42 protein-coding genes (1 of these 42 running past the window's edge) are annotated in these 57,671 nt (G+C 34.8%); 28 read left to right on the top strand and 14 right to left on the bottom strand.

Translation table 11 applies throughout. The annotated features are described in order from the left end of the window. From B0A67_RS16825 to B0A67_RS16780, 10 genes are all read left to right on the top strand, one after another. A protein-coding gene (locus B0A67_RS16825; protein WP_072954683.1) for a homocysteine S-methyltransferase family protein crosses the window boundary here: on the top strand, positions 1-963 show its 3' portion. Its footprint begins 42 nt before the window's first position; 963 of the gene's 1,005 nt are visible here — the last part of the coding sequence; its start codon lies beyond the left edge, outside the window; its stop codon occupies positions 961-963. 66 nt (positions 964-1,029) lie between these two features. Beyond that, entirely contained in the window at positions 1,030-1,875 is an 846-nt protein-coding gene (locus B0A67_RS16820; protein WP_072954681.1) for a hypothetical protein, read from the top strand. A gap of 92 nt (positions 1,876-1,967) precedes the next feature. Next, the gene (locus B0A67_RS16815; RefSeq protein ID WP_072954678.1) at positions 1,968-5,048 is read left to right on the top strand and encodes a vitamin B12 dependent-methionine synthase activation domain-containing protein; all 3,081 of its coding nucleotides are present in this window, start codon (positions 1,968-1,970) and stop codon (positions 5,046-5,048) included. A gap of 98 nt (positions 5,049-5,146) precedes the next feature. Beyond that, positions 5,147-6,103, top strand: a complete 957-nt coding sequence (gene metF, locus B0A67_RS16810; RefSeq protein WP_072954675.1) for a methylenetetrahydrofolate reductase [NAD(P)H] — start codon at positions 5,147-5,149, stop codon at positions 6,101-6,103. A 248-nt stretch (positions 6,104-6,351) separates the two neighbouring features. Continuing rightward, positions 6,352-7,005, top strand: coding sequence for a class I SAM-dependent methyltransferase (locus B0A67_RS16805; protein WP_072954672.1), 654 nt, complete (start codon positions 6,352-6,354; stop codon positions 7,003-7,005). A gap of 318 nt (positions 7,006-7,323) precedes the next feature. Then, positions 7,324-8,547: a dicarboxylate/amino acid:cation symporter gene (locus B0A67_RS16800; protein WP_072954669.1), complete on the top strand. Its 1,224-nt coding sequence runs from the start codon at positions 7,324-7,326 to the stop codon at positions 8,545-8,547. A 126-nt stretch (positions 8,548-8,673) separates the two neighbouring features. Continuing rightward, on the top strand, positions 8,674-10,083 hold the full coding sequence (locus tag B0A67_RS16795) for a pyridoxal phosphate-dependent decarboxylase family protein (protein ID WP_072954666.1): 1,410 nt from the start codon (positions 8,674-8,676) through the stop codon (positions 10,081-10,083). A 293-nt stretch (positions 10,084-10,376) separates the two neighbouring features. Beyond that, complete coding sequence (locus tag B0A67_RS16790) at positions 10,377-12,719, top strand: TonB-dependent receptor (protein WP_072954663.1); 2,343 nt, start codon at positions 10,377-10,379, stop codon at positions 12,717-12,719. Between the two features lie 40 nt (positions 12,720-12,759). After that, positions 12,760-14,004, top strand: a complete 1,245-nt coding sequence (locus B0A67_RS16785) for a DUF4374 domain-containing protein (protein ID WP_072954659.1) — start codon at positions 12,760-12,762, stop codon at positions 14,002-14,004. A gap of 107 nt (positions 14,005-14,111) precedes the next feature. Then, on the top strand, positions 14,112-15,278 hold the full coding sequence (locus tag B0A67_RS16780; protein ID WP_072954655.1) for a PepSY-associated TM helix domain-containing protein: 1,167 nt from the start codon (positions 14,112-14,114) through the stop codon (positions 15,276-15,278). A gap of 410 nt (positions 15,279-15,688) precedes the next feature. On the opposite strand, the gene B0A67_RS16775 is transcribed toward B0A67_RS16780, so the two are convergent. Further along, positions 15,689-17,812, bottom strand: coding sequence for an outer membrane beta-barrel family protein (locus B0A67_RS16775; RefSeq protein ID WP_072954650.1), 2,124 nt, complete (start codon positions 17,810-17,812; stop codon positions 15,689-15,691). 474 nt (positions 17,813-18,286) lie between these two features. Beyond that, the gene (gene gldA, locus B0A67_RS16770; protein WP_072954647.1) at positions 18,287-19,183 is read right to left on the bottom strand and encodes a gliding motility-associated ABC transporter ATP-binding subunit GldA; all 897 of its coding nucleotides are present in this window, start codon (positions 19,181-19,183) and stop codon (positions 18,287-18,289) included. Positions 19,184-19,326: 143 nt separating this feature from the next. On the opposite strand from gldA, the gene B0A67_RS16765 reads away from it, so the two are divergent. Both B0A67_RS16765 and B0A67_RS16760 read left to right on the top strand, forming a co-directional pair. Further along, complete coding sequence (locus B0A67_RS16765) at positions 19,327-19,914, top strand: outer membrane beta-barrel protein (protein WP_072955549.1); 588 nt, start codon at positions 19,327-19,329, stop codon at positions 19,912-19,914. A 611-nt stretch (positions 19,915-20,525) separates the two neighbouring features. Then, positions 20,526-21,872: a deoxyguanosinetriphosphate triphosphohydrolase gene (locus B0A67_RS16760; RefSeq protein ID WP_072954644.1), complete on the top strand. Its 1,347-nt coding sequence runs from the start codon at positions 20,526-20,528 to the stop codon at positions 21,870-21,872. A gap of 93 nt (positions 21,873-21,965) precedes the next feature. On the opposite strand, the gene B0A67_RS16755 is transcribed toward B0A67_RS16760, so the two are convergent. Genes B0A67_RS16755 through B0A67_RS16745 form a run of 3 tightly spaced genes read right to left on the bottom strand, consistent with a single transcriptional unit; the run spans position 21,966 to position 25,775 of the window. Then, the gene (locus tag B0A67_RS16755) at positions 21,966-22,967 is read right to left on the bottom strand and encodes a DUF3078 domain-containing protein (protein WP_072954641.1); all 1,002 of its coding nucleotides are present in this window, start codon (positions 22,965-22,967) and stop codon (positions 21,966-21,968) included. A 33-nt stretch (positions 22,968-23,000) separates the two neighbouring features. Further along, complete coding sequence (locus B0A67_RS16750) at positions 23,001-24,788, bottom strand: 1-deoxy-D-xylulose-5-phosphate synthase (RefSeq protein WP_072954638.1); 1,788 nt, start codon at positions 24,786-24,788, stop codon at positions 23,001-23,003. Positions 24,789-24,821: 33 nt separating this feature from the next. After that, complete coding sequence (locus B0A67_RS16745) at positions 24,822-25,775, bottom strand: energy transducer TonB (RefSeq protein WP_072954634.1); 954 nt, start codon at positions 25,773-25,775, stop codon at positions 24,822-24,824. A 62-nt stretch (positions 25,776-25,837) separates the two neighbouring features. Between B0A67_RS16745 and B0A67_RS16740 the strand changes: the two genes are divergently transcribed. The 6 genes from B0A67_RS16740 (at position 25,838) to pbpC (ending at position 37,097) form a co-directional block, all read left to right on the top strand. After that, positions 25,838-26,281 (top strand): nucleoside deaminase, encoded by a 444-nt coding sequence (locus B0A67_RS16740; protein WP_072954631.1) that lies wholly within the window; start codon positions 25,838-25,840, stop codon positions 26,279-26,281. A gap of 77 nt (positions 26,282-26,358) precedes the next feature. Further along, a complete protein-coding gene (locus tag B0A67_RS16735) occupies positions 26,359-26,991 on the top strand; it encodes a hypothetical protein (protein WP_072954628.1) in 633 nt (210 codons plus the stop codon). 129 nt (positions 26,992-27,120) lie between these two features. Further along, entirely contained in the window at positions 27,121-27,876 is a 756-nt protein-coding gene (locus B0A67_RS16730) for an SIMPL domain-containing protein (protein ID WP_084074455.1), read from the top strand. Between the two features lie 251 nt (positions 27,877-28,127). Further along, entirely contained in the window at positions 28,128-33,806 is a 5,679-nt protein-coding gene (locus B0A67_RS16725; protein WP_072954625.1) for an alpha-2-macroglobulin family protein, read from the top strand. Between the two features lie 372 nt (positions 33,807-34,178). Then, positions 34,179-34,562, top strand: coding sequence for a hypothetical protein (locus B0A67_RS25230; protein WP_242670979.1), 384 nt, complete (start codon positions 34,179-34,181; stop codon positions 34,560-34,562). 138 nt (positions 34,563-34,700) lie between these two features. After that, positions 34,701-37,097 (top strand): penicillin-binding protein 1C, encoded by a 2,397-nt coding sequence (pbpC, locus tag B0A67_RS16715; protein ID WP_394364358.1) that lies wholly within the window; start codon positions 34,701-34,703, stop codon positions 37,095-37,097. 7 nt (positions 37,098-37,104) lie between these two features. Here the strand turns inward: pbpC and B0A67_RS16710 are convergent, their stop codons facing one another. From B0A67_RS16710 to B0A67_RS16700, 3 genes are all read right to left on the bottom strand, one after another. Beyond that, positions 37,105-37,974: a hypothetical protein gene (locus B0A67_RS16710; RefSeq protein ID WP_072954621.1), complete on the bottom strand. Its 870-nt coding sequence runs from the start codon at positions 37,972-37,974 to the stop codon at positions 37,105-37,107. A 154-nt stretch (positions 37,975-38,128) separates the two neighbouring features. Then, positions 38,129-39,673 (bottom strand): Rne/Rng family ribonuclease, encoded by a 1,545-nt coding sequence (locus B0A67_RS16705; RefSeq protein WP_072954618.1) that lies wholly within the window; start codon positions 39,671-39,673, stop codon positions 38,129-38,131. A 397-nt stretch (positions 39,674-40,070) separates the two neighbouring features. Beyond that, entirely contained in the window at positions 40,071-40,361 is a 291-nt protein-coding gene (locus B0A67_RS16700) for an HU family DNA-binding protein (protein ID WP_007805026.1), read from the bottom strand. A gap of 140 nt (positions 40,362-40,501) precedes the next feature. Here B0A67_RS16700 and mutY point away from each other — a divergent pair, with 140 nt between their 5' ends. The 4 genes from mutY to gldD are packed head-to-tail and all read left to right on the top strand — an operon-like array spanning position 40,502 to position 43,907. Continuing rightward, a complete protein-coding gene (gene mutY, locus B0A67_RS16695; protein ID WP_072954614.1) occupies positions 40,502-41,548 on the top strand; it encodes an A/G-specific adenine glycosylase in 1,047 nt (348 codons plus the stop codon). A 37-nt stretch (positions 41,549-41,585) separates the two neighbouring features. Continuing rightward, positions 41,586-42,026 (top strand): single-stranded DNA-binding protein, encoded by a 441-nt coding sequence (locus tag B0A67_RS16690; RefSeq protein WP_072954611.1) that lies wholly within the window; start codon positions 41,586-41,588, stop codon positions 42,024-42,026. Positions 42,027-42,049: 23 nt separating this feature from the next. Continuing rightward, a complete protein-coding gene (locus B0A67_RS16685) occupies positions 42,050-43,345 on the top strand; it encodes a gliding motility-associated protein GldE (protein WP_072954608.1) in 1,296 nt (431 codons plus the stop codon). Position 43,346: 1 nt separating this feature from the next. Next, a complete protein-coding gene (gldD, locus tag B0A67_RS16680) occupies positions 43,347-43,907 on the top strand; it encodes a gliding motility lipoprotein GldD (protein WP_072954605.1) in 561 nt (186 codons plus the stop codon). Between the two features lie 128 nt (positions 43,908-44,035). On the opposite strand, the gene B0A67_RS16675 is transcribed toward gldD, so the two are convergent. Next, positions 44,036-44,413: a heavy-metal-associated domain-containing protein gene (locus B0A67_RS16675; RefSeq protein ID WP_072954601.1), complete on the bottom strand. Its 378-nt coding sequence runs from the start codon at positions 44,411-44,413 to the stop codon at positions 44,036-44,038. A gap of 103 nt (positions 44,414-44,516) precedes the next feature. On the opposite strand from B0A67_RS16675, the gene B0A67_RS16670 reads away from it, so the two are divergent. Together B0A67_RS16670 and B0A67_RS16665 are read left to right on the top strand one after the other, a co-directional pair. Next, the gene (locus tag B0A67_RS16670; RefSeq protein WP_072954598.1) at positions 44,517-45,383 is read left to right on the top strand and encodes a DMT family transporter; all 867 of its coding nucleotides are present in this window, start codon (positions 44,517-44,519) and stop codon (positions 45,381-45,383) included. 373 nt (positions 45,384-45,756) lie between these two features. Beyond that, positions 45,757-45,990 (top strand): hypothetical protein, encoded by a 234-nt coding sequence (locus B0A67_RS16665; protein ID WP_072955540.1) that lies wholly within the window; start codon positions 45,757-45,759, stop codon positions 45,988-45,990. Positions 45,991-46,214: 224 nt separating this feature from the next. Here B0A67_RS16665 and B0A67_RS16660 read toward each other — a convergent pair whose 3' ends face one another. Next, on the bottom strand, positions 46,215-48,263 hold the full coding sequence (locus B0A67_RS16660) for a M16 family metallopeptidase (RefSeq protein ID WP_072954595.1): 2,049 nt from the start codon (positions 48,261-48,263) through the stop codon (positions 46,215-46,217). Positions 48,264-48,275: 12 nt separating this feature from the next. Further along, positions 48,276-49,598, bottom strand: a complete 1,323-nt coding sequence (locus tag B0A67_RS16655) for a M16 family metallopeptidase (protein WP_072954592.1) — start codon at positions 49,596-49,598, stop codon at positions 48,276-48,278. A gap of 274 nt (positions 49,599-49,872) precedes the next feature. On the opposite strand from B0A67_RS16655, the gene rplU reads away from it, so the two are divergent. From rplU to B0A67_RS16640, 3 genes are all read left to right on the top strand, one after another. Then, on the top strand, positions 49,873-50,310 hold the full coding sequence (gene rplU / locus B0A67_RS16650) for a 50S ribosomal protein L21 (RefSeq protein WP_072954588.1): 438 nt from the start codon (positions 49,873-49,875) through the stop codon (positions 50,308-50,310). 24 nt (positions 50,311-50,334) lie between these two features. Beyond that, on the top strand, positions 50,335-50,595 hold the full coding sequence (gene rpmA, locus B0A67_RS16645) for a 50S ribosomal protein L27 (RefSeq protein ID WP_035685981.1): 261 nt from the start codon (positions 50,335-50,337) through the stop codon (positions 50,593-50,595). Between the two features lie 302 nt (positions 50,596-50,897). Beyond that, on the top strand, positions 50,898-52,184 hold the full coding sequence (locus B0A67_RS16640) for a hypothetical protein (RefSeq protein WP_242670978.1): 1,287 nt from the start codon (positions 50,898-50,900) through the stop codon (positions 52,182-52,184). Between the two features lie 2 nt (positions 52,185-52,186). Here the strand turns inward: B0A67_RS16640 and B0A67_RS16635 are convergent, their stop codons facing one another. The 3 genes from B0A67_RS16635 to miaE all read right to left on the bottom strand — a co-directional run bounded on the left by B0A67_RS16635 (position 52,187) and on the right by miaE (position 56,251). Beyond that, positions 52,187-52,699 carry a ClbS/DfsB family four-helix bundle protein gene (locus tag B0A67_RS16635; RefSeq protein WP_072954584.1) on the bottom strand — a complete coding sequence of 171 codons (513 nt, stop codon included), beginning with the start codon at positions 52,697-52,699 and terminating at the stop codon, positions 52,187-52,189. Positions 52,700-52,855: 156 nt separating this feature from the next. After that, complete coding sequence (locus B0A67_RS16630) at positions 52,856-55,618, bottom strand: AsmA-like C-terminal region-containing protein (RefSeq protein ID WP_072954581.1); 2,763 nt, start codon at positions 55,616-55,618, stop codon at positions 52,856-52,858. A 51-nt stretch (positions 55,619-55,669) separates the two neighbouring features. Continuing rightward, positions 55,670-56,251 (bottom strand): tRNA-(ms[2]io[6]A)-hydroxylase, encoded by a 582-nt coding sequence (miaE, locus tag B0A67_RS16625; RefSeq protein ID WP_035685975.1) that lies wholly within the window; start codon positions 56,249-56,251, stop codon positions 55,670-55,672. Positions 56,252-56,365: 114 nt separating this feature from the next. On the opposite strand from miaE, the gene B0A67_RS16620 reads away from it, so the two are divergent. Next, a complete protein-coding gene (locus B0A67_RS16620; protein WP_072954578.1) occupies positions 56,366-57,610 on the top strand; it encodes a glycosyltransferase in 1,245 nt (414 codons plus the stop codon). Positions 57,611-57,671 lie beyond the last annotated feature (61 nt).

Genomic DNA, 57,671 nt, shown 5'->3' with positions numbered 1-57,671 from the left:
ATCCTTGACGGAGCAATGGGAACAATGCTGCAGCGCTATAATTTCTCCGAAGAAGATTTTCGTGGAGAGCGTTTCAAGGATTTTCCGCATCCCTTAAAAGGAAACAACGATTTACTATCCATAACACAACCACAAGCAATCCGCGATGTCCACGCCGCTTATTATGAAGCAGGTGCAGATATCGTAGAAACCAACACTTTTTCAGGAACTACGATCGGTATGGCCGACTATTTCCTGGAAGATTTGGTTTACGAACTAAACTACGAGTCGGCTAAGTTAGCCCGAGAAGTAGCAAATGAATTTACGGCCAAAAATCCGGACAAACCACGTTTCGTAGCCGGTTCTATCGGGCCAACAAACAGAACCGCAAGTATGTCGCCAGATGTAAACGATCCGGGTTACAGAGCCGTAACGTTTGATGATTTGCGTATTGCTTACAAACAACAAGTAGAAGCACTTATGGATGGAGGTTCAGATTTGCTTTTAGTAGAAACTATTTTCGATACCTTAAATGCAAAAGCGGCACTTTTTGCTATCGAAGAAGTAAAAGAAGAACGTAATATCGATATTCCAATTATGGTTTCAGGAACGATTACTGATGCTTCAGGAAGAACACTTTCCGGACAAACCGTAGAAGCTTTCCTAATTTCAGTATCACATATTCCGCTATTAAGTGTAGGTTTCAATTGCGCTTTAGGAGCCGATTTGTTGAAACCATATTTAAAAACATTATCACAGCATACGCAATTTAATATTTCGGCGCATCCAAATGCTGGTTTACCAAACGCATTCGGACAATACGACGAAACACCGGAAGAAATGCAGGTTTTAATCAAAGAATATCTTGATGATAATTTAATCAACATCATTGGTGGCTGTTGCGGAACAACTCCGGATCATATTCGTTTAATTGCTGAAATCGCTAAGGATTATAAACCAAGAGTGGCGCCGGTTCTTGCTTAAATTTTATCGAATAAAAAAAAGCAGAATCTAATTTTTTTCAAATAAAATTAAAACAAGTTCATAATAATGATAAAATATCTAGGATTTATAATTCTATTCAGTGCAATTTCATGTAACAAAATACAAAGTCAGGAAATATCAATTTATAAGAATGATGGAGAGGATATTGAAAATTTTGAAGAATATCCATTAAATGAGATTCAACTTAGTATTCCGGCAAATGAAAAATATAGTTATGTTAAGATCAAAACTATAGAAAATGTAATTAATGAAAAAAAAGAGAATTTACTTTACGAGAGGGATTCTGTAAATAGACTTCGACTTTTTTTTCCTTCTGCAGAATATAAACGAGTGGATAAAGAGAATGCAATATTGGATTTTTGGATTAAAAGTGCTAAAAATAAAAATGTTAAGCAGATCAAAGGAGTTTTATCTTATCTGAAAAATAATAATGAAACAGAGGTTAGTTTTAATTTAAAGGATGATGTCGACAAGAATTTAGTTTCAGATCAATTGCCTTTTAAAATATTTAGAGTTAATAATACTGTTGTTAAAAAATATCGCAAAAAAGGACAAGAAAAAGAAGCAAAAGATTCTGGCAGATTATTGGAAGTAGTTGTAAAAGATGATGAATTTATGACCAAAACATTTGGATCACAAGTTATCGAATTCACTACAAATCAGATTGTATTCTGGATTGAAGGAAATATGGTTAATTTAATCGATATTAAATTTTTTGATAAGGATAATAATGAAATTAAGCTTAGTGAGGATCAAAATGATGCAATAATCACAGAAAGAGGATTATATGCTTTTTATTTTGATCAAAAACCACAAGCTGATTGGAAAATCAAAGTATATCATTCAAATAAAAGAACACTGGTAGAAGTTCCATTTGAAATAAAAAAGTAAAGGTTAAAATACCTTAAAAAAGATAGAATAAAAAACTCAGAACCTTTAGTCCCGATAGCTATCGGGATAGGACCTTAGTAACTTAAAAAGAAATGGCAGAAAATAGAAGAGACCTTGTATTAGCAGGATTAGAACCGTTGATTATTACGCCAACCAGTGTTTTTGTAAACATTGGAGAACGTACGAATGTAACAGGATCAAGAAAATTCCTTCGCTTAATCAAGGAAGAGAAGTATGACGAGGCACTTGATATTGCAAGACAACAAGTAGAAGGAGGGGCACAGATCATCGATATTAATATGGATGAAGGAATGCTTGATGGAGTTCAGGCAATGACAAAATTCCTGAATTTAATTGCATCAGAACCGGATATTTCGAGAGTGCCAATTATGATCGACAGCTCGAAATGGGAAATCATTGAAGCGGGTCTAAAAGTAGTACAAGGAAAAAGTGTTGTAAACTCGATTTCTTTGAAAGAAGGCGAAGAAGCCTTTATTCACCACGCCAAATTAATCAAACGATACGGAGCTGCGGCGATTATCATGGCTTTTGACGAAGTGGGTCAGGCCGATAATTTTGAACGTAGAGTTGAGATTTGTCAGCGTTCGTATGATATTTTAGTTGATAAAGTTGGTTTTCCGCCGCAGGATATTATTTTCGATTTGAATATTTTTCCCGTTGCAACCGGAATGGAAGAACATCGCTTAAATGCTTTGGACTTTTTTAGAGGTACAAAATGGGTTCGCGAAAATTTGCCACACGCGCATATTAGCGGTGGAGTAAGTAATGTTTCGTTTTCTTTTAGAGGAAATGATCACGTCCGTGAAGCAATGCACTCAGTGTTTTTATATCATGCTATTCAGAACGGAATGACAATGGGAATCGTAAATCCCGAAATGCTTTCGATTTATGATGATATTCCAAAAGATTTATTAGAACACGTTGAAGACGTAATCCTAAACAGACGTGATGATGCTACGGAACGACTTTTAGATTTTGCTGAGAATGTAAAAGGCGAAGTAAAAAGTGATGAAAAAGCAATTCAGGAATGGCGTTTAGGAACGGTTCAGGAGCGAATTACACATTCATTGGTAAAAGGAATCGATGCTTTTATAGAAATAGATGTTGAAGAAGCACGTTTAGCAGCTGTAAAACCAATTGAAGTTATCGAAATCAACTTGATGACGGGAATGAATGTTGTTGGAGATTTATTTGGAAGCGGAAAAATGTTCTTGCCACAGGTTGTAAAATCGGCACGTGTAATGAAAAAAGCTGTTGCGTATTTGTTACCATTTATAGATGCGCAAAAACGCCCCCCAGCCCCCGAAGGGGGAGTTAAGACCTCACAACATTGGGAAACTGCAAATCCAATTAATTATGGATTGTTGAAGCAGTTTTCTTTGGATATGAGAAATAAACCTACTGAAACTGAAAAGATTTTATGGGACCAATTAAGCGGAAAACAATTAGAAGGGTATAAATTTAGGAGACAACATATTATAGGCGATTATATTGCGGATTTTGTGTGTTTAAAAGAACGTATTATAATTGAAGTTGATGGGTTAATTCATCAACTGCCTGAAAATGTAGCAAGCGATTTAGAAAGAACTAAATGGTTGAATGAGCAAGGATTTCAAGTGTTAAGATTTACAAACACAGAAGTTTTAACTGGATTAGAAAAAGTTTTAGCTACTATAAAAGATGCATTAGAAGCTCCCCCTTCGGGGGCGGGGGGGGCAGGCAAGATACTAATTGCAACCGTAAAAGGTGACGTTCACGATATTGGTAAAAATATTGTTTCGGTAGTTTTGGCCTGTAATAACTACGAGATTGTAGATCTTGGTGTTATGGTGCCTCCGGAAAAAATTATTGCTGCGGCCATTGAACATAATGTTGACATTATTGGTTTAAGCGGATTGATCACTCCTTCGCTTGACGAAATGGTATATCTGGCCAAAGAATTAGACAAACAAGGAATTAAAATTCCGATTATGATTGGTGGAGCAACTACTTCGCGCGCACATACAGCCGTGAAAATCGCTCCTCAATATAGAGAAACTGTAATTCACGTAAACGATGCTTCGAGAGCCGTTACCGTTGCAGGAAAATTATTAGATCATAACCGAAAAATATACGCAAGTGACATTCGCGCTGAATACGATGCGTTTAGAGAAACGTTTTTGAATCGTTCGAGAGATAAAAACTTCCTGACGATCGAGCAGGCGCGTAAAAATAAATTACAATTGGATTGGGACGAATATACTCCGACTAAACCAAAGTTTATTGGTAAGCAAATTATTGAAGTAGATCTTGATGTTTTGGTTCCGTATATCGACTGGACGCCGTTTTTTAGAACTTGGGAATTGTTCGGGAAATATCCGGCGATCTTGACGGATGAGGTTGTGGGAGAACAGGCGACTTCTGTTTTTGCAGATGCTCAGGCGATGTTGAAAGTAATTCTGGCAGAGAAAAAATTATCTGCTAAAGGAATCTACGGAATTTTCCCTGCGAATCAAATCGATGATGATGATATCGAATTGCGTGATGAAAACGGAAAAGTGCTGGAGAAATTCTTAACGCTTCGTCAGCAGTCACAAAAAACAAAAGGAGCACCAAACATTGCTTTGTCTGATTTTATTCTGCCAAAAGACAGTGGAATCACAGATTATATTGGCGCATTTTGTGTCACAACCGGTTTTGGTGTAGACGAATGGGCAGCCGAATTCGAAAAAGATCTTGACGATTATAATTCTATTATGGTTAAAGCATTAGCGGATCGTTTTGCTGAGGCTTTCGCCGAATATCTGCACGAAAAAGTACGTCAGGAATTCTGGGGTTATGATGCTGAAGAATCACTTTCGACAGAAGATTTGATCGAAGAAAATTATAAAGGAATTCGTCCTGCGCCAGGATATCCGGCTTGTCCGGATCACTTAGAGAAACCAACAATCTGGAAACTCTTGAATGTAGCCGACGAAATTGGAGTGACCCTTACAGAAAGCATGGCGATGTGGCCGGCTTCATCCGTTTCCGGATATTACTTTGGGAATCCGAAAAGTAAATACTTCGGACTTGGAAAAATAAAAGAAGATCAGGTAGTCGATTACGCTAAACGACGCAATGTGTCAACTGAATACGCAAGCAAGTGGTTAAATCCTAATATAGCAGATTAGCCCCCTAACCCCCAAAGGGGGAATAGAAAGGCATTAAAATAACACAAACCTGATGACCCCTTTCAGGAATTACCCCTTCGGGGGCTAGGGGGCTGAATATGAAAGTAACACAACATTTAGAAAACGCCAAAGGAAAAACATTATTCTCATTTGAAATTATTCCGCCTCAAAAGGGGAAAAGTATTCAGGAATTATACGATAATATCGATCCGTTGATGGAGTTTAAACCACCATTTATTGATGTAACAACTTCACGCGAAGAATATATTTATATTGATAAAGGCAACGGACTTTTAGATAAAAAACTAACTCGTATGCGTCCGGGAACGCTTGGAATTTGCGCTTCTATAAAACATAAATACAATGTAGATACCGTTCCTCATGTACTTTGCGGAGGATTTACAAAAGAAGAAACTGAATACCTTTTGGTAGATTGTAACTACTTAGGAATCGACAATGTGATGGCTTTACGTGGTGATGCCATGAAAGACGAACAATATTTTATCCCAAAAGCAGGCGGAAACGATTATGCTGTAGATTTGGTAAAACAAATCAGTTTACTGAACCAGGGAAAATACCTTCATGAGGTAATGGATGCTGATAACAAAGCTGATTTTTGTATTGGTGTTGCGGGTTATCCGGAGAAACACCTGGAATCTCCCTCATTACAATCAGACTTAAAAAGACTTAAAGAAAAAGTAGATGCCGGAGCTGATTATGTAGTAACGCAGATGTTTTTTGACAACTCAAAATATTTTAAATTTGTTGAGAAAGCCAGAGAAATGGGCATCACAATTCCTATCATTCCGGGAATAAAACCAATTGCAGTGCAAAGACATTTACAGGTTTTACCGCAAATCTTCCGCATCGATTTACCGGAGGATTTGATTCACGCCGTAGATTCGTGCAAGAACAATGCAGAAATCAGACAAGTAGGTATTGAATGGGCCATTCAGCAATCTTTAGAACTAAAAGCTGCGGGAGTGCCTGTTTTGCATTATTATTCAATGGGGAAATCTGAGAATATTCGCCAGATTGCAAGCCATCTTTTTTAATTTTTTTTCACCATTAAGAAATTAAGATTATTAAGTGTCAGGCTTAATTTTTTAATAATTAAGAGAATAAAAGTTTTTAGGAGCTATTCCCAGCTGTCCACTATATCTTTTGTGGTGAACCCCACCACAAAAGGATGCCGCTCCCATCTGGGCTAGGATATCAGGAGTTAAATTAAGATATTTAGTAGGTATTCGTGGAGTTGGAATTTGGAATTTTTTAATTTGGAATTTTATTTAAATTTACCATTATGAAACAAGAAGAATTACAAGCAATAGCTTCTCAGCTGAAACATCCAACGGGAGAAAAAGGAATAGAAATGGGGAACATGATGAATGAAACCAACATCAACATGACACGCCATTCAATTCAGAATCTGCATATAGAATCAGGAAATACAATTCTGGAATTAGGTCACGGAAATGCGGGACACGTAGCGTTTATCTTCGATCAGGCTGAAAATATTAAATATTACGGACTTGAAATGTCTGAATTAATGTTTCAGGAAGCGCGCCAGATCAACAGAAATTTTGTTTCCCAAAAACAAGCTTTCTTTTCGATTTATGACGGAACTGAAATTCCGTTTGAAGATAATTTATTTAATAAAGTATTTACGGTAAATACCATTTATTTCTGGCAGGAACCTGAAAAATTACTTTCGGAAATTTACAGGGTTTTGCAGCCAAAAGGAATTTTATGCATCACTTTTGCCGAAGAAAGTTTTATGAAACAGCTTCCTTTTACGCAATTCGAATTTGAACTTTACAGCACTGAAAAGGCCGAAAAGCTAATTGAAAAATCGCCTTTTAAAATCATAAACAAAGAAACGCTGACAGAAAAAGTAAAAAGCAAAACCGACGAATTGGTCGACAGGGCTTTTACTACTTTGGTTTTAGAAAAATAATGATTAATTGGCATCAAGGGTATAATGTGCCGTTAGGCACAAAATGTAGGTAACAACTAAATCCAAAATGCGTTGGCTTGCCGTAGGTACGCAATAGAGATCGGTTTGTTGCGTACCTACGGCACGCTAAATCTATATTTATTCATCATTTCTACCAACATCTTGTGCCTAACGGCACATTTATTAGCATAAATTAAAAATCATTTGAAATCCTTTTAATCAGTGGCATAAAAAAAATAATTTCAGCACTCTTTTTTTGAGTAATTTAATTGATTTTTATTTCAGGTTTCTATTTCCAAATTCTAATACGGCTTAATTATGGAGGTTAAAAAAATCAATTTTCTAAAAAGTTACAGCAGTGTCTTGCTGCTTTTGGGCGGAATCATAATTGGAAGTATTTTTGGATTAGTTTTTAAAGAGAAAGTTGCCGTTATAAAACCGGTTGGAGACATCTTTCTCAACTTGCTTTTTACAGCGATTATTCCGCTAGTTTTTTTTACCATTACTTCTTCAATTGCCAATTTAGAAAAAACAGAAAAGTTAGGAAGATTATTTGTTGTAATGATTGCTGTTTTTTTAGGAACACTTCTTATTTCAGCTATCGTGATGATAATTGCCGTCTCACTTTTTCCTATTCACGAGAACATTATAATTACTAAAATTCCGCTGGAAAATATTCAATCCGGAAATGTTGGCGATCAAATAGCACAGTTACTTACTACAAATGATTTTTACGAATTGTTATCCCGGAAAAGTATGCTGGCGCTTATTATATTTTCATTTTTAATAGGTTTTGCCACTTTGCAATCAGGAGAAAAAGGAAATGCTTTCAAAAGCTTTCTGGATTCAGGAAATGAAGTGATGAAGCAGCTTCTGACGATGATTATGAAACTGGCCCCAATAGGTTTAGGGGCTTATTTTGCTTATCAGGTTAGCTTTTATGGCCCCCAATTATTTGGTGTTTATGCCAAACCACTAGGTGTTTATTATGTTGCCTGCGTATTTTATTTCTTTGTGTTTTTTAGTTTATACGCTTTATTGGCAGGAGGCAAAAGAGCGTTTATCGTTTTCTGGAGCAACAATATCACACCTTCATTAACCGCAATAGGAACCTGCAGCAGTATCGCAACCATTCCGGCAAACCTCAACGCAGCCGAAAAAATGGGCATTCCCAAACATGTCAGGAATTTGGTTATTCCGTTGGGAGCACCTTTACACAAAGACGGTTCAAGTATGTCGTCTATTCTAAAAATCACCTTTCTTTTTGCGATGTTCGGAAAAGATTTTACAGAACCATCAACCATACTTTTAGCATTGGGAATTACTATCATCGTGTCGATAGTAGAAGGCGGAATTCCCAACGGAGGTTACATAGGAGAAGTTTTAGCCATAACGGTTTATGGATTACCAATGGAACAAGCTTTGCCGGTAGCCATGATTTTAGGAACTCTCGTTGATCCAATTGCGACCTTATTAAATGCCAACGGCGATGTGATTTCCTCTATGATGGTCTCGCGTTTTTCTGAAAAAACCAAATGGTAAACTAGCTGTAGAAAACAAAATCTAGTCAAATATATAAATCAGTGTCAATCTGCTTAATTTGTATGATCCGTGGGCTATTTTTGGCAATCACGCAGTCATACTGCTAAGCATTAAAAATAATATAGAATGAATGCAATACTTCAACACGATCTAAATGATCTCGAAAATATACTGAATTGTGCCAGGCAGCAAGGATTAGATTTCCTGAATAATCTTGAAAATATTCCCACTTCAAATAAAAATACGATTGACCCAACCCGAAATTTAAATAAAGAGGGTTTAGGATCATTAGCAGCTTTAAAAGAATTTAAAGAAAGATTAGCGCCTTTGATGGTTGCTTCTCAAGGTCCCAGATATTTAGGATTTGTAACCGGTGGATCAACGCCTGCTTCGATTGTGGGAGATTGGCTGGCATCAGTTTATGATCAAAATACGCAGGCTGTAAATGCTCAGGGAGGGGTTTCGGCTTTGATAGAATTTGAAACTATCAATCTGTTGTTACAATTATTAGACTTGCCAAAATCATTTTCAGGAGGATTTGTAACGGGAGCAACAATGTCCAATTTTACCTGTTTGGGCGTTGCAAGACAATGGTTTGGAGCTCAGTCCGGGAAAGATTTTGCTAAAAACGGAATATCAGAAGCGATTAATATTCTAACTGCAACACCACATTCTTCTTCGATAAAAACATTATCGATGTTAGGTATCGGAAGTAATAATTATACAGCCATAAAAACGATGGAAGACAATCGTGAGGCAATTGATATCGATGATTTAGAAAAGAATATTCAAAATCTAAACGGAAAACCTTTTATTTTAATATCAAGTGCCGGAACGGTAAATACCGCTGATTTTGATGATTTTACGGCTATTTTACAGCTAAAGCAAAAATATAAATTCTGGTGGCATATTGATGCTGCCTTTGGCGGTTTTGCAGCAGTTTCAGAAAAATTCAAACATCTGGTTGAAGATTGGGAAGGAGCTGACAGTATTACAATTGATTGCCATAAATGGCTGAATGTACCGTATGAAAGTGCTTTTTATTTGATTAAAAAAGAGCATATGCATTTACAGGTAGAAACTTTTCAGAACTCGAATGCACCTTATTTAGGTAATCCTCTTGAAAACTTTAATTATCTGAATGTATTGCCTGAGAACTCACGCCGCTTAAGAGCTTTGCCGGTTTGGTTCTCGTTAGTAGCTTACGGAAAAGAAGGCTTTCAGGATATTGTAGAAAATAGTACAGCTTTGGCGTTGCATTTTGCAAACGAACTTATCGAAGACGGCGATTTTGAACTTTTAGCGCCAATTCGCCTGAATAATGTTTGCTTTACTTTAAAAGGAGATCATAATCAGGAAAACGTAAGTCAGTTCCTGACTCATTTAAATGATAAAGGAAAAGTGTTTATGACGCCAACTGTGTATCAAAATCGTAAAGGAATCAGAGCCTCTTTTGTAAACTGGCGTACAACAGAAAATGACATAAAGATGATTATAAAAGAACTCAGAGAAACTATTTTAGATTTGGAGATATAGTCTGTTTTTACATTTTTAAAAGCCTGTTTAGATTGTAAACGGGCTTTTTTTTATGCTTTTTTTTAAGTTTTTTCTAAAATAAAGCTTTAAATTTTAACTTTTTGATTAATGAATTTTAAGCAAATATTAAGTTAAACTTAATTATTTATTAAGAATGTTGATTATTTTTATAAATATCTCTGTTTAAAAGTTAATTGCTGTTCTTATTTAGAATAATTAAAAATAGCTTGCAAAAACTCTTCTGAGAGCTTAATTTTGTTGCAAATTTAATTTTCAAATAAAAAATTTAAATAATGCAAACAAGTAGATTTCTACTCTTGATCACAATTCTCTTCACTTCACTTCAAGGGTACTCACAAAAAAATAAAGTAAGCTTAACGGGAGTTGTAACAAATCTGGGCAAACCTGCCGAAGGCGTTTCTGTAGTTTTGAAAGGAACGGCATATGCGACACTAACAAATAACAAAGGTGAATACAGGATTAATGCAGAAGCCGGAGATTATGTTTTATTGGTTACTCATGTAGGCTATAAAAAGACTGAAGCAGCAGTTTCCTTAAAACAAGGCGCAAAACCTACTCAAAATATTGCAATAGACGAGGATATGGCAAACTTGAATGAAGTTGCCGTTACAGGAAAATCGAAAGTACAAAGAGTACGGGAGCAGGCTTATAACATTACAGCTGTAGATCTTAAAAAAACGTACAACACCTCTGCCGATTTAAATCAGGTTCTAAATAAAACAACGGGAGTTCGTATTCGCGAATACGGAGGATTAGGATCTGCTTTTAATTTTTCATTGAATGGCTTTTCAGGTAATCAGGTTAAATTCTTTCTGGATGGAGTACCGATGGACAGTTATGGTTCAGCTCTTACACTAAATAATATTCCGGTAAACATGGCCGAAAGAATTGATGTTTATAAAGGAGTTGTTCCTATCGAGTTAGGTGCAGATGCATTGGGAGGAGCTGTAAATATTATAACCAATAAAAATGTAAATCGCTATATTGATGCATCTTACAGTTACGGTTCCTTTAATACGCACAGAGCGGCATTGAATACAAGGTTTTCTGGCCGTGACGGATTTATTGCCAACATTAATGCATTCGCGAATTACTCAGATAATGATTATAAGGTTGATGTAAGTGTTGTAGATAAAAATACTTCGAAATATTTACCGGAACAAAAATACAAGCACTTTCACGATGCCTATAAGTCCGGAACCATAATGGCAGAGGCAGGATTTAAAAATAGAAGTTTTGCAGATTATTTGTTAGTTGGTTTTGCTGTAGCGGGTAACAAAAAAGAAATTCAGCAAGGAAGAACAATGCAAAAGGTCGTTGGACAAGCCTTTACAGATAGTGACAGTTTTATTACTTCTCTAAAATATAAAAAAGATAATCTTTTTACAAAAGGACTATCTGTAAATATTAATTCGACTTATGCTTTAGTAAACAGCCGTTCTATAGATACGTCATCAAGAGTTTATGACTGGACAGGGAATTATGTATACAGACAATTTGCAGGAGCTAATGATAAAGGAGAATTGGGTAATAAAACTATGTATGTGTATGATGAAGAAAATGCTCAGGTAAATACAAATTTGAAATATCAATTGGGCGAACAACATTCTGTTGCGGTAAATTATTCTTATTTAGGATACAAGCGTAAAGAAACTAATGAGTATTTAAAAGTAGTTGAACTTGGAGAACCAACAATTAACAAAAATATATTAGGGTTAAGCTACAATTTTAGCGGCTTGGAGAATCGATTAGCAATCTCGGGTTTTGGTAAAATGTTTGATTTAAGTACCGAAATGATTTCTAATAATGTAACTCAATCTTCATCATCTACAAATTACGGTTATGGAGCAACCGCAGCCTATCACATATCAGATAAGTTTCAGGTAAAAGGATCTTATGAACATGCCTATCGTTTACCTGCTGCAATAGAAATGCTAGGAGACGGATTAACAGTAAATAGTAATATAGGATTAAAACCTGAAAGTAGCGACAATGCTAATTTAGGATTGGCTTTTCATACTCAAAAAAACAATAATCAGTTTGCTGCAGAAACGAGCTTGATTTATAGAGAAGCAAAAGATTTTATTAGAGAAAGACAAGACGGAGATAAAACCGTTTTTGAAAATCTTCAGAATGTACAAATAACCGGTATCGATGGTGTTTTAAGATACGGTTATAAAGATCTGGTAAATTTTGAAGTAAATGGTACATATCAAAAGAGCCTCAACAAAAATAAATACAAAATAGGGACAAATAGTCCTGATGCTTTATATGATGCACAATTACCCAACGTTCCAATCTTTTATGGAAATGCAGATTTGACCTTTAATTTTAAAAATATCAAATATAAAGGCGACCGACTTTCTCTAAATATAAGTGCCAATTATATAGATGCTTTTTACCTGACCTGGCCAATATTAGGAAGTTTAGAAACTAAAAAAGCAATTCCGGAACAATTTACTGAAAATGCTATGGTTTCTTATTCCTTTTTAAACGGGAAATACAATCTCGCTTTCGAGTGCAGAAATATTACCGATGTAAAAGTGTACGACTATTTTAAGGTTCAAAAACCCGGACGTGCCTTCTCTGTTAAGTTCAGATACTTTCTTCAGTAATAGAATAAATTTTAATAATAACCCTTAATACATTATAATCATGTTTGTAAACAAATTTCAAAAATGCTTTGCATTGGCATTACTGTCATTAACTACTTTTTCTTGTAGTAGTGATGATGCTAAAACACCAGAAGAGCCAGGTACAACTAATTCTAAATATGTAACCTCATATTGGTTAGACGATTATACGCAGTATATCTTAGATTTTAATTCGATTGATAAATTAATGACCGGAGAAATCAGTGCCAAAGGAGTAGGTATTGAGCAAGGCGGAAGCTGTTTTCCTGTACAAAATACGTTTTTTGCACTAAGTACGGATGATGAAGGAGCGGTTTCATTTCATCTTAATAACGCAGGAAAATTAGTATCCGGAGGTAAACTTGCTTTTGAATCTTCTTATGCTGTTGGTTACACTGATGATAAAAAAATGATCAATATTGGAGCAACCTGGGATGGTAGCTCATCAGACTATGAATTGATGATTTACAATCCTGCAACCGTTTCTATCGATGGCCGTAAATTCAATGATTTTAGTGTTGATCCTGCAAACAAAAAAATATTATACTGGCCAACAGGAGCGGCAGTTTCCGGAGATAAACTTTTTGTTCCGGTATATATTAAAGATGTAACTGACGGAAGTAATAAAGTATTGTCATCCGATGCTATTGTGAGAGTTTACAAATATCCTTCTTTAGAATATGTAACTACAATAAAAGATGCAAGAACAGCTGCTATCGGAATGTATTATACTAATACAGGAATTGTACAAACAGAATCAGGAGATATTTATACGTTTTCATCTAATGCTCATGCTGGTGGTTATCCCCCTACAGCAGTTACTTCTGGAGTATTGCGTATCAAAAAAGGAGATGCTAAGTTTGATCCGGGTTACTTTTTTGATCTTGAAACTAGTACTCTAAAAGGAAAAGTTTTGGCAGCATATCCGTTAGGAGGAGAGAAAGTTTTTATTTCTTATATTCCTAATAGTGTAGATTCAAAAGATAATTTTTATAGCTTCTTAGGTACAAAAACTATTTTCAAGTCTGCAATACTTGACCTGGCTGCTAAAACAATTTTGCCGGTTGCAGGTTTACCTGATCACGGTGGAGATGAGTTTTTCGGATTGGGAAGTTTATTTGTAGAAAACGGAAAAGCATACAAAAGTTTTGTTACAGGTACTGAAGCTCGTGTTTATCAAATAGATATCGCGACTGGTACTGCAAAATCAGGAGCGCTTCTTAAAGAAGGTCTTTATTTGCCTGCTATTGGTAAGTTGACTTTCTAAATAAATACATTTTTAAATGGCTTGGAGTATTATTTAGGTAATCCCAGGCCATTTTTTTAATTTTTTACTGACTGTATAAAAGCATTACTTTCCAAAATTATAATTCAATGGATATTTTTAAAAACCGTACCAATAAACCACCCAATAAAGGAAAATCACGTTTTAGTAAAATCAATGCCTGGCTGCATTTATGGCTCGGATTAGCATCTGGAATAATCGTATTTATTATGGGAATTACCGGTTGTATTTTGGTTTTCGAGCAGGAAATCAAAGCGCTAACTTCACCGTATTTAAATGTCGAAGCGCAAGGCCCTGAGAAACTATTACCGCCTTCAAAAATATATGCTGCTGTTCATAAAGCATTGCCTAATAAAGAAATTCATGGCGTTTGGTATAATGGTTTAGATAAATCAATTAAGGTCGATATCGAATCGGATTCGTTGATTTATGTAAATCCGTATAACGGTAAAATTACCGGAATGGTACATCATGAAGATTTCTTTCATTTTATGGATGAAGGGCATCGTAATCTTTGGTTAGAGCGTGAAATTGGTTCTCAAATAACTGCCTGGGCAACGGTGGTCTTCTTCTTTTTGCTCATAAGTGGACTGATACTTTGGTTCCCGAAAAAATGGAATAAAACAACCCGAAACGCTAGTTTTAAAATAAAATGGGATGCGAAGTTCAAACGCCTTAATTATGATTTGCATAATGTTATGGGATTTTATACGCTGATTTTGGCTGCACTTATTGCTTTTACAGGACTATTGATGAGTTTTCATTGGTTACGGGAAAGTACCTATTGGGTAGCCGGAGGATGGGCTGATGAAAAAGACAAGAAAGAACAAGTTGTTGCAGTAAAAAAAGATACTTTATCGCAACAGCAATTAGATAAATTGGCTGGAGCCGATATTATCTGGAAGAAAGTAAGAACAGAAATTGCGAAGGAAAATAAAGAAGCCGTTATCATTCATTTTCCGGATGAACCAAAAGACGATTTCTATGCTTGTACAGATATGAATAAAGGAGTCTGGAGAGATTTATACTTTAATTCCCAAACGTTAGAATTACTTCCAAGTTCGCAGGACTACATTGGCGATGCCCGTTTTTCAAAATGGTTAATGCGATCCAATTATAGTCTTCATGTTGGTGCAATTGGAGGAATACCAACCAAGATTGTTTATTTTTTAGGCAGCTTGATATGCGCCAGTTTACCTATTACCGGATTTTATATCTGGTGGGGAAGAAAGAAAAAACAAAAAACCAAAACATAATTCGGCTTTAATTTTATTTACTTTTTTGTTGGTTAGTGCTTAAAAGTCTTTTGGTAGAAGTAACATTCTTCAAAAGACTTTTTCTTGTTTAAGAAACAGAATGAAGTATTAACCCAAAACGAATCGTTCATGTGAATATTTCCGTTTGTCAGCCTGAGTGAAGTCGAAGTCCCTCAAAGTGATTCAGCATACGGGATTTCGACTTCACTCAGGCTGGCATTATTGTAGATAAACTGGTAACGTAAAATAAACCGGCGTAAATTGGTTTAAATCCGTGCCATCCGTGTGCCATCTTCGCCCATATTTGCAAGTAATTTATCAACTAAAAACAGAAAGAGCCTGCTAACTACAACAGGCTCTATTCCATCAAAAAAAAAACAAAAACAAGGGGAAACTAAAGATTCAAAATATTAGATTCTATAAGTAAAGGCGATTGTTGCAATGCGATTATCAAGATCATATCTTTTATTGATACTTGTTTGCGCTATAACCGAATTGATGTGAAAATTATTGGTATTGAAAATATCCGTAACATTCAGTTTAATACTTCCTTTTTTCGCAAGTACTTGTTTCGAGATTCCGATACTAAAATCAAAGAACTCATCTCTTTGATAAATACCCAGATTAGATTTCGATTGGTACTGTACGTTTGCTTCGGCTTTCCAGCTTTTTGTGATCGTAAAAGAGTTTTGTATGCTTAAATTTACAGTAACAATGGGTTCAATTTTGTCTGTATTCACCACATTACCCATAAATTTATTTTCGAAAATATTGAAAAGCGTATTTATAGACCACCATTTATAAATTTCGGCAGTATTGGTAATATTGGCCCCGTAGTTATAAGACTTGTCAACATTAATCTGCGAAGTCACCGTAGTATTATTGTCCGGATTGTAGACATAAACTTCTGTAAATACATCTTTAGTTTTACTAAAGTAAAGCGAAGCCATAAACGCACTTTTCCAGGCATAACCTATTTCTGCCGAATGTGTAATTTCAGGAACTAAATTTGGATTTCCCTGAGAGTAGTTGAACGAATCATCATAAAAACGAAACGGGTTCAGATCGAACTGGCTCGGTCTGTTGATTCTTTTGCTATAAGAAGCGTGCATCGAATGATTGCTGGTCAATTCATATTTCATAGAAACACTTGGAAACCATTTCAGATAGTCATCCTTATGTTCTTCGTTCAGGGTTTTTTGTAAAATGTTGATCGCAGTATATTCAGAACGTAAACCAGCCTGAATGTTGAACTTTTCCATTTGGTATTTATAATTGGCGTAAGCCGCATAAATTTGTTCCTTATATTCAAAGTGATTCGTCGAATTAAGGTCAACAATCCATTGGTTGTTGTCATTGTATTCGTAAACGGATGGATTATCATTATTTTTTACGCTGGCTTTAAAGCCCCACTCAATAGATTGTTTTTCTTTAAGCGGATTTGTAAAATCAACTTTTCCTGTAAAAACTTTTAATTGCGACGGAATAAAACCTCTTCGGTCATTAATAGTAGTTACACTTGAAGGATCTATATTTTTTGCACTCTGAAACTGATTCGATCTGAATTTTGAAGTTTCATATTCAAAATCAAAAGACATATTTTTTCCTTCGGTATTAAATTTATGAACTCCCGAAAATGCATACGTATAATCATTCCATTTTTCCTTGCTGTCATTATAAGTTGCTGCATCAAATTGTACCACATCCATGGCATTGACCAAAGTATTTCTACCGTTTGCCATGTTTTCGTAGCGGCCTAATTTTGCATCAACATACACTTCTAAATTGGTTTTAGGAGAAACTTCGTAGGTAGTTCCTATTTTAAAATTATTAGAAGTCAGCGGTTCATCAGTAGTTGAGGTTTGATGGTTTTTTGTCGAAATGGTTTGAAGCGTTGCATCTGTATATTGATTCTGATTGAATTCTTTGCGCTCTTCTTCACCTCTGAAAGTGTAGCTGTAGTTTCCGTAAACGCCAAATTTGTCCTTATTGTAGCTTAAGTTGGCACCCGAGTTGGTTCTGTTCTTTCTGCCTCTTCCATAATTGGTAAAAACAGTTCCTTTAAGTCCGCCAGCATTTGGTTTCTTTAGAATAATATTGATAATTCCGGCTTTTCCGGTTGCGTCGTATTTAGAAGATGGGTTCGTAATTACTTCTATTTGTTTAATATTCGATGAGGTTGTTGATTTTAAATAATTCGCCAGTTCTTTTTGCGAAAGCTGCGTCAATTTGCCATTGATCATTACGCCAACACCTTGTTGTCCGCGAATCGATAATTCGCCATCCTGAGACACTACAACACCCGGAGCACGCGATAAAACATCTAATGCTGTTCCGCCTTCAGAGACAATACTGTTTTCGACATTAAAAACCAATCGATCTGACTTTTGAGTATATAAAACTTTCTTTTTTGTGATTACAATCTCATCTAATGCATTGATAGAAGTTTCGACAATACTATCGGTTTCTTTTTCTGTCTGCGAATAACCGTAGACCGAAAAGGCAAGCATAAGAGATGTTATAATATTCTTCATGATATCTGGATTTGATTTTTGTAATAGGGGATTTTAAAGGGATTTTTTTAACTTTAGAGAAGAAGAAATAATCAGGCCAAAACAATTTGTTCTAATTTATCAGAAAGTATTTTTAGAAAGTGTGAAAAATAACCGGACAGCTTCGAAAAGTATAATGAAATAAGGTGGAGTACAGAGAACATTTGAGTGGTATTTTGAAGTTTCAATTTTCAAATATAATACTATTTATATCAAGTCTAAATAAAAATAGTTAAAATTTACAACGAAAAACCTAAAGAGCTGATAATTAAGGGTTGTTGATTTAGTAAAAATGGATAAAATGTGCTCTAAAAACAAAAGTCCGATAATAAAGTCAATATAATAGCGCTGCATGTAGAGAAGTAACATCAGAAAGTATTGCAAAATAAAAGTCAATTATTTTTATAATAGAAATAATTGACTTTTATCTGTAAACCGAGACTGTAAACTGAGACGCTACTTAGTAATTTCTCTAAAAACAGCTTCCAGGTTTTTATTTTTCTGATTGAGTTGTAATGTTTTTAAACCATTTGCATTTGCGAAGTCAAAAATTGCAGGGCGCATATCTTTTTCAGCAACAAACGTCAATTCCCAGGTCATATCATGGATATTTATGTATGATGTAATATTTTCCAGTTTTGCCAAAAGCTGTTCTTCAATCTGATAATCAAATTCTACTTCGATTACCTGTTCCTTGTTTTCAGAGACTAAATGGTCCAGTTTTTTATCGGCAACAATTTTTCCTTTGTCAATAATAATGACACGATCGCAAATCGCTTCAACTTCCTGCATAATATGGGTCGATAAAAAAACTGTTTTATCTTTCCCTACGTTTTTAATTACATTACGAATTTCCATCAACTGGTTCGGGTCCAGTCCGGTAGTAGGTTCGTCGAGAATCAGAACATCAGGATTGTGCAATAAAGCATTGGCAAGTCCCACACGCTGGCGGTATCCTTTAGACAATTGTCCTATCTTTTTATGGCTTTCGGCTGACAGTCCTGTCAGTTGAATCACTTCTTCAATTCTTAATTTAGGAACTTTATAAACATCTGCATTAAAAGCCAAATACTCACGAACATACAAATCCAGATACAACGGATTATGCTCCGGTAAATAGCCAATAGAACTTTGAACCGCCTTGGTGTCCGTCATGACATCATGACCATTTACAAGGGCTGAGCCGTCATCTGCAAGTAAATACGTAGTCAAAATTTTCATCAAGGTAGATTTTCCTGCTCCGTTTGGACCAAGAAATCCAACAATTTCTCCTTTTTGAATAGAGAACGAAATCGAATTTAATGCTTTTTGAGTTCCGTAACTTTTTGATATGTTGTTTACTTCTATCGACATGACTTTTTATTTGCTACAAAAGTAAACAGAAATAGTTTTGATTACTAAATTTTGCCTTTCAAAGAATTGAATTTAAAAATGAAATGCGCGGGAATAGTGGCATCTTTATTGTTAAAGGACTATTAAAATTAATAAATATCACAATGAAAAAAATGTTAGTTGTTCTTGCATTGGCTATGGTAAGCTTTGCAAATGCTCAAAAAGGGTCTGTTTTAGTAATGGGAAGTATTGAGTACAATTCTCAAAATGTATCCAATTCAGGTTCTGAAACTAAAGAGAATTATTTTGGTTTTTCTCCTAAAGTAGGTTATCAATTTCACGAAAACTGGACTGCAGGTATTGAGGCAGGATTTGGTACTGCAAAAACAGAATTTGGTCGTGCTGAGGATAAAACAAATGATTTTTCATTAGGAGGTTTTTTACGTTATTCTAAGCCATTGAACCAAACTTTTTCTGCTTATGCTGATTTAGGAGTGGGTTACCAAAATACCAAACATACAATTACTGGTACGCCGTTAGCTGGAATTAATAAAGGAGACGGATTTTATGTTGATGTTACTCCTGCAATTTTTATCAATGTTAATAAAGGATTTGGTTTAAACTTCAATATTGGAGGGTTAGGTTACAATACTTATAATTTTGATGGAAATGACGGAAACGGAGATAACGTTAAAAATTTTAATTTCACTTTCGGAAAAGCATTTTCTGTAGGGATCTCAAAGAATTTCTAATTTTTAGAAATATATTTCAATTTCGAAAAAGCATCCGCCGCGGCGGATGCTTTTTTTGTATTTCTAGTGTTCTAAAGAGTTCAAAAAAAACTTGTGTGATATAATTCTTGCTTATTTTACATTGACCTCAAAAATTTCTGTATAAGTAATAGAAGTTTTTTCTTTGTCATTAAATTCATAATTAAGAACTGCTTCTATTGTATTAATTCCCTTTTTGATTAATACCTGTTTTTGACGTTTTTTTTATTGTTCGTTTAACTTTTGTGTTATCGACATCTGTATTTTCAATCTTAAAACTACGTTTAGCATTGGTACATTGGCTATTAAATAGTGATACTTTAGGGTGTCTCCAACTTTTAAATGTTGTTTGACAAATCATTGTGCTTAAATTAATTCGTGAAGATTCGTGAAATTCGTGGCGAATAAAACATTTAACACAAATCATTGGGTTTAAATTAATTCGTGAAATTTGTGGCAAACAAAAACATTTAATCTTTTAAATCAAATTAATCTATGACCTGTTTTTATTCAATATTATCCCAAAATAAACGTATTTTTGACCCTTTAGATCATCAGTCTAAAATCTAAAATCAGAAATCTAAAATATCAAAATGAACTGGGAACAACTTTTATCCTTAAAACGCCAAGGCGATACAAGCAAAAGATTACGTGTAGAACAAGATGATACCCGATTGGGTTTTGAGGTAGATTATGACAGGATTATTTTTTCGGCTGCATTTCGATCTTTACAGGATAAAACACAGGTAATTCCGCTTTCTAAAACAGATTTTGTACATACAAGACTTACGCATAGTTTAGAGGTTTCTGTTGTTGGGCGTTCTTTAGGGCGTCTGGTTGGAAAAAAAATCATTGAGAAATATCCGCATCTAAAAGAAGTACACGGTTACCATATGAATGATTTTGGGGCTATTGTAGCCGCAGCATCATTGGCACATGATATTGGTAATCCGCCTTTTGGACATTCTGGTGAAAAAGCCATCGGAGAATATTTTTCGATAGGAAACGGACTAAAATACAAAGATCAGTTGACGGCCAAAGAATGGCAGGATTTAATTGATTTTGAAGGTAATGCAAACGGATTTTCAGTTCTTACTGCGAGCCGTCCGGGAATCGAAGGCGGACTTCGAATTTCATACGCCACTTTGGGTGCTTTTATGAAATATCCTAAAGAGAGTTTGCCTAAAAAGCCAACAAATGCGATTGCAGATAAAAAATACGGTTTCTTTCAGACTGATAAAGCATTCTTTGGAGAAGTTGCTAAGGATATGGGAATGATCACCAATAAATCAGGCAGCGATATTGGCTTCGAAAGACATCCTCTGGCTTATTTAGTAGAAGCCGCAGATGATATTTGCTACACCATTATCGATTTTGAAGACGGAATAAATTTAGGATTGGTATCTGAAGATTATGCTTTAGAATATTTGATAAAACTGGTAAAAGACAACATCGGAGTTGCAAAATACAAGACTTTAACAACAAAAGAGGACAGAATCAGTTATTTGCGTGCTTTGGCAATAGGAACTTTAATCAATGATGCCGTCAATGTTTTTATTGAGAATGAAGAAGCTATTCTGGCCGGAAAATTCCCTTTTGCCTTAACGGATAAAAGCAAGTACAAAGCGCAGATGAATGATATTATCAATTTAAGCGTCGAAAAAATATATCAGAGCCGTGAGGTTATTGAGAAAGAAATTGTGGGTTATCAGATTATCCAGACTTTACTGGATAAATTTATAACTGCTTTTAATAATACCTATGATGGAACTGCTTCTAATTACGACAAGTTGATTTTGAAAATGTTACCGGAAAAACACCATCTGGATAAAACGAATTTATACGAGCGTTTACTGCATATTTGCCACTATGTTTCGCTGCTGACAGACGGAAATGCATTAGAATTATTCGAAACGATAAACGGACGAAAAAACAATTAAAATAAGCTAAGTTTTAAGCTAAAAAAAATACCACATAAAAACGATGTTGCTATGTGGTATTTTTTTGTTTAATATCTTGAAATATTATTTTTATTATTGAAAAGCGTATACAAGTCCCACTCCTAAAACTTGTCTCAACTGAGCTCTTGGTCCGTTATTTACCTGAGAAGTAGAGCCCGTTGTTGGGTCAACAACATCTTTTTTGGTTTTGATATCATCGTCATAAACCAAATGAATACCAATATTTGCTTTTACATACGCATTTACCACAAGGTCTAAACGAGTATCATAATCAACATCGACATTCCCGAATTTGTTAAGATAATCAGTATATAAGCTTAACCTGTTCTCGTAAAAAATGTTCTTGTAAATTTCACTTTTCATATATCCGGTCACCAAAATACCAAATTCGGCTTTTATTTTCTGTCCGTTTTCAATTAAAATCTGGCTGTTAGGATCCATAGGATCAGGAGCATAAACGGCTTTTTTAACACCAAAAGATCCCTGATTCGCTAAATCCTGGTCTAATACCAAAGTAGTCTTTAGAGTAACAGGAGAGAAGTAAAATGTTCTGTTTTTCTTTTTATTTGAGTTTTCAGCTCCAGCTCCTAAAAATACATATGCCGGTGCAAAAGGTTTAGAGATCGCAATGTCCCTGTTTGGATAATTGTACCCGTTTGTAAATTGCGTATTGAAATTAAATTTAGCCGAATAATACCAATTTGAAAGCGTGTCTTTTCTGAATCCGTAAGTAGAATTCAGCATAAGAGCGTCATCTGTTTTTCTAAGTTCAGTACCGTCTTGTTTGTTTAAACCATATTTTACAATAAGTTCATTAGCCCATTTATGATTTCCTTTGATATAAGTTCTTCCAAATTCACCTTTAAACAAACCAGAAATAGAACTTGTTCCCCCTGCACTCCAATTCACAAAAGCGATTTCAGAAATATCAAAGCCTAATTGATTCTTTTTAGCCCAATTAGAAGGTGGCGGAGGTAATTGGTTGGGTGCCAAAGTCGTTTGAATGATTTGAGCAAAGTTATGTGAGGTACACAAAAGCAATAAAAGCAGAAGGGTAGAACGCAATAATTTCATTATGATTTTAGGTTTTTTGGTAGTGCAAAATAATTATTTTGTATCGGTTGAAAAAAGATTTATCAAACTTTTAACGTCTATTTTGCATAATTGTTGTAATTGATTTACTGTTCCGTGCTCAATAAACATATCAGGAATGCCTAAAAGAGTCACTTTATTATTATAATTATGAGAGGCGGCAAACTCCAGAATAGCACTTCCAAAACCGCCATTTACTGTTCCGTCTTCAATCGTAATTATGTTATCGAACTTAGAGAATATTGTTTCTAGTTGTTTGATATCCATTGGTTTAATGAATGGGAAATCATAGTGGGCAATTGTTTCCGGATTCGTAGATTCATTAATCGCCAAAGTCACATTATTTCCAATTGTTCCGGTCGATAAAACAGCTGTTTTAGTTCCTGATTTTAATAGGTTAGCCTGTCCTATAATTATGTTCTCATAATGTCCGAAATTTTCTACTTCCCAATTTGGCACAACGCCCCGACCTCTTGGATATCGAATTGCGATTGGGTGATTTAAGCCTAATTGAGCGGTATATAAAATGTTTTGCAATGCAATTTCGTTGATTGGTGCGTAGATGATCATATTAGGGATTGCCCTTAAATAAGCGATATCAAAAACACCGTGATGTGTTGCGCCATCTTCGCCCACTAAACCCGCTCTGTCTAAACAAAAAATAACGGGCAGATTTTGCAATGCTACATCATGAATCAACTGATCGTAGGCGCGCTGCAGGAAAGTCGAATAAATAGTGCAATATACGATCATGCCTTGTGTCGCCATTCCGGCGGCAAGCGTTACGGCGTGTTGCTCTGCAATTCCAACATCAAAAGCACGTTCCGGAATTTCATCCATCATGAACTTTAAAGAACTGCCAGATGGCATTGCCGGAGTAATTCCGATGATTTTTTCGTTTTTTCTGGCCAGATCTAAAATCGTTAAACCAAAAACATCCTGAAATTTCGGAGGAAGATTTTCTTCAGATTTCAAAATAATTTCTCCGGTCGAAGCATCAAATTTACCGGGCGCATGATATTTTACCTGATTTTCTTCCGCTTGCTGCAGGCCTTTTCCTTTTGTAGTTACAATATGTAGAAATTTAGGCCCTTTTATCTTTTTTAAACGGTTGAGTTCCTTGATTAAAGCAGGAAGATCATGTCCGTCAATTGGTCCCGAATAATCAAAATTCAATGATTTGATCATGTTATTCTGTCTCGGATTTTTCCCGTTTTTAACCGCTGTTAAATATTTCTTTAAAGCACCTACGCTCGGATCAATTCCAATAGCATTATCGTTTAAAATAACCAAAACATTTGCATCGGTAACACCGGCATGGTTCAAACCTTCAAAAGCCATTCCGGATGCAATAGAAGCATCACCAATAACTGCGATATGCTGTTTGTTGAAGTCGCCTTTTAATTGAGAAGCAATGGCCATTCCCAGGGCTGCCGAAATAGAAGTAGAAGAATGCCCCACACCAAAAGTATCATAAATACTTTCGCTTCTTTTTGGGAAACCGGAAATACCGTCAATTTGTCTGTTGGTATGAAAATTTTCTCTTCTTTCCGTCAGGATTTTATGCCCGTAAGCCTGATGTCCAACATCCCAAACCAATAAATCTTCAGGAGTATTAAAAACATAATGCAGCGCAATAGTCAATTCGATTACGCCTAAGCTGGAACCTAAGTGCCCTTCTTTTACAGAAACGACATCAATAATAAAATCGCGTAATTCCTGAGCAACCTCAATAAGTTGATCTTCTTTTAAAAGACGTAAATCAGCGGGATTGTGTATGTCTGAAAGTAAATTGCTTTTCATTGTAAGGTAAAAAGCAAATTTACGGTTTTAAATTTAATTTTCCTGCTCAGAAGTTTCAGCGGGATCTTTTTCAAATGTTATGGGTAAAGAATAAATCATTCTTATTTTTTTTCCATTGGATTCTCCAGGTTGCCATTTAGGAGATAATTTTAAAACTCGAATGATTTCTTGTTTCAGCGCATCGTCAATTGCTGTCACAGATGCAACATAATTTAAAGAACCATCTGTTTCTACTGCAAAAGAGATTTTAATTTTAGAGGTATCTTTATTTGAATTTTCGGGAAGATTTAATTCATTTGCAAAAAAACTATAAAACTGTTCATTGCCTCCTGGAAAAACGGGTGCTGTTTCTATGGCTGCATAACCATTATAGATTATTTCTTCAGTGTTCTCGTTTTCTGTAACTTCTCCACATTTTGTTGGTACAGGCGGAACGAATTTAATTTTTTTATGGTTCGCTGTTTCCTTCTTTGATTTTGAAGTGCTTGAATTATTATTTACAGGTGACTTCACAAATTTGACCTGATCGACTTTTGGAGGTGGTGGAGGCGGCAAAAGAGGGGTGTTTGAATTGCTGATTTTTGATTTACCCACAGAGATATGTTCTGTTGGAGTATCATTATCAACAACTTCTATTTTGTCAATTTTCTGTTTGTTTCCATCCTTATCTGCACAACTAAACAATGTAGTTCCCATGGCAATAAACAAAGCCAGCAAAAACATTTTGTGATAATGGGTTTGGGTATAAAGTACACGGCTCGGGATCTGAATGCTGATCGAATCTAATTGTGATTTCTTAAACCTTCCGCAAATATTGGTATTTTGATTTTGAATGAAGTAATGCTGTACTTCATCTGGTAACATAATTGTAAAATCCACAACAGTTTTAGAGCAACTCAGGCAAAAACGACCATTATCTTTAGGTGACATCTTGTCCCAATTTTCGTGGCAAGGTTCCGGAATTATTATTTTATGTTTTCTTTCCATTTTTTGAATATCAGCATTTAAATGTAATAAAAAATAAATAGTAAAACCTTATTTTTGCCACTATGATAAATCCCTTCACCGACGAATATTTTATGAAAAAAGCTCTGCAGGAAGCTGAAATGGCTTTTGAGAAAGGCGAAATTCCTGTTGGAGCCATTATTGTCGTTGCAGACAGAGTAATTGCAAGCAGTCATAATTTAACCGAATTACTAAATGATGTTACGGCTCATGCCGAAATGCAATCGATAACCGCTGCAGCAAACTTTCTGGGCGGAAAATACCTAAAAGATTGTACTTTATACGTTACGCTTGAACCTTGCCAGATGTGTGCAGGAGCTTTGTATTGGAGTCAGATTTCGAAAATTGTTTTTGGCGCCCGCGACGAACAACGCGGTTTTATAACAATGGGAACAAAACTACATCCTAAAACTACCGTAGTTTCTGGAGTTATGGCCAATGAAGCTGCAGATCTTATGAAAAGGTTTTTTATTGAAAGACGAAAATAAAAGTAAGATTTTTACTTATTAGCAGTTGATGATTATTTATTTTTGTCATAAATTATTAATAAAGTTTATAGTAGTTTATGACAGATTTTTCAAGAATAAAAAAGCTATTTCACATTACAGAGCCTAATGGTTTTAGTAATGATGAAATTCAAACGGTTAAAAATATTTTCGGGCAGCTTCCAGAGGTTTTTGTTGATTATTATACGGAATTAGGTAAAATTCAAAACCTGAATCATACTCAGGATTTATTAATTGTACCGGAGCGTTTTCAATATTATAAACATGATGATTATTTGATATTTTATTCGGAAAATCAAAAAGCTTGCGTTTGGGGAATTCACAAAGACGATTTGTCGAAATCTGATCCGCCCGTCTACATGAGTGAGGATCAAAAAACATGGAATAAGGAAACTGAAACCTTAATTGAGTTTTTTACTGCAATGGCTTACCTTCAAGCTGTTTTTGGGCTTGAATTTGGTTGTGATGGATTTTATCAGTTAGAGCAAAGTGATTTGAATTTTATTAGTGAAAATTTCAAAAATAAAGGAGTGTCGTTTAAACAATGGATTCAGGGTATAAATTTTTACGGCAATTATGATGATGACGTAATTATGATTTCAAGTAATTATGATATGTTTTATGCCGCAAATAGTAAGGAGCATTTTGCTGAACTCGATGTGGTTTTATCAAAACTGGGAACAGAGTTGTAAAGCTTCTGACTAATGAAACTGCAAATTTAATGAAGCGTTTTTTTTGTTGAAAAAATAAAAAAGAAATTTATTCTTACAAATGTATATATTTGCAATTAATTAATACTACAAATTTTTTAATTGTTTTTTATGGAAAAAATTAAATCTTCAATAGTTATTGGTATAGCAATAATTATTACTGCTTGGATTTTGGGTAAAGGATTTCAAAACAGAAACTCAAACCTCGATTCCATTTCTGTTGTTGGATTAGGGACTAAGGATTTTGTTTCTGATGAAATTCTTTGGTCGGGGAGTTTTACAACTAATAGTACTGATATTAAGGAAGCTTATAATAAAATTGTATCAGATCAGAAAATAGTAAAAGATTTTTTTATTCAAAAAGGCTTTAAACCAAATGAATTTACTTTTAGTGCTGTAGATTTTGAAAAGAATTTTAAAGAAATCAGAAGCGAAAGCAATGAAAGTTTTCAGACAAAATATGAGAAGGTTTTTGTTGGATATCAGGCAACACAGATGATTTCGTTTTCGGCTAAAAAAAATCCTGATTTTATGAAACGTATTGAAGAAGTGTCCAGTAAATCATCAGAACTGGTTAATTCGGGAATTAATTTAGTATCAAATACAATTCAGTACACCTATTCAGGTCTTCCAAGTTTAAAACAAAGTCTAATAGAAAAAGCTACTAAAGACGCTAATGAGAGAGCATCTAAAATTGTCAAAACAGCCGATGGTAGTTTGGGAAAATTGAAAAATGCAAATATGGGTGTTTTTCAGATTACAGGTCAGGGTTCAACAGAGGAAGATAGTTATGGCGGAACTAATGATACATACAGTAAAAATAAAACGGCAAGAATTACAGTTCGGTTAACATATGAACTGGACTAAGGTCTTTTTTTGTTTTTATCACTGCAATTGGAATAATAATTTATCTATTGAAATTTTAAATGATAGTATTTAAAGAATCAAAATCAATTTTAAATAACAGTATTTACTGAATTTTCCTCTTAAATTATTTATAAAAATACTTTATATTTACCGCAATATAATTGGTATATCATTAGTTATGAATTTAACTGTGAAAAGCTAAAAATGTTGTATCAGTTTTAAAATTTGTAACCTTATAATTCTAAATAAAATTGAAAGCAAAAGGATTAATTCTCGTGTTTTGTGTGTTTTTTATTTTTCAATCTTGCGGCAGGAAATCAGCTGCTGATTTTAATTCCGATTTTTCACTGTTCAAAGACTACATCGTGAGCTTTACGGGGGGAATTGTCTCTTCGGAATCTGATATTCGCGTAGTTTTGGCCTTTGATAAAAAAGACTGGAAAGTCAATCAGGTTTTAGACAGCGATTTGCTGGATATTTCGCCAAGTGTCGACGGAAAAGTGATAGCGCTTTCGAGTAATACACTTGCTTTTATCCCTGAGAAAAAATTAAAACCGGGAACAGAATATCAGGTTACCTTAAACTTAGATAAACTAATCACACTCCCAAAAGAGAAAGAGGCGGCACTTTCGAAATTCAATTTCACGGTTAAAACAATCAAACAGGATTTTACTATAAATACCGAAGACATTCAGTCGTATAGTAAAGAATATCAATATTTAAACTGCGTTTTAAAGACAGCAGACAATATTGATGTTGAGACCGCTATAAAACTAGTTACGGCCAATCAAAAAGGAAATAATCTTAAGATTAAATTTGAGAAAAAATCAGGTTCTGCTAAAGAATTTCACTTTATCATTGATAGTATCCAGCGTTACGATGAGGCTACGAATCTTGAGATTGTATATGATGGAAGTGATGCTGATATTGACCAGAAAGGACAAATAGATTATGCGATTACAAGTAAAAATGAATTTAAAATTGTACAAGTTGATGTCCCGGAAGGCAACAATCAGTCTGTATTAATCAATTTTTCAGAACCATTAGAAAAAGGACAGGATTTTAAGGGATTAGTTTCGATTCAGAATACCAATAATCTGAAATTTTCGACTCAGGGAAATGTGCTGAAAGTCTATTTTACTAATCAAGCCGCAGCTAAAAAAGAAGTTTCTGCTCCGGTTGTGGTGCAAGAAACGGCATCTGTTACTGTCGATTCAGCCGCAGTTGTAGTCGATTCAGCTGCTGTTGCCGTAGATACTGTTTCTGAAGTAGTCGAGGTAGTTCCTGACGAAACGCCAGAGCCGGTTATAACAGGAGAGTTGCTTCTTGAAGTTTTTGAGGGAATCGAAAGCCAGTACGGTAAAAAAATGGACTCGAATTACACCGAGAAAATTACTTTTGGCCAAATAAAACCAAGTGTTCGTTTTATTAAAAACGGAACCATTCTGCCAAGTTCAAATAATTTAAAATTGAACTTTGAAGCTGTAAATTTAAGTGCCGTAGACGTAAAAGTATATAAGATTTACAAAAATAATATTCTTCAGTTTCTTCAGTATAATGAATTAAACGGAAGTCAGAATCTTAAAAAAGTAGCGCAGCCAATTGCTAAAACAACGCTTAAATTAAATGAAAGCGGCTTAATAACCCCAAGTAAATGGAATACGTTTGCCCTGGATTTATCTAAGATAATCACGCCGGAACCGGGAGCAATTTATAGGGTAGAATTTGCTTACAAAAAGAAATATTCTGTATATAAATGCGATACTGCTGACGCAGATCAAAATAATGAAGACGAAGAAGAAGTAGATGAAAATGATGTCAACTACAGCGGAAACTCCTATGATGATTACGATTATGACTATGAAGGTTATGATTGGAGAGAAAGTGAAAACCCGTGTACAAACTCTTATTATTATAATGCCAAAATCGGAACCAATATTTTAGCAACTGATTTAGGTGTTATAGCCAAGAGAGGAGAGAATAAATCGTACTTGTTTGCTGTCAATAATATTGTGACTACTGAACCTGTCTCAAATGCAAGAGTAGATTTGTACACTTATCAGCAGCAAAAAATAGCTACCGCGGCAACAAGCAGCGAAGGAATTGCTTCATTTCAGTTGGATAAATTCGCTTATTTTGCTATCGTTACTTTAGGAGATCAATCTACTTATGTCAAACTGGATGACGGACTTTCTTTGTCTGTAAGTAATTTTGATGTTGCCGGCGAGACTTTACAAAAAGGATTAAAAGGATTTATTTATGGAGAGCGCGGGGTTTGGCGTCCGGGAGATAATGTGTATTTGTCGTTTATTTTGAATGATGTTGCGAATAAACTTCCAAAATCACATCCAATTAAATTTAGACTGAACGATCCAAGCGGTAAAACAACTTATCAGACGATTCAGAAAACAAATGAATTAAACCATTATTCATTTGTAGTTCCGACCAGTACAGAAGCGCCAACAGGAAATTGGGAAGCGATGATCAGCGTTGGTGGTGCTAAATTTTATAAAAGCATTAAAATTGAGACAATTAAACCGAACCGATTAAAAATAAAGAATAATTTTTCAAGAAAAACACTTTCATCTTCTTATCCAAACACAAGTAATCTTGAAGTTACGTGGCTTCATGGTGCAATTGCGAAAAACCTGAATGTAGAAATGCAGGCTAAATTTTCGCAGCAGACAACTACGTTTAAAGGATATGAGAAATTCAGTTTTGATGATTTGGTGCGTAAATTTAGTACCGAAGAAATTAATGTTTTCTCAGGAAAATTAAATGAAAACGGAAAAGCAACAGTAAATATTGAACCTAAGTTGCAAGGTCAGGCGCCGGGAATGCTACGCGCTTCATTTATTACAAAAGTATACGAAGAAGGAGGGGACTTTAGTACAGATGTTATTTCGACGACTTATTCTCCTTACAAAACCTATGTGGGTATTAAATCTCCGGAACCTAATAAGTACGGAATGCTGGAAACCAGAGCCAACAATCGTTTTGAGGTAGTTACTGTTGATGAAAACGGAAGACCAAAAGCCGTTAGAAATCTTGAAGTAAGAATTTATAAAGTAGACTGGAGATGGTGGTGGGATTCTTCAAGTGATAATTTATCTAATTATAACTCATCTAATTCCACAACAGCTTATAAAACGACTATAATTGATACCGATTCCAGTGGAAAAGGAAGTTTTGGATTTGAGCTGACCGATGAAGAATGGGGGCGTTATTTGATTCGTGTTTCAGATGAGACAAATGGTCACGCAACAGCTTTGACTGCAAATATTGACTGGCCAATCTGGTCAGGAAAAACACGTAATAGAGATGCTTCAACGGCAAATATGCTGGTGTTCTCAACAGATAAAAAGAATTATGCAGTAGGCGAAAAAGCTCAGATATCTTTTCCTTCAAGCGAAGGCGGACGTGCTTTGATTTCGATTGAAAACGGATCACGAGTAGTGCAGACCCTTTGGGCAAAAACGAAACAAGGAGAGACAAAAGTAGAGATTCCGATAACTTCAGCAATGGCACCTAATGTGTATTTTAATATTACACTTTTACAGCCACATGCTTCGACTAAAAACGATTCGCCTATTCGTATGTATGGTATTGTTCCGATCGAAGTTGTTGACAAAAATACCATTTTGGCTCCAACACTTTCAATGCCGGATGTATTAAAACCAGAGCAGAAATTTACAGTAAAAGTAGGAGAGAAAACAGGCAAAGAGATGACTTATACTATTGCCGTAGTAGATGAAGGTTTGCTGGATTTAACCCGTTTTAAAACACCAAATGCATGGGATAGTTTTTATGTTCGTGAAGCTTTGGGCGTAAAAACCTGGGATATTTATGATGATGTAATTGGAGCTTACGGCGGAAAAATAAATCAGATTTTCAGTATTGGTGGAGATCAGGATCTTGGCGGAGGAAAAGCTAAAAAAGCCAACCGATTTAAACCTGTTGTATTATATTATGGGCCATTTAAATTAGAAAAAGGACAAACCAAGTCGCATGAATTAAAACTGCCAAAATACATTGGTTCCGTTCGAACTATGGTGGTTGCCGGTGATGCCAATACAAGTGCTTACGGAAGTGTCGAGAAAGCGACTCCGGTTCGCAGTCCGTTGATGGTATTGGCTTCATTGCCAAGAAAGATTTCGCCATCAGAAAAAGTAACGATTCCTGTTACCGTTTTTGCAACGGAAAATAAAATTAAAAACGTTTCGATTCAGATCAAAACAAGTGCCGGATTAAAAGTAATGGGAAGTGCAACGCAAAGATTGACTTTTGCACAGCCCGATGAAAAAATGGCATATTTTAATTTAGTAGTAGGAGCTGCAACCGGAATTGCAAAAGTTCAGGTTATTGCCACTTCAGGAAGCGAAAAATCAGTGTATGATGTCGAGATTGATATGACGAATCCAAATCCGGTTACAAGCACTTTTACAGATGTTATTTTGCCCCCAAACAGTACAAAAACAATAGCATGGCAGACCTTTGGAGTGTCAGGCAGTAATAAAGCAAGATTAGAAGTTTCATCAATGCCAACCATTAATCTGAATGGAAGATTGCAATTTCTGATTCAATATCCGCATGGATGTGTAGAGCAAACCACCTCGTCTGTTTTTCCACAATTGTTTTTGAATGATGTGGTCGATCTGGATGCAACAAGAAAAGCACTAATTCAAAAGAATATTACAGCGGGAATTACCAGATTAGGAAGTTTTCAGTTATCAAACGGGGGATTGCCTTACTGGCAGGGAAATACAATCGCAGACGATTGGGGAACCTCATATGCCGGACATTTCCTGATAGAAGCAGAGAAAAAAGGTTATGTGTTGCCAATAAACTTCAAATCAAAATGGACTTCTTACCAACAAAAAGAAGCGAAACAATGGCGTTTTGAACCAAAATATGGCAATGACCTGGCACAGGCTTACCGATTATATACATTGGCTTTGGCCGGTAATGCTGATTTATCATCAATGAACAGGCTGCGTGAAACAAAAGGAATTTCGAACGAAAGTAAGCTTCGTCTGGCTGCAGCTTATGTATTAGCGGGGCAAAAATCGGCAGGGCAAAATCTATTCTTGCGCACCAGTATCGATGGTGAATCGAGTAATTATAATTATTACTATTATGGTTCAAGCGAGAGAAACAGAGCAATGGCTTTAGAAACGATGTTACTTTTAGACCAGAAACAAAAAGCATTCTCGATGGCTTCAAAATTAGCCAAAGAAATGTCTAATAATCAATGGATGAGTACACAAACAACGGCTTACTGTTTATACGCAATGTCGAAATTTGCTGCGAGTAACGGTCCTAAAGGAATTAATATTCAGTTTAGCAAAAACGGTAAAGGCGAAACAATAAGTACGCAAAAAACAATTGCTGACAGAAGCTTGGCAGTTCAGACAGGTTCTAATAGTATTACACTGAAAAATAATAAAAACAATACCATCTATGTTCGTGTATTAAACACGGGAATATTGCCAATTGGACAAGAGAATGCGATTCAGAGCGATGTTTCTGCTGCTATTGTTTTCAAAAACAGAAAAGGCGGTGTGATCAACGTTTCTAAAATTAATCAGGGAACTGAATTTATTGCAGAAGTAACGGTTAGAAACCAAAGGAATGAAGGCATTCAAAATGTGGCATTAACACAAATTCTGCCATCAGGATTTGAAATTGTAAATACTCGTTTTACTGATTATGGGGATGCCACAAACAATGTCGCTGATTATATCGATATTAGGGACGATAGAACTAATTTCTATTTTGGAATGAAATCAGGAGAAACAAAAGTTTTTAGGATTCTGTTGAATGCATCTTATTTAGGAAATTATTATTTGCCTGGATTACAATGCGAGGCCATGTACGATAATACATTCCTTGCCAGAACAAAAGGATTCTGGGTTGAGGTGGTGAAGTAAGATTTCTTATAATTAAGTATCCTAACAGGTTTTCAAAACCTGTTAGGTATCTGTATTAAATATTTAGAATAAAAAGTAAACTAAAGTTAAGAGTAAAGTAGATACCTAGCTGGTTTACAAGCTTGTTAAGATATAATAAAAAGATTAGAAATAATAAATTAGAAGGTGAAGAGGGATGTTTTTGAAACAGGACAATATTATCATGTTTATAACAGAGGGAATAATAAAGAGAATATTTTTATTGAATAGAAAAACTATAATTATTTTCTTGAAAAAGTAAAGAAGTATATTTTACCAATAGCAGATATTTATGCTTATTGCTTGCTTAAAAATCATTTTCATATAGTTTTAAGAATAAAAGACAAAAATAATTTGCCTGATAAATTAAAAGAAAAAATCCATTTAACATTTTCGAATTTATTTAATGCCTATTCTAAAAGTATCAATAAAGCTTATAGTAGAACCGGAAGTTTGTTTCAGGAACATTTACAAAGAAACAGAATAGAAAATGAAAATTATCTAAAGCAGTTAATTCTTTACGTCCACTTGAATCCTGTTAAACATAAATTTAGTGAACATTTGGAAACTTATTTGCATTCATCATATCGTTCTTATTTATCTGTAAGAACAACAAGTATTGATAGAGATTTTATCATTGATTTGTTTGGGGGATTAGATAATTTTAAGTTTTGTCATGATGAAAGAAAAATTATTTATGAAGGATTAATTAATGATGTAAGCTTAAGTGATGAATAGAGTATTTAAGTATTGAATTCGCTCTCCTAACAGGTTTTCAAAACCTATTAGGTATGACGTTAAGATTAGAAAAAGAAGTAATATATTAAAATAAGATATTTAAAATATACCTAACAGGTTTTGGAAACCTGTTAGGATATGAAAAGCAATAAAATTAAATTGAAAAATAAATTAATAGCGTTTCTACAACGCATTACAAATTGGATTAAAAAGAATAAAATAAAATCAGCAATTGCATTTGTGCTTTTGCTGATTTACTATTTTTCGATACCCCGAACTTTATTTAAAGAGCCTTATTCAACCGTAATAGAAAGTAAAGAAGGAGAATTGCTCGGAGCTAAAATAGCAAGAGACGGACAATGGCGTTTTCCTGAACAGGATAGCGTTCCGGATAAATTCAAGAAATGTATTGTTTATTTTGAAGACGAATACTTTTACAAACATCCCGGGTTTAATCCTGTAGCGATGATAAATGCTATAAAACAAAACAGGAAAGCGGGAAAAGTAGTAAGAGGAGGAAGTACATTAACGCAACAAGTTATCCGATTATCAAGAAAAGGAAAAGGAAGAACTTATTTTGAAAAATTCATAGAAATTATTCTGGCAACACGATTAGAATTAGGGTATTCTAAGAATGAAATTCTCGAATTATACGCTGCTCATGCTCCTTTTGGAGGGAATGTTGTAGGACTTGAAATGGCTGCATGGCGCTATTTTGGAGTGCAAGCGAATCAATTGTCCTGGGCGGAAAATGCGACTTTAGCAGTTTTGCCAAATGCTCCGAGTTTAATTTATCCGGGTAAAAATCAGATCAAGTTGTTGAAAAAACGAAACCGGCTTTTGCTGAAATTGCATCAGGAAGGAATAATCGATAAGCAAACGTACGAACTTGCTGTTGAAGAGCCATTGCCTCAAAAACCATATGATCTCCCACAGATTGCACCTCATTTGTTACAACGAGTGGCTAAAGAAGGAGAAGGAACGCGAGTAAAAACGACTATTGATTATGCTTTGCAGAATAGAGTCAATCAAATTGCAAAATATTACTACAATCAATACAGGCAAAATGAAGTGAATAATCTGGCGATTTTAGTAATTGATGTTGCAAATCGAAATGTGATGAGTTACGTTGGTAATGCCCCCACGGATAAAGACCATCAAAAAGATGTTGATATTATCGATGCACCAAGAAGTACCGGAAGTATTCTGAAACCACTTTTATATGCTGCAATGTTAGATGATGGCGAGTTATTGCCTAATACTTTGGTAGCTGATATTCCAACGCAAATTGCGGGTTATACACCTCAGAATTTTAATTTAACTTTTGACGGAGCGGTTCCTGCACATCGTGCTTTGTCAAGATCTTTGAATATTCCGGCTGTTTTGATGCTGCAGGATTTTGGTGTGAATAAATTTTATGAAGAATTACAGAAATTCAAATTAAGAGATATCAATAAAACGCCAGATCATTACGGGTTATCCCTTATTTTAGGTGGTGCCGAAAGTAATTTATGGGATTTGTGCCGAACGTATGCGAATCTTTCTTCAACGGTTAATTATTACACTAAAAACCAGGCAAAATATAGAACCAAAGAATTTACGGAACTCAATTACAGGAACGATTTTGAGCCTGATTTTGGATCAGAAACAGATCAGAAGAACATATTGGGCGCCGGATCGATTTGGTTAACGTATAACGCAATGGAAGAAGTCAACAGACCTGAAGGAGACGAAGCCTGGAAGTTTTATGACAGCTCCCTGAAAATTGCCTGGAAAACCGGAACCAGTTTTGGAAACCGTGATGCATGGGCAATTGGAACAAATTCGAAATATGTAGTGGGCATTTGGGTCGGAAATGCAACAGGTGAGGGAAGACCAAGTCTGACAGGTGTAACAAGTGCCGCGCCTGTTTTATTTGATATTTTTAATTTATTGCCGAGACAAAGATGGTTTCAAACCCCTTATAAAGATCTGGATGAAGTTGAGGTTTGCCGTTTAAGCGGTTATCTGGCTAAAGAAGAATGTCCAAAAATCAAGCAATGGGTTTCTAAAAAAGGAAAATCTACGGCTGTTTGTCCTTATCATAAAAAAGTTCATTTAGATAAAACCGAAAAATTTCAGGTCAATAGCAGTTGCGAAAGCATCGATAATATAGTAACTAAAAATTGGTTTGTCTTGCCGCCCGTTATGGCTTGGTACTACAAAAGCCAGCATATTGAGTATTTGCCTTTGCCTCCGTTTAAGGAAGGTTGTGAGGGAACGCAGACTACCACTATGGATTTTATTTACCCAAAAGCGAATAGCAAAATCTATTTAACGAAAAATTTTAATAGCGAAGTTCAGCCTGTGATTCTTAAAGTAGCCTATTCTGAAAGGGATAAAGAACTGTTTTGGTATGTGGATAATGTTTACAAAGCAACGACAAAAACGTTTCATGAATTGCCAATTACCCCAACAGCAGGGATACATTATATCACAGTTGTAGATGCTTCCGGGAATGAAATTAGGAGAAAAATTGAGATTGTACGAGAGTAGGAATAAATTAATATTTGAAATTTAAACGAAGATTTTCGTTATTAGTAAATCTAATAGTGAGTCCAAATGTAAAGCCTTTGATAACAGGAATGCTCTCTTCGTTAAATGGAACAGAATAACCTATTCCCAGATCCATCAGGTTTACTACCGTAAGTCCTGCAATTGCATAGGCGTTTTTATGTGAGGCTCCAATTTTTGTAAAAATCCATTTCTCGGAGAGATTATAAGACAAATGAAAGTCTGGCAGGCCATAAGTTTTGTCATCATAACGCATAATTCCATATCCTAAACCAAGAAGCAGTTTATTATCATTTTGACAATCTAAACAAAACTCTAAACCAGCTGTATATTGACTTTTTACTGCAATTGAATATGAAATGTAAAAAGCAGGACTTAAGTCTACAGATTCTTTGGTGAAAGAGTTTCGGTCAGATGGAAATTTAACTGGTTTTATTAGTTCTTTACGATATTCGCGTGGAGAGATGTTTTTAGATTTAATAAGTTTACCATCTTCGCTGTACCATTTTGCTTCACCTATTGCGGAGTATTCATTCCTATTATATTGCCCTGTCAAATATCCTTGAAACTGTAACTGATTGTTTTTTGCATAATAATCTTTAATAGAAAAAAGAGTAAAAGAAATAGTGGAACTGCTTTTCTTTACAGAATAACCTAAAGCATCTTCTGCTTTAATTTCTTTTTCAGAAATTCTATAATAAACGGCAAATTCTTTGTTTGGCTCTCTATTCCAATACTTGTCAAAAAAAATTGTGTCATTTTGAGCTCTTACTGCTGAAGAGAATAAAAAGAGAGTTGTGAAGAAATAATAAATAATATTCTTTTTGAATGTAGATTTATAATTTAAGGTTCCGGGCATATCTTTATGAATAATAGTAATTTGTAAATGTACGTGTATAAGAGATATTGCATAGGGCGATAAAAATTTTATTATGTCATTTTAAGGCATAATTATTATTTAAAAAAAAGGCATAAAAAAACCGCCAGTCTTTCGAGAGGCGGTTTAATATTTTTTATTCTGAAATAACATTTCCTTTTTTATCATAGAAATGGTATTCTAAGTACGTGTAAGCGTCACGAGGTATGATTTTCACCCATTTCTTATGTTCAAAAAACCATTTTGAACGTAATGATGGAAAACCTTGACTGAGGTATGCAGCCACAAACGGATGTACATTAAGCACAACATTTTTGTGGGTTTTTAAAAGTCTGTCTAAATCAGATTTAATTCTGTCAATGATTAAAATTGGCGCTTCAATTTCGCCATGTTCATTGTTAGGATCTTCTTCTCTAGTTTTAATATTAACTTCTGGTCTTACGCGTTGTCTGGTAATTTGAACTAAACCAAATTTACTAGGCGGTAAGATTTTATGCTTTGCTTTATCGTCGCTCATTTCTTCTCGCAAGAAGTCGAACAGAACCTTCCTGTTTTCAGGATTAGACATATCGATAAAATCTACTACGATTATTCCGCCCATATCACGCAAACGAAGTTGTCTGGCAATTTCAGCGGCAGCAATCATATTTACTTCCATGGCGGTATCTTCCTGATTGGTCGCTTTATTCGAACGATTTCCACTATTTACGTCTATAACGTGAAGAGCTTCAGTGTGTTCGATGATAAGATAAGCGCCTTTGCTCATAGAAACCGTTCTTCCAAATGAAGTTTTGATTTGTCTCTCTATATTGTATTTCTCGAAAATTGGAGTGTCATTTGATTGATAAAACTTAACAATCGATTGTTTTGAAGGTGCAATTTCTTGCAGATATTCCTTCGTTTGATGGTACAACTCTTCGTCATCTATCTGAATACCGCTAAAGGTATCATTGAATACATCTCTTAATATCGAAGAAGCTCTGTTGAGCTCTCCTAATACTTTTGATGGATGATGAGCAGTTGGTAATTTTTTACACATTGCAGTCCATCTGCCAAGCAGGTTCTGCAAATCTTTTTCTAATTCGGCTACGTTTTTGCCTTCGGCTACTGTGCGAACAATAACACCAAATCCTTTTGGTTTGATAGATAGTACAAGTTTTTTTAGACGATCCTTTTCCTTTTTGTCTTCTATTTTTTGAGAAATAGAAACGCGGTCAGAAAACGGAACGAGAACAATAAATCTTCCTGCCAATGAAAGCTCAGCGCTTATTCTTGGACCTTTGGTAGATATAGGTTCTTTTACAACTTGAACTAAAACAGATTGATTGGCACTTAAAATATCAGTAATGATGCCATCTTTGTCAATCTCTTTTTCAAACTGAAAGGTTTTTAGGGAGAAATCTTTTATTTTACCTGCGCTTACAAGTTTTATGAATTTCAGTTGGGAAGCTAAGTTAGGTCCTAAATCGTGATAATGTAAAAAGGCATCTTTTTCGAAGCCCACATTTACAAAAGCAGCATTAAGTCCGGCAACGGGTTTTCGTATTTTGGCAATAAAAATATCACCAACCTGAAAGTTGCTTTTCTCTTCTTCCTTGTGTAATTCAATTAGTTTTCCATCTTTTAATAAGGCAAAATCTACGGCTTCAGAACTAGATCTAATGATTAATTCTTTATTCACACTGTAAATTTTTATCCGAACTTTCTAGCAATAGGCAGTAGGCAATAGGCAATAGGCAACGTAAATTGCTTAAAGCTTATAGCTTAAAGCTTAAGGCCTAATTGTAAGGATGGATTAAACAATATTTTTTAACAGGTATTGAACCCGGGGAAAAGAAGATTAATAGAGAATAGAGTAAAGAACATAGACTTTTCGGTCTATATTCTATTTTCTTTTTTCTTTCATCTTTTTTCAATTTCAATGAACGTTTAAAAAGAAAAAAGTAGTTTAAAACTACTTTTTCTTTTTGTGACGGTTAGCTCTCGCTCTTTTTTTTCTTTTGTGCGTAGCTACCTTATGTCTCTTTCTTTTTTTACCACTTGGCATATCGTGTCGATTTTATGATTAATTAATAGTATTATTTTGCTTCGTTATTTGTTTTTACTCCTTCTACAAAAACTTTTGCAGGTTTAAACGCAGGAATGTTGTGTGCTGGAATTTTGATCGTGGTGTTTTTAGAAATGTTTCTTCCTGTTTTTTCAGCTCTGGTTTTTACGATAAAACTACCAAATCCTCTTAGGTAAACATTGTCTCCAGTTTCTAATGAAGTTTTCACTTCTTCCATAAAAGTTTCTACTGTTGCTTGAACATCTCCTTTTTCAAGACCTAGTTTCTCTGAAATTTTCGCTACGATATCTGCTTTCGTCATTTTCTTTCCTATTTTATTTTATAAATGGTGTACTATTTTTTTGAGTTTGCAAATATAGGAATTAAAAAAATAATTAATCAAGCTAATTCGTTAAATTTTAATTACATAAACATTTACTTTTGTATTCTAAGTATTTTGCAATGAATTTTTCTAACATATTGATAAAATGGTATTTACAAAACAAACGTGATTTGCCATGGCGAAAAACCACCAATCCGTACCATATTTGGCTATCAGAAATTATGTTGCAACAGACAAGAGTTGCGCAGGGAATGCCCTATTTTTTCGCTTTTACGGAGGAATTTCCTACTGTATTTGATTTGGCAAATGCCTCAGAAGAGCAGGTTTTGAAACTTTGGCAGGGATTAGGGTACTATTCCCGAGCCAGAAATCTGCATAAAACGGCTCAATATGTCGCAAATGATCTCAAAGGAGTTTTTCCTCCTGACTATAAAGAATTACTAAAGCTAAAAGGAGTTGGTGAATATACCGCCGCTGCAATTGCTTCTTTTTCTTATAATGAAGCCGTTCCCGTTGTCGACGGAAATGTGTTTCGGGTACTTTCACGCTATTTTGATATTGAATCAGATATTTCGCTGCCAGCGACCAAAAAAGAATTTACAGTACTGGCGCAGGAATTAATGCCAAAGGACAATCCTGCGATTTTTAATCAGGCGATTATGGAGTTTGGTGCTTTGCAATGTGTTCCTAAAAGTCCGGACTGCCCCGTTTGTGTTTTTAATGACAGCTGCCTGGCGCTTCAGAAAAAGAAAGTTTCGGTATTGCCGGTAAAGTCAAAAAAATTGAAAGTAACCAATCGTTTTTTTAATTATTTGATTCTCGAAGATGTTTTAGGTAATACTTTAATTCAAAAAAGAACAGCGAAAGGAATTTGGCATAATCTATATGAATTCCCTCTTTGCGAAACTTCCGGAATTGTTGGTTTTGATGTTGTGTCAAAAGCAGTTAAAGAAGATGTTTTCCCGTCCTATACTATATTAGGTATAGAAGAGTGTAGTGAAGCAACTGTTATTCATAAGCTTTCACACCAACACCTGCATATTCAGTTTTGGAAAGTCAAGGTTGAAGAAATAATAGAAAAAGGATTGAATGCCAGTGATTTAAAAGCTTTTCCTTTTCCGATTGTAATTTATAATTTTATTGAAAAGCAAGAAATAAATTGCTAAAAAAATGTATCTTTGGGATAAATACCACTAATAAATTATGAACGGAACATTAAATAAGGTTATGCTAATTGGTCATTTAGGAGATGACGTAAAAATGCATTATTTTGATGGCGGAAATTGCATCGGGCGTTTTCAGTTGGCTACAAATGAGGTTTATATTAATAAAACGACCAACGAAAAAATAACTTCTACGGAGTGGCATAATTTAGTTGTACGTAATAAAGCAGCTGAAATTTGCGAAAAATATCTTTCTAAAGGAGATAAAATTTACGTCGAGGGACGAATAAAATCGCGACAATGGCAAGCCGAAGACGGGACGACAAAATATACTACAGAAATTCAGGTTACCGAGTTTACTTTCTTGACTACCAAAAAAGAAACTGGAAATCATAAGCCCAATCAGGATTCAGAATCCGTAAAAAATACTAACTTTGATGCGACGAGTGAAGGCTTGCCTATAAACGACCTGCCTTTTTGATTGTTTAACTAATCTTTTTTAATTTGGACCCGGAGCCCAGTTTGTTTTTTAATACCACTTTAGACATCAATTTAATAATTGGTTTTGTCGGAATATTTGTTTTGCTGTTTTTATCGGCAGTTGTATCAGGTGCTGAAATAGCGCTTTTTTCTTTGTCTCAAAAAGATATCGACGATACTTTACAGGAAAATCAGACCAAAGGAAAAATTATTTCTAATCTTTTAGATAAACCCAAAAAGCTTTTAGCCACTTTATTGGTCGCCAATAATTTCTTTAACATCGGAGTTGTTATTTTGTTCTCTTTTGTAGGGCAGAATATTTTCGCGAATGTTAGTTCTCCTGCGTTAAAGTTTATTCTTGAGATCATCGTAGTTACTTTCTTTATTTTATTGTTTGGAGAAGTGCTGCCTAAAGTCTACGCAAGCAGAAATAATACGAAATTCGCAAAACAAATTGCATATCCAATTGCTGTTTTAGACAAATTGCTCTCACCAATAAGTTTACCCATGCGCAGTGTAACGCTGTATTTGCATAATAAATTGGGGAAACAAAAAAATAGTTTTTCGATAAATCAGCTCTCTCAGGCGTTAGAATTAACAGATTCTGAAGGAACATCGAGCGAAGAACAAAAAATACTTGAAGGAATCGTTTCTTTTGGAAACACAGATACCAAACAGGTAATGAGCCCGAGGATTGATATTTTTGCATTAGAAGTGTCGGAATCCTTTAGTGCAATCTGTCCTAAGATAATCGAGAAAGGATTCTCCAGGATTCCCGTTTATCGAGATAATATCGACCAGATCGAAGGTGTCTTGTTTGTTAAAGATTTACTGCCGCATATCGATAAAGAAGAATTCGACTGGACTTCGTTGGTCAGAGAAGCTTTTTTTGTTCCTGAGAATAAGAAACTGGATAATTTGCTAAAGGATTTTCAGAGCCTTAAAAGCCATTTGGCGATTGTGGTCGATGAATATGGCGGAACTTCAGGATTGGTGTCTTTAGAAGATGTTATCGAAGAAATAGTAGGGGATATTAGTGATGAGTTTGATGATGAAAATCTGAATTTCTCCCAAATAGACGAAAAGAATTTTTTGTTTGAAGGAAAAATAAACATGAAAGATTTTTACAGAATCGTTGATGTTAATGAAGATATTTTTGAATCACATAAAGGAGAAGCCGAAACATTGGCGGGATTCATTCTTGAAATTCTGGGCAATTTTCCTAAAAAAGATCAAAAAGTAGCTTTCGAAAACTGTGTTTTTACAATAGAAACAGTAGATAAAAAGCGTGTAAAACAAATAAAAGTAACAATAGATTAGAATGTTTAAAAAAGCAATTTCAATAGCAACAATTTTACTGGCATTGACTGTTATAAGTTGTAAAGATGATGTGGTGCCTAAGCCGGCAGGATATCTGCGTTTAGATTATCCGGAAGCAAAATATGTTGGTTTTGAAAACAATTGTCCGTTTACTTTCGAAATGAACGAGGCTGCTGTAATTAAAGGCGAAAAAAATTGCGGATTTGCAATTACATACCCTAAAATGAAAGCAACAATTTATCTGACTTATAAACCCGTAAATGGTGATATTAATAAATTGCTTAAAGATGCTCAAAAATTAACGTATGAGCATGTTATAAAAGCTGATGATATATTAGAACAGCCTTATTTAAACCCTCAAAAAAAGGTTTATGGTATGTTTTATCAAGTTGACGGAAACGCGGCGACAAACTCACAGTTTTATGTCACAGACAGTACAAAACACTTTATAACAGGATCTGTTTATTTTTATGCCAAACCTAACTTTGATTCGATTATGCCGGCGGCAAGTTATATCAAAAATGATATGCAAAGGCTAATGGAAACTTTGAAGTGGAAATAAAAAATAAGACATAAAAAAAAGGGCGTTTAATTTATAAACGCCCTTTTTTTATGTCTTAAAATTAAACCTCGCTTTAATAAAAATTCCGATTGCTGTTGGGATTTTTACAAAGTATCGGAATGTGTTTTTTAAGATTTAGTATTCGAAACTTTATAAGTTTTTCCGTCTCCCGTTGCCTGAACAACTTTAGTTAGGTTTTCCTGGTTCTGAACCGTTTTATCAAAAACAACAGTAGCTGTTTTTTTGTCAAAATCAACCGTAGCTTTTTCTACACCGTCAAGATTAGCTAATTCTTTTTCGATTGTTTTGGCACATCCCATCGCGCAAGTCATTCCTTCGATTTCGAAGCTTGCAGTTTGTACATTTTCGGCAGCAATTGCTTTGTGTTCTTTTACGGCTGTAGTTTCAGATTTTATATTTGCCAGGTTTTTGTCTTCTTCTTTTTTGCAGCTTACTAATACTAAACCAGCGATTGCGAAAGTGGCAACGATTTTTGTAAATTTCATTAGGTATGATTTTTAATTGATAAAGTTGTGTTCTTTGCAAAATTAATAAAAAGGAGGAGGTCAGTTCATAAAATTATTACAAATTTGCATCAAAATCATGTTTATGGATGCAAAGCAATTAAAATGGGCTTATTTACTTGTCCTTTCTCTTATTTGGGGAAGTTCTTTTATTTTGATAAAAAGAGGTCTGGTTGGTCTGACAGCTGTTCAGGTAGGTTCGTTCCGAATTATTTTTGCTGCTTTGTTTTTGTTGATTTTTGGTTTTAAGAGTCTAAAGAAAATCTCGCGCCGTCAATGGAAATTTGTTGCCGTAACTTCTGTTTTCGGGACTTTTACTCCGGCCTATCTTTTTGCTATTGCAGAAACCGAGGTCGATAGTTCGATTGTAGCGATTTTAAACTCGCTGACGCCTTTGAATACTTTGGTTCTTGGAATAATTATTTTTGGAATCCAGTTTCAAAAACGACAGGTTCTGGGTGTTTTTGTTGGTCTGATAGGTTGTTTGTTGTTGGTTCTAAGTGGTGCGTCAGCCCATCCGGGACAAAACTATTATTATGTGATTTTGGTAGTCATTGCAACACTTTGTTATGCTATAAACGTCAATCTTATCAAGAAATATTTGTCTGATCTGAATTCGGTGAGTATTACAACAGGAAATTTTGCTGTTTTGCTGATACCGGCGTTAATTATTTTAAGTACAACTGATATTTCGCAAAGAATAAATATTGATATCACGCAGCATTCGATTTACTTTGTAATGATTCTGGGAGTTTTAGGGACCGGAATTGCCAATGTTTTGTTTTTTAAATTAATACAAATGTCATCGCCGGTTTTTGCAACATCAGTAACATATCTGATCCCGATAGTGGCATTTTTCTGGGGATTGTTAGATAATGAAATGCTCACGCCAATTCAGTTTTTTGGAGCATTTATTATTTTAATTGGGGTTTATTTGTCGGCCAAGAAATAAAAGATTTGAATTGAATATCTTTGTTGTGGAGACAGGTTCAAAGGTGCAGAGGTTCAAAGTTACAAAGGTTTGAAAATTAGGATTGAAAAATATTTCACAAATTAACCATAATCATTGTATCCGCAATCTTGTCATTCCTCGTTCCTCGAAATGACAAAAATGGATGAGCAGATACGTGATTTATTTTGCGAAAATTCTCACTTATTTGAAGTTTTTTAGGTATCTTCGTGGTCCTAAATGTTCGATATTATGATTTTAGAAAAAAGTTTTGCCCGTGCAAAATGGTGGCGGTATTGGAAACAACTGCAACGCCTTGAACAGCGTAGGACACCTAAAATGTGCGGGCTTCATATTCCTCTAAATGTTCAAAATTATGAGTACAAACACCCTTTCAAAAGAAACAGAATTGAGATTGGCTGATTTTTTCAGCAATTCTATTGATCCGCAACTTATGGCAAAAACAATTCGGCACGTGAATTATATGCTTGCCTTGAGCCTGATGCGGGAATGTGAAACACTGGAAACCGAGAAAACAAATCTCGAAAATGGTTTCTACTGGTTGAATGAATTAGCAGAAATTCTGAATCCTTATCTGGATGTTGAATGATTAAACAAGAAAGGCTGTCGTAATCGACAGCCTTTCTTGCTTTTAATGTGTGTTGTTCTATGCGAAGTCGAAGAGTGTGCCAATGGGGGCGGGCTTCGACTCCGCTCAGCCTGACAAACAATGAGTAGAAATAGTGCGCATAAAAAAAGCTTTGCCAAAGTTTTTAAACTTTGGCAAAGCCTCTAAAAATCTTAGAACCTTAACAGCTTATTGCCTCAGAACCTTTAAAGGAAATCTTTCTCAGAAACTCCTTCGTTGATCTTGATCTCAGACATTTTTATATCCAATTCAAAACCTACATTCTGAACCAGATTAAAAGGAACTTTAATACCTTTTACTTCTCTGTAGTCGTTGAAGTTTGTTATTTGAGCAGATGATTTTCCGTCTTGTTCGCGAACTTTGCCTTTTGCTGTTTTTAAGCCTGATTTTACATCGTAGTAATATGTTGTTTTGCCATCTTTTATTACATAAGCATCGCTGCCGTTTACAGGCTCGATTCCTTCTACTTTTAAGTCTGTTCTTTTTACGAGTTGTAATTCTTCAAAAGGAGCGGCGTTTGCTTTCATATCAGCAAGATCAGCGCCTTCAAGGTTTTTGCGTTGTCCTTGTTGTTCGATATAAGCGCCTTTTTCGTTTACAACTTGTTTCATCAGATTCATGGTTCCCATAGCAAGGGAAACCATCATTTTTCCTTTAGAATCTAATTTAGACGTAAAAGTCAAAGGTCCTGGTGCCTGAGGAACGGTTGTTGTTCCTGTCATTGCCAGTGTTTTTACTGTAGAAACTGCTTTTTCTCCGCCAATTGCTTTAAGGTAATTTTCGAAAACTGTTTTTGCAGTAATTCCGGCTGGAGCTTCTTTTTTGGTTGCCGGTTTTTCAACAGGGTTTCCGTATCTGTCAAAATAGAAAATCGGAATTTGAAGTTTTTCTAAACCGGTAAGAACGTCAGAACCTTTTCCGGCAATTACAATTCGCATATTGTCTAACAGGAAATATTTGTTGGCAACGCGATAAATATCATCAGCAGTAACATTGTTGATTGTTTGAATGTATTTTTCGTAGAAATCAGCAGGAAGTTTTTCTGTTTCTATGTTCAGGGCATATCTGGCAACGGCTTGTGGTTTTTCGACCTGCATTACAAATCGTCCAATATATCCTGCTTTTACATTTTTTAAAACATCCGAAGAAACTTTTTCTGTTCTGATTCTTTTGATTTCTTTAATAAACTGAACTACTGCGCTATCCGTAACGGTATTTCTAACGGCTGATGAAGCTTTGAATTTGCTTACATATTTTCCGGCTCCAATGTTGGAGCTTGCGCCGTATGTCCAGGCGTGCTGCTCGCGTAAATTCATGTTTAGGTAACTATTAAAATCTCCTCCCAGAATTTGATTTGCAATTACTGCAGGGAAAAAATCAGGATCGCTCATTTTTAAATTCACCGTATTCACTAACGAAATTTCAGACTGAACCGCATTTGGCACATCTACAAAATCAATTTGAAGTTTAGAAACGTTTTCAGGATTTGGATAAGTGCTTTTTGGTGCAGCTTGTTTTTTCCATCCGCTAAAAAGTTTCTCTACGGCTGCCTTTGTTTCTTTAAATTTAACGTCACCAATAATGACTAAATAAGCATTTTCAGGAACAAAGTATGTTGCGTAATTTTTTTGAACATCTTCGAGTGTTACGTTTTTTACTGTTTCTTCTGAAATGTATTCTCCTGAAGGATGATTTTTTCCGTAAGCTAAAACATCAACAACTCTGCTTGCAATTGCAGGAACGCTTTTTTCGTCGGCTTTAAGACCTTCAATTAATTTTGCTTTTTCTTTATCAAATTCAGATTGACTAAAATTGGGTTGCAAAGCACCTTCTGCCAAAAGCTCTAAAACACGTCCTGAATATTTAGAAAGTGAACTTGCGTAAGCGCCTGATGATGTAAAATTAAGGCTTGCTCCGTAAAAGTCGATCTCTTCGTTAAAAGCTTCTTTGGTTGTTTTTTTGCTTCCGTTACCAATTAAGCTGCTTGTTAATTCGTCGACACCTTTTTTGTTTCCTTCTGTAAAAGGAGCGTTGTCTAAGGTTAAATTAAAACTTACTCTTGGTAATTTATGATTTTCAACCACTAAAACTTTCATACCGTTTGCCAAAACAAAAGTTTGTGGTTTTTTGATGTTGACTACCGGTGACGGACCTGGTTTTGGTTGTGGACGATCTTGTGCTTGCATAATTCCAGTCAGGAATAAAAGGATTAAAAATGTATGTATTTTTTTCATGATTCGATAGACTTAGTTTTGAACTTTAGTTGAAGGAATGTAATCTAAAACCAAACGCTGGTTGGGGTTTAAGTACTTTTTGGCAACTTCTCTAATTTCTTCTCTTGTGATAGAGTGGTAAATATCGATCTCAGTATTGATCAGGTTTACATCTCCATAAAGTAAATAGAAAGAAGCCAGGTTTTCAGCAATTCCTTCGACACTTGCATTGGCATTCACAAAATTGTTATCGAATTTATTTTGTAATTTTTCATAGTCTTTTTCAGAAATCAGATCAGTTTGGATTTTTACAATCTCTTCATCCATTTCTTTTAAGATATCGGCTGTAGTATTAGGTGCCATTGGCAAACCGTATAATATGTACATTCCGTAATCTTCCTGACTAAAACCAACAGCACCAATCTGAAGTGCCATTTTTTTGTCATCGACTATTTTTTTGTACAGTTTCGAACTTTTGCCATCACTTAAATAAGAGGAGATTAAATCCAAAACTCTTGCATCCCTGGTTTTCATCGAAGGCGTTCTGTAAGAAGCAACGATCATTGGGATCTGAATATTCGGATCTTCATAAGTTGCTTTTATGGTCTGATTAATCGGTTCTTCGACAAAAGTTTGTTTTTTTACTTCTTCTCCTCTCGGAATTGGTCCAAAATATTTCTGAATCCATTCTTTGGTTTTGGCTTTGTCAAAATCTCCCGCCACAACTAAAACAGCATTATTTGGCGTGTAGAATTTTTTATTAAATGCCTGAAATTCTTCCAGGGTTGCAGCATCCAGATCTTTCATAGAGCCGATAGTGGTCCAGCGGTAAGGATGATTTTTGAACATGTTTTTCTTAACCTCAGGAAGTATGTTTCCGTAAGGCTGATTGTCGTAACGCATTCTTTTTTCTTCCTTAACTACTTCGTTTTGCGTGTCAACACCAATTTTATTGATGATAGGGTGCATTAAACGTTCAGATTCCATCCATAAGCCAAGTTCTAAACTGTTTGATGGGAAAACTTCATAGTAATAAGTTCTGTCGTCAGAAGTATTGGCGTTGTTTACTCCGCCATTGGCGGTAACAATTTTCATCCATTCGCCACGTTTTATGTTTTGTGTTCCTTCAAATAATAAATGTTCAAAGAAATGCGCAAAACCAGTTCGGTCAGGACGCTCGTCTTTTGATCCGACATGGTACATTACTGAGGTAATCACAACGGGAGCTGAGGGATCGTTGTGCAAAATAACATGCATTCCGTTGTCTAAATTATATTCTTCAAAAGCTACCTTTTGAGCATGAGCCACTCCGCCGAGCATTAGTGCTGCACTTAACATCATTATTGATTTTTTCATAAAGATTAATAATTTTTATTTGCCTATAACTTATAGGTAGCCAAGAGTTGATTATCGTTACGCCAAAAATAACTTTTTTTAATTATCAATTACGGGTTTGTTTCTGTTTTGAGGATATTTTAACAGTATTTTACAGCTAAATGTGTTGTTTTACGACCTAAAATGTCTTGAAAAACAGGATTTAAAGCAAAATAAATATTTTTAGAATAAGAGATTGCACAGTAAATTATTAATTGTATATTTGCAACCTTAAAAATCAATAAATCAATTTGGTATGTATGCAATCGTAGAGATAGCAGGGCAACAATTCAAAGTAAGCAAAGACTTAAAGGTTTATGTTAACCGTTTGACTAATGAAGAAGGTTCAAAAGTTTCTTTTGACAAAGTTCTTTTATTAGACGACAATGGTAATGTAACTTTAGGCGCCCCAGCTATAGAAGGTGCTTCAGTAGAAGCTAAAGTGTTACAACACTTAAAAGGAGATAAAGTTATCGTTTTCAAAAAGAAAAGAAGAAAAGGATACAAAAAGAGAAATGGTCACAGACAATATCTTACTCAAATTGTAATTGAAGGTATTACTGCAGCAGGCGGAACTAAAAAAGCAGCAGCTAAAAAAGCAGTTGTGGCAGAAGATGCAGCTACTGAAGAAGTAGAAGCTCCTAAAGCTAAAAAAGCAGCTCCAAAAGCAAAAAAAGAAGCTACTAAAGAATAATAACAATATTTAAACTCATACGTCATGGCTCACAAGAAAGGTGTCGGTAGTTCGAAGAATGGTAGAGAATCAGAATCAAAACGTTTAGGCGTTAAGATTTTTGGAGGTCAAGCTGCTATTGCTGGGAACATCATCGTTAGACAAAGAGGTTCAAAACATAATCCAGGTGAAAATGTTTACATCAGTAAAGATCACACACTACACGCAAGAGTAGCTGGAGTTGTTAAGTTCCAAAAGAAAAGAGATAACAAATCTTATGTATCTATCCTTCCATTCGAAGCATAATCATTAGATTACTTATTACAAAACCCGTTCGCCTTGGCGAACGGGTTTTTTGTTTTTCTGTAAATTGAAATTTACTATCGGCGTATACTTATATATAAGTAAAACGGTAAAATTCATTTTTTTATTATAGGAAGCATATAATAAGTGTTATGTGGTTTTTATTTTTAGTTGAAATTGACACAGAAGCAGGTTTTTGGATTATTAGACTTTCGATCCGATAGCGAACAGGCGAAGCAATTTTAATTTTGGAATTTTTTCAATGTATTATTTTGTATTTTTGGTTAGACTAATCTTACCCAATTTTGAAAAAAATAGTTTTCCTTTTATTTCTTTTCTGTACAAGCCTGTTTGCGCAGGAAATTCATTCTGTTGATGAAATTGTTTCTTTAAATGATTCTCAAAAAAAGATTTTATATGAATATGAGGTTCTTAAAAAGAATGGTTTTGAGACGGATCAATTTTGGCTGAAAAACAAAAATCAATTACCGGAATTAGATGATGCTGTAAGAGATAAATTGGCTGCACAGATTTTTGCGAATTCTGATATCGTTTATTCTCCGCCCAAAGATGCTGCAGTTCAGTTTTGGCTAAAAACACAATTGCTGACCAACTGGATGTTTTATTTGTCTGCATTTATTGCTATTTGTGCGCTTATTGCTTTGTTTAAAAAATATTGGGGTTTACTCATCAATGTATTAATTAGAGGTTTAGCGCCCTTGTTCAGATTTTTATTTTCACCTGTTTTGTTAACTTACGAATTGTTTTTGATAGGTGTGGTCTGTGTGATTTTTGGATGCCTAATTGATGAGTTTGTACTGCGAACTGTAATTATTCATTTAGGTTTGTTCTTGTTGTGGAGTCAGTCGACGGCTTTATTTACTAAAGAATATTGGGTTAAAAAATATTTTTTTGAAATAGAAAATAAATTTTGGGGAACAAATCCCTGGGAAACTGTAAAAACAATATGTCTTCCGGCGATTATTGTTACATTGGCTCTTGTATATGTGTTGTACAAAGTTCCTGTTGATGTTTTTTATAATTATGAAATTGTTGTATTTGGACTTGCAGCAGTTTATGCACTACCATTTTGGCGTTCTTTAGAAAAATATTTATATCCCGTTTTACTGCCTTTTAAAAATGATTACAGAGCCAGAAGTATAAATTCTCTTGCGGCTTGCACGGTTATAGCGATTGTTGTTGCTGCTGTACTTATATTGCAATGGAGTGCTGTTTTTTATCCTGTAATAGCAGCATTGATAGGTTTATTGCTATTGTCGTTCCTGGTGCTGTCTTCGAAACTGAATTACAGGTACAATTATAAAAACTATTATTATTTGCAATTTGTGACTGTTCTTTTTCTTGCGGTGGTTTTTCTGTATGGTTTTTATATTCATTTGAACGAAATCATCTGGTTTTCGCTCATAGCGACAAGTATCTTTATTGTAATAAAATATATGGAAGTAATTTCGTTTTTCTCTGACTGGAAAAGAGGAAAAACCTGGGCCTGGAAATTATTAGGTTTGGCTGTAGTATTATGGTTGTTGGGTAAAGGTATTTTGTATGTTTCTAAAATCCTTTTTGTTAGCTAGGTTTACAGAAGATTATTCTCTTTTTTCCACTTTCGGATTCTTCCTCTGGCATTATTGTACGGAGAAGCGGTATTGAATTGTATCATTCTGCCTAATGTCCATTTTTCGTACCAGGGAGTTTCGTACAGTTCAGCGTTGGATTTTTGTTCAATCAATGAGAGGATTTCGTGAACTGTATTGTCCAGTTTATCACATAAAACCAGAAAATTGTCCTCTTCGTAATCTTTGTAGAATTTTTGTGCCAGTTTTCCGAGTTCATTCCATTTATAGCCTGACTCAGGAAAATCGACGATCTCTTGGTTGTCTTTTTTGGTATTCCATTTAAGTACCAGTTTCCCCCAGCCTGTGAGATAAGAAATAAGATTATTAATACTCATTACAGTATCTTTTGCGTGTCCTTCTAAATTCGTAATCGTAGCTAGCTCAACAGGAATGCCTGATAGCTCTTTTTTAAGCTTATTGTAATTGGTTTTGATTGCGATTTGCAATTCTTCTTTATTTGTGGGAACAGCCATAATCTAATAGTATGTAACTTTATCAAATATAGCTAAAAAGTAAAAAACCTTTGTCAGAGTTTTATAAACTTTGACAAAGGTTTATATTGTTTTTTTAGGAAAACTGCGGTCCTGAATTGGAATTTGGAATTTTAAAAATGTGGAATTTAAATTCTGTTACTCGGTATCCTTGGTTTCTTCCAGATCTTCGGATTTTCTTCCTAGTTTTATTTTCGGATTATCCTGTGTTCCGGTTACAGTTAAAGGGATTCCGAAGATGCCAAGAGGAGGGAGGCCTAAACGCATTTTTAGGTTTAGTTTTCCGTCCAGGCTTGTTGTTCCTTCAATTCTCGGTCTGAAGCCTGCAAATTTAAATTTGAAGCGTTCTACAGTCATGATATTGTTCTTGATTGTAGTTTTGATGTCGACCTTAGAAAGATCAGGATTTTGCATCGATTCAGAGTTCGTTGCCTTACTTACGGCATTAAACATTTTTAATCCTCTTACTTTTACATCTTTCACAGAAAGTGTTCCGCCGCCAACAAGTGATGGGTAAACCGGATCCATGTTGCTGTTTAAGCGGCCTTTTAACTGGTAATCTACAGAAACAATTCCTTGTGCTTTTTCAGCAGCGCTGGCCATTTTTCTGAAAACTTCTATTTCGTTATATGCTTTTTTAATGTCAAAATCAGATCCTTTGATATTAAAATCAAAATTTGCTTTTTGAGGAGTAATAGCCTGATAATTGGCGTTCATGGCAACATTGCAGCCAATTAAGTTAAAGCCTGTGTTTTGCATGCTCAGTTTGCCTTTGTTCATGCTTAAATTTCCAACTGCATTTAGAAGGTTTAATTTGTCAAAATTTACTTTCTGGGCATTTGCTGTAAATTGCAAATTCAAATTTGTCGGAACTATGATAACTCCTGTTTGTTTTACTTCGGTTTGTGGGGCCGGAGTTTCTGTTTTAGTTTCTGTTAAAGTAGTATTTGCCGTTGTGCTTGACATAAACTCATCAACGTTGATGTATCGCGAGGTAACTTTAAAAGAGCCTCTTAAAACGCCTGTATTGGTGGTTACATAATTGAAAACGTTTTGCAGGTATCCATTCATTCTAAAATCTGATTCGCCATAAGCAGCCAAAAAGTTATTGAACGACATTTTATCCTGATTGATTTTGAAAATCCCTTCTTTGATGATGAATTTTTTTGGCAGATATTCTGATGCGATACCAATTTTTCTAAGTTCAAGAGTTCCTTTGTTATAAAGTTTGCTGTATTTTCCTTTTTCGGCATCGCTTTGTTTTCCTTTCAAAACAAGATCAGCTTTTACAAAACCATCCAGATCAAGTCCTTTTTGGGAGAAAACTTTATATATTTTATTCACATCAAGTTCGCCTTTTGCTTTAATGTCATACGTTAAATCATTAAAGTTGCTCAGGTCAGCTTCTACAAAAACAGGTTTGCCTTCAAATGTAAATTGAGTGGGTTTTAGAGTTACTTTCAAATCATCAAAAGTTCCTTTTTGATTGTTGATGGTAGATTTAATGATAATATTGGTAATTGGATTTGGGTAATAAGGTGTTTTTAAATAACCATTTTCCAAATTAATAGTTCCGTTTGTAACGGGGAAAAGTTTGTTTTTGAGATCAAATTTCCCGTTTGCTTTTACATCACCGGCCAAACTTCCTTTTAGGACTATAGACGGGATTCCGAGTGCTTTTATTAGTTTTTCAAGATCAATTTTGGCTTTAAAATCAGCATTGATATTTGGGGTGTTTATGCCTTCAACATAGAATTTCGACTTTAAGTAATCCTGGTTGATATTTAAAGACAAATTTTTTGCATCTACAATAACAAGATCCGGATTTAAAGACGGAACCTTTGTTTTGATTTCTAAATTTAAGTTAGAAACCGGAAAAGCACTTTTGTTATAATTTACAAATCCGCTGTCTATTTTTACATCCAGATTTAGATCCGGTGCAATATTTTTAGAAGCAATATAATTTCCTTTTAATGTTAAAAGAAGATTGGTGTTTCCTTTTAATTCGGTTTTAGAAAGCCAGGTAATGTATTTTGGAGGAAAAGCGGTAAAGACATCATACAATTTGCTATTATCTGATTTAATGACAAAATCCATGTTGTAACCGTCTTTCAAAAAGTCAAATTTTCCTTTAAAATCTACCAAAAGCTGATTGATTTTAAGGTTGTTTTGTTGAAAATAGAACGATAGCGAATTTACATTTACTTTGGTAATTAAGTCAGCATCAATTTTTTTGTTCATTAAATACGGTTCACCTTCATAAACGATATTTAGTTTCTCGATTTTAGCTTTTGAGTATAAATCAAACACAGCTTTGGTTAAATCTCCTTTTCCTAAATAATTGAATCCAAAAGCATCAAAATGAACTTTGGTAGATAAGTCGTCATAAATTATTTTACTGTTTAGGATTTCGATTTTTTCCAGTTTTAGCGATGCGTCTGCATCAGTACTGTCTTTAGTATCTGTTTCTGTTGCTGACGATTTGTAAACGTTGTAATTTGCTTCGCCTTTTGCATTTACTTTTACATTAATAAATGAATCCGATAAATAAATCTGGTCAATTTTTACCTCTTTGCTAAATACCAGACTGGCTACATCTATACCAAAAGAAACCTCTTTTGCCGTGATGAATTTTTCGCTTTTATACGGAGCTGATCCGTTAAGGCTTAGATCACTTAAAGTTAGGGTCAGGGAAGGGAAATGCTGAAAAAAGGAAACAGAAACATCAGAATAATTCAATTCTGCGCTTAGTTTTTCGTTTGCCGTTTTTTTAATTTGCTCCTTGATTTTGTCAGCAAAAATAATAGGAGTTAAGAATAATAATCCAATAATTACAACAAAAGTAATTCCCAGGTATTTAGCCGTTTTTAATAAAATAGACTTCGTTTTATTTGCTGACATAACAAATTGTGGTATTTATAGGTAAAATGTAAGTAGAATTAAAAGAATCTATTATCCGTGAACGGTTTCGCTTTTTCCGTAGTTGGTAATAATAGAGCCTTCATATTCAATCCATTCTTTCCAGCGTTTATCAATATCTATGTTGTCTGTATATTTTCTTGCAAATCCTAGAAAAGTGGTATAATGGCCTGCTTCAGAAATCATTAAATCGCGATAGAATTTAGCTAATTCTTCGTCTTTTATATTTTCTGAAAGTACTTTAAAACGCTCACAGCTTCTGGCTTCGATCATTGCTGAGAATAATAAACGATCGCAAAGAGCGTCTTTTCGGCTTCCGTCTTTTTTCATGAATTTAAAAAGTTCATTTACATAATGATCTTTTCTTTCACGACCCAAGGTCAAACCTCTTTTTTTGATAATGTCATGTACCATCTGTAAATGCTCTAATTCTTCTCTGGCAATCACAAGCATTTCAGTTACTAATTCCTCTAATTCAGAATTGTAAGTAACTAAGCTTATGGCATTCGAAGCAGCTTTTTGTTCACACCATGCGTGATCTGTCAAAATTTCTTCGATATTCGATTCTACTATATTTACCCAACGAGGGTCTGTGGCTAATTTTAATCCTAACATAATTTCCCGGCATTTTAGATCTTGCAAAATTAGTGTTTTTTATTACTAAAAATCACGAAATATCGCATGATTGCGCTCAAAAAAGCATTATTTTGTAGCCTCAAATATTTTATAATGAATCAGGTAAAAAAACTTTTAATCATTGGCTTTGTCTGGCCTGAACCAAATTCGTCTGCTGCGGGAGGAAGAATGATGCAATTGATTTCTATTTTTAAGCAAAATGGATTCGAAATTACATTTGCCAGTCCGGCTTTAGACAGTGATTTTATGGTTGATTTATCAGAGTTTGGTGTTACGAAAAAATCTATTGAACTGAATAATTCGAGTTTTGATGATTTTATCATAACGTTAAATCCGGACGTTGTTTTGTTTGACCGTTTTATGATCGAAGAGCAATTTGGCTGGCGCGTTTCTGAAAATTGTCCAAAAGCGATTCGGTTATTGGATACTGAAGATCTGCATTGTTTAAGAACGGCAAGGCAAAAAGCTTTTAAGGAAAACAGGACTTTTGAGCTTTATGATTTGTTGTCTGAAGAAGTAGCGAAACGGGAAATTGCCAGTATTCTGAGATGCGATTTGTCTTTTATTATTTCTGAATTTGAAATGAAAATTTTAAAGGATGTTTTTAAGATAGATTCCGATTTGTTGTATTATTTGCCATTTCTGGTATATGAAATGGCTGAATTGGATTTGTTGAAATTGCCTTTGTTTGAAGAACGGAAAAATTTCGTTTTCATTGGGAATTTTTTACATGAACCCAATTGGAATACGGTTCAGTATCTGAAAGAAACGATTTGGCCTTTGATAAAAAAGCAATTTCCGGAAGCGGTTTTAGAAGTTTATGGCGCTTATCCTTCGCAGAAAGTTTTGCAGCTGCATCAGCCTAAAAATGGTTTTTTTATTATGGGAAGAGCTGAAAATGCAAATGAAGTGGTTAAAAAATCACGCGTTGTTCTGGCTCCAATTCGCTTTGGTGCCGGTCTCAAAGGTAAGTTGTTGGAAGCGATGCAATGCGGAACGCCAAGTGTTACTACAACAATTGGTTCTGAAGCAATGCATGCCAATTTATCCTGGAATGGTTTTATTACAGATGATGTCGAGTTGTTTGCAAAAAAAGCAGTCGAATTGTATCATGATGAAAATTTGTGGAAACAAGCTCAGAAAAATGGAGTTGCGATTGTAAACGAGTGTTATCAGTTAAGTAAGTATTCAACGGCTTTGGTGACAACGATTAATTCGCTTTTGAATGATTCCGAGAGTCATAGACTGCATAATTTTATGGGGAGTTTATTGCAGCATCACACCTTAAAAAGTACCAAATACATGGCAAAATGGATTGAAGCTAAGAATAAGAATTAAGCTTACTTTTTTTTTGAATAATAAAATCCCCGATTACATTCGTAATCGGGGATTTTATTAT

Origin of the sequence: Flavobacterium aquidurense, assembly GCF_002217195.1 — a bacterium.
Taxonomy (GTDB): Bacteria; Bacteroidota; Bacteroidia; order Flavobacteriales; family Flavobacteriaceae; genus Flavobacterium; species Flavobacterium frigidimaris.
This window is presented reverse-complemented; position numbering and strand designations above follow the sequence as displayed.

Excerpts from the sequence above, each read along its gene's own strand:
- B0A67_RS16820 (WP_072954681.1), top strand. The coding sequence starts at position 1,030 with ATGATAAAATATCTAGGATTTATAATTCTATTCAGTGCAATTTCATGT.
- B0A67_RS16815 (WP_072954678.1), top strand. The coding sequence starts at position 1,968 with ATGGCAGAAAATAGAAGAGACCTTGTATTAGCAGGATTAGAACCGTTG.
- metF (WP_072954675.1), top strand. The coding sequence starts at position 5,147 with ATGAAAGTAACACAACATTTAGAAAACGCCAAAGGAAAAACATTATTC.
- B0A67_RS16805 (WP_072954672.1), top strand. The coding sequence starts at position 6,352 with ATGAAACAAGAAGAATTACAAGCAATAGCTTCTCAGCTGAAACATCCA.
- B0A67_RS16800 (WP_072954669.1), top strand. The coding sequence starts at position 7,324 with ATGGAGGTTAAAAAAATCAATTTTCTAAAAAGTTACAGCAGTGTCTTG.
- B0A67_RS16795 (WP_072954666.1), top strand. The coding sequence starts at position 8,674 with ATGAATGCAATACTTCAACACGATCTAAATGATCTCGAAAATATACTG.
- B0A67_RS16790 (WP_072954663.1), top strand. The coding sequence starts at position 10,377 with ATGCAAACAAGTAGATTTCTACTCTTGATCACAATTCTCTTCACTTCA.
- B0A67_RS16785 (WP_072954659.1), top strand. The coding sequence starts at position 12,760 with ATGTTTGTAAACAAATTTCAAAAATGCTTTGCATTGGCATTACTGTCA.
- B0A67_RS16780 (WP_072954655.1), top strand. The coding sequence starts at position 14,112 with ATGGATATTTTTAAAAACCGTACCAATAAACCACCCAATAAAGGAAAA.
- B0A67_RS16775 (WP_072954650.1), bottom strand. The coding sequence starts at position 17,812 with ATGAAGAATATTATAACATCTCTTATGCTTGCCTTTTCGGTCTACGGT.
- gldA (WP_072954647.1), bottom strand. The coding sequence starts at position 19,183 with ATGTCGATAGAAGTAAACAACATATCAAAAAGTTACGGAACTCAAAAA.
- B0A67_RS16765 (WP_072955549.1), top strand. The coding sequence starts at position 19,327 with ATGAAAAAAATGTTAGTTGTTCTTGCATTGGCTATGGTAAGCTTTGCA.
- B0A67_RS16760 (WP_072954644.1), top strand. The coding sequence starts at position 20,526 with ATGAACTGGGAACAACTTTTATCCTTAAAACGCCAAGGCGATACAAGC.
- B0A67_RS16755 (WP_072954641.1), bottom strand. The coding sequence starts at position 22,967 with ATGAAATTATTGCGTTCTACCCTTCTGCTTTTATTGCTTTTGTGTACC.
- B0A67_RS16750 (WP_072954638.1), bottom strand. The coding sequence starts at position 24,788 with ATGAAAAGCAATTTACTTTCAGACATACACAATCCCGCTGATTTACGT.
- B0A67_RS16745 (WP_072954634.1), bottom strand. The coding sequence starts at position 25,775 with ATGGAAAGAAAACATAAAATAATAATTCCGGAACCTTGCCACGAAAAT.
- B0A67_RS16740 (WP_072954631.1), top strand. The coding sequence starts at position 25,838 with ATGATAAATCCCTTCACCGACGAATATTTTATGAAAAAAGCTCTGCAG.
- B0A67_RS16735 (WP_072954628.1), top strand. The coding sequence starts at position 26,359 with ATGACAGATTTTTCAAGAATAAAAAAGCTATTTCACATTACAGAGCCT.
- B0A67_RS16730 (WP_084074455.1), top strand. The coding sequence starts at position 27,121 with ATGGAAAAAATTAAATCTTCAATAGTTATTGGTATAGCAATAATTATT.
- pbpC (WP_394364358.1), top strand. The coding sequence starts at position 34,701 with ATGAAAAGCAATAAAATTAAATTGAAAAATAAATTAATAGCGTTTCTA.
- B0A67_RS16710 (WP_072954621.1), bottom strand. The coding sequence starts at position 37,974 with ATGCCCGGAACCTTAAATTATAAATCTACATTCAAAAAGAATATTATT.
- B0A67_RS16700 (WP_007805026.1), bottom strand. The coding sequence starts at position 40,361 with ATGACGAAAGCAGATATCGTAGCGAAAATTTCAGAGAAACTAGGTCTT.
- mutY (WP_072954614.1), top strand. The coding sequence starts at position 40,502 with ATGAATTTTTCTAACATATTGATAAAATGGTATTTACAAAACAAACGT.
- B0A67_RS16690 (WP_072954611.1), top strand. The coding sequence starts at position 41,586 with ATGAACGGAACATTAAATAAGGTTATGCTAATTGGTCATTTAGGAGAT.
- gldD (WP_072954605.1), top strand. The coding sequence starts at position 43,347 with ATGTTTAAAAAAGCAATTTCAATAGCAACAATTTTACTGGCATTGACT.
- B0A67_RS16675 (WP_072954601.1), bottom strand. The coding sequence starts at position 44,413 with ATGAAATTTACAAAAATCGTTGCCACTTTCGCAATCGCTGGTTTAGTA.
- B0A67_RS16670 (WP_072954598.1), top strand. The coding sequence starts at position 44,517 with ATGGATGCAAAGCAATTAAAATGGGCTTATTTACTTGTCCTTTCTCTT.
- B0A67_RS16665 (WP_072955540.1), top strand. The coding sequence starts at position 45,757 with ATGAGTACAAACACCCTTTCAAAAGAAACAGAATTGAGATTGGCTGAT.
- B0A67_RS16660 (WP_072954595.1), bottom strand. The coding sequence starts at position 48,263 with ATGAAAAAAATACATACATTTTTAATCCTTTTATTCCTGACTGGAATT.
- B0A67_RS16655 (WP_072954592.1), bottom strand. The coding sequence starts at position 49,598 with ATGAAAAAATCAATAATGATGTTAAGTGCAGCACTAATGCTCGGCGGA.
- rplU (WP_072954588.1), top strand. The coding sequence starts at position 49,873 with ATGTATGCAATCGTAGAGATAGCAGGGCAACAATTCAAAGTAAGCAAA.
- rpmA (WP_035685981.1), top strand. The coding sequence starts at position 50,335 with ATGGCTCACAAGAAAGGTGTCGGTAGTTCGAAGAATGGTAGAGAATCA.
- B0A67_RS16635 (WP_072954584.1), bottom strand. The coding sequence starts at position 52,699 with ATGGCTGTTCCCACAAATAAAGAAGAATTGCAAATCGCAATCAAAACC.
- B0A67_RS16630 (WP_072954581.1), bottom strand. The coding sequence starts at position 55,618 with ATGTCAGCAAATAAAACGAAGTCTATTTTATTAAAAACGGCTAAATAC.
- miaE (WP_035685975.1), bottom strand. The coding sequence starts at position 56,251 with ATGTTAGGATTAAAATTAGCCACAGACCCTCGTTGGGTAAATATAGTA.
- B0A67_RS16620 (WP_072954578.1), top strand. The coding sequence starts at position 56,366 with ATGAATCAGGTAAAAAAACTTTTAATCATTGGCTTTGTCTGGCCTGAA.